Annotated in this window: 37 protein-coding genes and 1 tRNA gene; 18 read left to right on the top strand and 20 right to left on the bottom strand. The window is 35.9% G+C overall.

Going from position 1 to position 57,671, the window contains the following annotated elements:
• Positions 1–1,090: 1,090 nt before the first annotated feature.
• From F6K18_RS08125 to F6K18_RS08115, 3 genes are all read left to right on the top strand, one after another.
• Entirely contained in the window at positions 1,091–1,216 is a 126-nt protein-coding gene (locus F6K18_RS08125) for a hypothetical protein (protein ID WP_287519999.1), read from the top strand.
• Positions 1,217–1,716: 500 nt separating this feature from the next.
• A complete protein-coding gene (locus tag F6K18_RS08120) occupies positions 1,717–3,180 on the top strand; it encodes a tetratricopeptide repeat protein (RefSeq protein WP_287519998.1) in 1,464 nt (487 codons plus the stop codon).
• A gap of 306 nt (positions 3,181–3,486) precedes the next feature.
• Complete coding sequence (locus F6K18_RS08115; protein WP_287519997.1) at positions 3,487–5,943, top strand: CHAT domain-containing protein; 2,457 nt, start codon at positions 3,487–3,489, stop codon at positions 5,941–5,943.
• A gap of 721 nt (positions 5,944–6,664) precedes the next feature.
• On the opposite strand, the gene F6K18_RS08110 is transcribed toward F6K18_RS08115, so the two are convergent.
• Positions 6,665–7,333 carry a glutathione S-transferase gene (locus F6K18_RS08110; RefSeq protein WP_287519996.1) on the bottom strand — a complete coding sequence of 223 codons (669 nt, stop codon included), beginning with the start codon at positions 7,331–7,333 and terminating at the stop codon, positions 6,665–6,667.
• 541 nt (positions 7,334–7,874) lie between these two features.
• Between F6K18_RS08110 and F6K18_RS08105 the strand changes: the two genes are divergently transcribed.
• The gene (locus F6K18_RS08105) at positions 7,875–8,039 is read left to right on the top strand and encodes a hypothetical protein (RefSeq protein WP_287519995.1); all 165 of its coding nucleotides are present in this window, start codon (positions 7,875–7,877) and stop codon (positions 8,037–8,039) included.
• Between the two features lie 396 nt (positions 8,040–8,435).
• Positions 8,436–13,121, top strand: a complete 4,686-nt coding sequence (locus tag F6K18_RS08100) for a S8 family serine peptidase (RefSeq protein WP_287519994.1) — start codon at positions 8,436–8,438, stop codon at positions 13,119–13,121.
• A gap of 277 nt (positions 13,122–13,398) precedes the next feature.
• Here F6K18_RS08100 and F6K18_RS08095 read toward each other — a convergent pair whose 3' ends face one another.
• On the bottom strand, positions 13,399–14,319 hold the full coding sequence (locus tag F6K18_RS08095; protein ID WP_287519993.1) for a Uma2 family endonuclease: 921 nt from the start codon (positions 14,317–14,319) through the stop codon (positions 13,399–13,401).
• A gap of 329 nt (positions 14,320–14,648) precedes the next feature.
• Here F6K18_RS08095 and purN point away from each other — a divergent pair, with 329 nt between their 5' ends.
• On the top strand, positions 14,649–15,299 hold the full coding sequence (gene purN / locus F6K18_RS08090) for a phosphoribosylglycinamide formyltransferase (protein WP_124145059.1): 651 nt from the start codon (positions 14,649–14,651) through the stop codon (positions 15,297–15,299).
• Positions 15,300–15,578: 279 nt separating this feature from the next.
• Here purN and galT read toward each other — a convergent pair whose 3' ends face one another.
• The 3 genes from galT to F6K18_RS08075 form a co-directional block, all read right to left on the bottom strand.
• Positions 15,579–16,592, bottom strand: coding sequence for a galactose-1-phosphate uridylyltransferase (gene galT / locus F6K18_RS08085; RefSeq protein WP_353735028.1), 1,014 nt, complete (start codon positions 16,590–16,592; stop codon positions 15,579–15,581).
• A 276-nt stretch (positions 16,593–16,868) separates the two neighbouring features.
• On the bottom strand, positions 16,869–17,849 hold the full coding sequence (locus tag F6K18_RS08080; RefSeq protein WP_124145061.1) for a pentapeptide repeat-containing protein: 981 nt from the start codon (positions 17,847–17,849) through the stop codon (positions 16,869–16,871).
• Positions 17,850–18,562: 713 nt separating this feature from the next.
• Entirely contained in the window at positions 18,563–21,334 is a 2,772-nt protein-coding gene (locus F6K18_RS08075) for an AAA-like domain-containing protein (protein ID WP_287519991.1), read from the bottom strand.
• Positions 21,335–21,795: 461 nt separating this feature from the next.
• Between F6K18_RS08075 and F6K18_RS08070 the strand changes: the two genes are divergently transcribed.
• Entirely contained in the window at positions 21,796–22,152 is a 357-nt protein-coding gene (locus F6K18_RS08070) for a hypothetical protein (protein WP_287519990.1), read from the top strand.
• Between the two features lie 354 nt (positions 22,153–22,506).
• Positions 22,507–23,562, top strand: coding sequence for an LD-carboxypeptidase (locus F6K18_RS08065; RefSeq protein ID WP_287519989.1), 1,056 nt, complete (start codon positions 22,507–22,509; stop codon positions 23,560–23,562).
• A gap of 65 nt (positions 23,563–23,627) precedes the next feature.
• Here the strand turns inward: F6K18_RS08065 and F6K18_RS08060 are convergent, their stop codons facing one another.
• Positions 23,628–24,572, bottom strand: a complete 945-nt coding sequence (locus F6K18_RS08060; RefSeq protein ID WP_287519987.1) for an NAD-dependent epimerase/dehydratase family protein — start codon at positions 24,570–24,572, stop codon at positions 23,628–23,630.
• A 542-nt stretch (positions 24,573–25,114) separates the two neighbouring features.
• On the opposite strand from F6K18_RS08060, the gene F6K18_RS08055 reads away from it, so the two are divergent.
• The 4 genes from F6K18_RS08055 to F6K18_RS08040 all read left to right on the top strand — a co-directional run bounded on the left by F6K18_RS08055 (position 25,115) and on the right by F6K18_RS08040 (position 32,441).
• Positions 25,115–28,546: a response regulator gene (locus F6K18_RS08055; RefSeq protein ID WP_287519985.1), complete on the top strand. Its 3,432-nt coding sequence runs from the start codon at positions 25,115–25,117 to the stop codon at positions 28,544–28,546.
• A gap of 68 nt (positions 28,547–28,614) precedes the next feature.
• Complete coding sequence (locus F6K18_RS08050; RefSeq protein WP_287519983.1) at positions 28,615–30,654, top strand: sensor histidine kinase; 2,040 nt, start codon at positions 28,615–28,617, stop codon at positions 30,652–30,654.
• Positions 30,655–31,608: 954 nt separating this feature from the next.
• Positions 31,609–31,800: a hypothetical protein gene (locus tag F6K18_RS08045; protein WP_287519982.1), complete on the top strand. Its 192-nt coding sequence runs from the start codon at positions 31,609–31,611 to the stop codon at positions 31,798–31,800.
• 170 nt (positions 31,801–31,970) lie between these two features.
• Positions 31,971–32,441, top strand: a complete 471-nt coding sequence (locus F6K18_RS08040) for a phosphate-starvation-inducible PsiE family protein (protein ID WP_287519981.1) — start codon at positions 31,971–31,973, stop codon at positions 32,439–32,441.
• A 379-nt stretch (positions 32,442–32,820) separates the two neighbouring features.
• Here F6K18_RS08040 and F6K18_RS08035 read toward each other — a convergent pair whose 3' ends face one another.
• The 7 genes from F6K18_RS08035 to F6K18_RS08005 form a co-directional block, all read right to left on the bottom strand.
• Positions 32,821–33,507 (bottom strand): hypothetical protein, encoded by a 687-nt coding sequence (locus tag F6K18_RS08035; protein WP_287519979.1) that lies wholly within the window; start codon positions 33,505–33,507, stop codon positions 32,821–32,823.
• Positions 33,508–34,105: 598 nt separating this feature from the next.
• Positions 34,106–34,178 (bottom strand) — tRNA-Glu (locus F6K18_RS08030).
• A gap of 99 nt (positions 34,179–34,277) precedes the next feature.
• The gene (locus F6K18_RS08025; RefSeq protein WP_287519978.1) at positions 34,278–35,723 is read right to left on the bottom strand and encodes an S-layer homology domain-containing protein; all 1,446 of its coding nucleotides are present in this window, start codon (positions 35,721–35,723) and stop codon (positions 34,278–34,280) included.
• A gap of 69 nt (positions 35,724–35,792) precedes the next feature.
• Positions 35,793–36,662, bottom strand: a complete 870-nt coding sequence (locus F6K18_RS08020; RefSeq protein ID WP_287519977.1) for a DUF4231 domain-containing protein — start codon at positions 36,660–36,662, stop codon at positions 35,793–35,795.
• A 491-nt stretch (positions 36,663–37,153) separates the two neighbouring features.
• On the bottom strand, positions 37,154–37,951 hold the full coding sequence (locus F6K18_RS08015; RefSeq protein WP_287519976.1) for a pantothenate kinase: 798 nt from the start codon (positions 37,949–37,951) through the stop codon (positions 37,154–37,156).
• 345 nt (positions 37,952–38,296) lie between these two features.
• Entirely contained in the window at positions 38,297–39,232 is a 936-nt protein-coding gene (locus F6K18_RS08010) for a hypothetical protein (protein WP_287519975.1), read from the bottom strand.
• 177 nt (positions 39,233–39,409) lie between these two features.
• Positions 39,410–40,912 carry a bifunctional orotidine-5'-phosphate decarboxylase/orotate phosphoribosyltransferase gene (locus F6K18_RS08005; RefSeq protein WP_287519974.1) on the bottom strand — a complete coding sequence of 501 codons (1,503 nt, stop codon included), beginning with the start codon at positions 40,910–40,912 and terminating at the stop codon, positions 39,410–39,412.
• Between the two features lie 85 nt (positions 40,913–40,997).
• Between F6K18_RS08005 and F6K18_RS08000 the strand changes: the two genes are divergently transcribed.
• Together F6K18_RS08000 and F6K18_RS07995 are read left to right on the top strand one after the other, a co-directional pair.
• The gene (locus F6K18_RS08000) at positions 40,998–41,954 is read left to right on the top strand and encodes a sulfotransferase (protein WP_287519972.1); all 957 of its coding nucleotides are present in this window, start codon (positions 40,998–41,000) and stop codon (positions 41,952–41,954) included.
• 125 nt (positions 41,955–42,079) lie between these two features.
• Positions 42,080–42,997: a sulfotransferase gene (locus tag F6K18_RS07995; RefSeq protein ID WP_287519971.1), complete on the top strand. Its 918-nt coding sequence runs from the start codon at positions 42,080–42,082 to the stop codon at positions 42,995–42,997.
• 358 nt (positions 42,998–43,355) lie between these two features.
• Here the strand turns inward: F6K18_RS07995 and F6K18_RS07990 are convergent, their stop codons facing one another.
• The 4 genes from F6K18_RS07990 to F6K18_RS36480 all read right to left on the bottom strand — a co-directional run bounded on the left by F6K18_RS07990 (position 43,356) and on the right by F6K18_RS36480 (position 47,259).
• Positions 43,356–44,852: a sulfotransferase gene (locus F6K18_RS07990; protein ID WP_287519970.1), complete on the bottom strand. Its 1,497-nt coding sequence runs from the start codon at positions 44,850–44,852 to the stop codon at positions 43,356–43,358.
• A complete protein-coding gene (locus F6K18_RS07985; protein ID WP_192901177.1) occupies positions 44,849–45,025 on the bottom strand; it encodes a hypothetical protein in 177 nt (58 codons plus the stop codon). The genes F6K18_RS07990 and F6K18_RS07985 overlap by 4 nt, the downstream gene beginning before the upstream one ends.
• 139 nt (positions 45,026–45,164) lie before the next feature.
• Positions 45,165–46,535, bottom strand: a complete 1,371-nt coding sequence (locus tag F6K18_RS07980; RefSeq protein ID WP_124146558.1) for an arylsulfotransferase family protein — start codon at positions 46,533–46,535, stop codon at positions 45,165–45,167.
• Between the two features lie 289 nt (positions 46,536–46,824).
• The gene (locus F6K18_RS36480; RefSeq protein ID WP_353735035.1) at positions 46,825–47,259 is read right to left on the bottom strand and encodes a capsular polysaccharide synthesis protein; all 435 of its coding nucleotides are present in this window, start codon (positions 47,257–47,259) and stop codon (positions 46,825–46,827) included.
• Positions 47,260–47,777: 518 nt separating this feature from the next.
• On the opposite strand from F6K18_RS36480, the gene F6K18_RS07975 reads away from it, so the two are divergent.
• Positions 47,778–47,912, top strand: a complete 135-nt coding sequence (locus F6K18_RS07975) for a hypothetical protein (protein WP_287519968.1) — start codon at positions 47,778–47,780, stop codon at positions 47,910–47,912.
• Between the two features lie 267 nt (positions 47,913–48,179).
• On the opposite strand, the gene F6K18_RS07970 is transcribed toward F6K18_RS07975, so the two are convergent.
• A complete protein-coding gene (locus F6K18_RS07970; RefSeq protein WP_287519966.1) occupies positions 48,180–50,129 on the bottom strand; it encodes a CRTAC1 family protein in 1,950 nt (649 codons plus the stop codon).
• Positions 50,130–50,709: 580 nt separating this feature from the next.
• Here F6K18_RS07970 and miaB point away from each other — a divergent pair.
• From miaB to F6K18_RS07955, 3 genes are all read left to right on the top strand, one after another.
• Positions 50,710–52,065: a tRNA (N6-isopentenyl adenosine(37)-C2)-methylthiotransferase MiaB gene (gene miaB / locus F6K18_RS07965; protein ID WP_287519965.1), complete on the top strand. Its 1,356-nt coding sequence runs from the start codon at positions 50,710–50,712 to the stop codon at positions 52,063–52,065.
• A 1,300-nt stretch (positions 52,066–53,365) separates the two neighbouring features.
• A complete protein-coding gene (locus F6K18_RS07960) occupies positions 53,366–53,488 on the top strand; it encodes a hypothetical protein (RefSeq protein ID WP_275670435.1) in 123 nt (40 codons plus the stop codon).
• A gap of 252 nt (positions 53,489–53,740) precedes the next feature.
• Positions 53,741–54,481, top strand: coding sequence for a dienelactone hydrolase family protein (locus tag F6K18_RS07955; RefSeq protein ID WP_287519964.1), 741 nt, complete (start codon positions 53,741–53,743; stop codon positions 54,479–54,481).
• A 1,024-nt stretch (positions 54,482–55,505) separates the two neighbouring features.
• Here the strand turns inward: F6K18_RS07955 and msrA are convergent.
• The gene (gene msrA, locus F6K18_RS07950) at positions 55,506–56,039 is read right to left on the bottom strand and encodes a peptide-methionine (S)-S-oxide reductase MsrA (protein WP_287519963.1); all 534 of its coding nucleotides are present in this window, start codon (positions 56,037–56,039) and stop codon (positions 55,506–55,508) included.
• A 211-nt stretch (positions 56,040–56,250) separates the two neighbouring features.
• A partial coding sequence (locus tag F6K18_RS07945; protein ID WP_287519962.1) for a tail fiber protein occupies positions 56,251–57,671 on the bottom strand: 1,421 nt, incomplete at its 5' end.

Below are 57,671 nucleotides of genomic sequence, written 5' to 3'. Positions count from 1 at the left end.
TCTGGTAGCTCGTCGGGCTCAAGTTATAAGGTAAGACAAACAAAACAAGCACAGATAGACGCCGCTAGTCACTAAGCTTGAAGTTATACCTTGTAAGGGGCGGCATACGAAGAAATTTGTATGTGATTACTTGTCAAATTCGGGGAAACCGTTAGCGGGGTAATCCCGAGCCAAGCTCCAAGTAAAAGGAGAAGGTGTAGAGACTGGTTGGCAAGTACCCTAGCAGTTCTAGTTTGATAGAAGCTGAGGGTAAAGGGACAGTCCAGACCACAAACTAATTCTCAGAGTTGAGAATTAAGGCAGTGAAAGCTGTGGTGGTAAGCATAACCCGAAGGTCGGTGGTTCAAATCCGCCTCCCGCCATAAAAATAAATAATCTAAAAGAAAGTCTGGTAAATCTTAAAATTTATCAGGCTTTTTTGATTTTCGGTCTCAATACTTTTCCTCAGGAGTCAGGAGTTAGGAGTTAGGAAGGAAGAGGAGGAAAAGGAGAATGCGCTCTTATCCGGACATGATATGAAAGGCGAAAAGCAACATACTACTAAAGAAGTGAAGTTAGGTTTATGAGGAACAGGAACATACCATAGCGTTGCATATTTGTGCATTGGAAGGGGTGTGGGGAGTGTGGAGGAAATTACATATTTGCCCATTGGAATTATAGTAGCTCGTCTAGACTAAAGTTATGGGTAAAAACTCAACCCTCGCCTTACCAAGGGGGAGAATAACTCATAAGGGTAGGTTGTTTAACCCACATTTTCAAGCAAGACTTGCTAATAGTTTGAGAAAAAGAGGAACTAAAAGATGGGTTACCTTTTCTGCAAAGATTTATCCCCTAGTTCAGCAATGCCCCTACTATACAGCAGTTTTCATTTCGGTAGAACACAGTAGGGACGTTAAATAGCACTCAGCACTCAGCACTCAGCACTCAGCATTAGGACTTTTTTTATCTTGAGGAGGGGGTGAGCAACTCTTCCTAAACTAGGAGGCGCTTGGGGTTGCCAGGGTATAAACCCAAGGTCAAAAAGCCAAAAGCTGTTTGCGGAGCATTCCGGTACGGAAAATGCTGAAGCGCTGATAGCTAGTTAACGTAGTTGTGCGTAGCTAATGGCCAGAAAGCTAACCTAGAAGCTCTCCGCTTTATATGTTGCGGAGCAAAACGCCCCCTACAGGTTTTTGGTTATGACGATGTGGTTCATCAATCAACAAAAGCGGTGTAATACCAAATTGATAAATTTTTGCTACAAATAGCTAGGATATTTCTTAGGAGTCAACCCACCCCCGCTCCTCCCAGGAGGGGACCCAGTTGTGTAACTATGTCGGACCGAGTCACACGGGAATGGCTTCAATACCATTTTTGAGTTAGGAAATTCTCTTTTTGTCTTGGTGCGCTACCAGGTGCGACTGGCATCGTCGCGGGGTCGCACCGCTCTCTTGGTCGATTGGATATGGCGAGGTTCCCTCGCCATCCCACCCTACGGGAAGCTCCGAAGATCGACCGCTTTGTTAAAGGGACATCTCCTTTAAAGTCTTTTAATCACGCTTATTATTTGAACACATTCTTTTTTCAAAATGGTATAAGTATAGCAATTTCCAAAAAGCGTGAGGTACAAAATTTTAGGTTTTAGGCAAAAGGGAAGAAAGATAAAAGTTTACCTCACTAAACCTAGCACCTACTCAAAAAGTTCAACATAGCAAAATTTTATGAATTTGGTAGAAAATGATAAATTGGAAATATTTTAGATTAATTATCGGTACTGTATTTTTCTTGATTTTGCCTCCATCTCTAGTAACAGAGAAAATAGAGAAAGTACAGATATATTCAAAAGCAGTTGCAGAAGAGACTAAAAAATATAGCGATCGCCTTACCCAAGAAAACCTACAAACTCAAGCACAGGAACTTGATAGGAAAGCTAAACAAAAACTTGAAAATGGGGAATTAAAAACGGCCTTAGAAACTTTGCAGCAACTCCTAGATATTCATACTCAACAGGGCGTTCGCGATAGCGGAACGGAGTTCTATCCCCTTAATATCAGCAGCACCCTCTACAGTATGGCCAGCATCGATCGACAACTGCAGCAGTATCAGAAAGCTTTAGAGAATTATCAGCAAGCTTTGGAAATTCGTCAACAGTTAGGCGATACAGAGCAAATTGCTGCCATCCTACATAATATTGGTACAGTTTATTCTCACCTAAGTCAATATCCCCAAGCATTAGCATCATTCAATAAAGCACTGAAAATGCGTAGGCAACTGCGCGATACTACTGCTATTAGTCGCACTTTAAATAAAATAGGTGTTATCTACGATCGCCAAGGTAAATATCCAAAAGCTATAGAGTTTTATGAAGAAGCTTTAGAAATGGCTAAAAAGGAAAAGGATAATGTCAATCTTACTGCAATTTTAAGTAATCTTGGCTTAGTTAATTCAAGGTTAGGTCGCTATAAACAAGCTATAGATTTTTATCAAAAAGTCATACAGAATAATCCTCCAAACAAAGCCAAGTTTTTAACATATATTGGAGCAATTTATCGCCACTTAGAAGAGTTTTCTAAGGCTTTAAAGTTTTATCAACAAGCTTTAGAAGTTTATGAAGAAAATCAAGACCGTTTGAATATAGCAATAACTATAGATAATATAGGTGTAATTTATCGAGAACAGGAAAAATATTCCCAAGCATTAGAATCCCATCAACAAGCATTAGTTATTTGGGAAGAGTTAGGCGATCGAGAAGGTAAATCTGCCTCTGTTCATAATATTGGTATAGTGTATCGAGAGTCCGGTCAGTATTCTGAATCTCTAGAATTTTTGACTCATACTTTAATTCTCGATCGACAACTTGAAAACCAAAATAGAGAAAGAATTACCCTTGCTGATATAGGAAAATTATTAGCAAAAAATGATCGACCAGAATTGGCAGTAATATTTTATAAACAATCAGTTAATATTACAGAAAAAATCCGCAAAGATTTACAGGTTTTACCAGTAGAGGAACAAAGGGATTATTTAGACGGTACTGTTACTGAAATATATCGGGATTTAGCTAATTTATTGCTTGAGCAAAAACGAGCCATAGAATCACATCAAATTCTTGATTTATTGAAAGTACAAGAAGTATTTGAGTATATGGGAGGTATCAAAGCTGATGATAAAATTATAGGCAATAGTTTTGAAGATATATAGCAATCAGGAATCAGTTGTGAGAATTGAGGTGTTCCTTAAAAGTATAGAATATGGCAATTATTATATTCATATAATACGTTTTTTCTTCTTCTTTGTTCCCTGTTACCTGTGCCCTAAAAGCTTCCAATATCTCACAACTCAAATCATATTGCTATAGTTAAGAAAGAATTGGTTAGGACTTATGCGGATGATAAATCTTAGACTAGGAAATGTTTTTCTAACTGCTCCCTGTTCCCTGCTATAGTTGAATGCTGAATGCTTACCTTATAGTTATACATAATACACATAAAAAATATAGTTGAAAAAATGATAAATTGGAAATATTTCAGATTAATTATATCTACTGCATGTTTATTAATTATTATTCCATCTATACCAGTCGATAAAAATTTTAATCTAAATTCAAAAGCACAAGCACAAGTTAAGACAAATTCTGTTAGTCCTATTTTACAGAACAATCAAAAAATTGAAATACAGCAACAAGAAAAGCAAGTTCAATCAGAATTTTACAACGATCAACTTGATGAAAATTTGGAACAATTACAAGAAAAATTAGAAAAATTAACTCCAGAAGACGATCGCTTTGAGATTATTCATACTTTGAAGAAAATTGCTATTGCTTATGATGCTCAAGGTAAGTATTTCAAAGCCTTAGAATATTATCAAAAAGCTTTAAAAAATGCTAAAAAAAATCAGGATAGTGAAAATATTATTGCTATTTTAAATAAGATTGGTGTGGTGTATTCCCAGTTAGGTTTGTATGAGCAAGCTATCGATTATTATAAACAAGTTTTAAAGAAAAATCCTCCAGAAAAAAACAATATATTCAGTAATATTGGATCAATTTATCGCCACTTAAAAAAATATTCTCAAGCCTTAGAATACCTTCGACAAGCTTTAAAAAATTATCAAGAAAATCAAGACAATCTTGGTACAGCTCAAACCCTTAATCATATAGGTGTAATTTATCGAGAGCAAGAGAAATACTCTCAAGCATTAGAGAATCATAAACAAGCATTAGCTATTCAAGAAGAAGAAGGCGATCAAGAAGGTAAAGCAGTTACTTTTCATAATATTGGTAAAGTTTATCAAGATCTAAATAAGTATTCGGAATCCCTAAAATTTTTAAATCATAGTTTAATTATAGATAGACAACTTGATAACAAAGGAAAAGAAGGAATTCATCTTGCTAATCTAGGTAAATTATTAGAAACAAAAAATCAGACTGAATTAGCAATAATTTTCTATAAACAATCAGTTAATATTACAGAAAGTATCAGGAAAAATTTAAAAGTTTTACCAGCAGAAGAGCAAGAGGCTGATGTAGAAAGTGTTGCTGAAACATATCGTACTTTAGCTGAATTATTACTACAAAAAAAACGCGCACTCGAAGCACATCAAATTATAGACTTACTCAAAGTCCAAGAAATATTTGAGCAGATGGGAAGTTTACAGATTGACAACCATAAATATAGTGAATTGCCATTCCTAGAATCAGAAGAACTCTTTTGGAAAAAATATAGTCAGCTCATAGAAGCAGCAAGTGATACGAAAAACCAAAATCAACTAGAGGAAAAATTACTAGAAATTATTGAATTTTTTGATAGTGAAGAAGTGAAATCTATTGTATCAGAATTAAAAGAAAATGCTGAAAATCAAAAACTAAGTTCAGATATAGTATTTTCTTTACAACTTGAACTAAAAAAACATCAAAAGAAAAATACAGTAGTATTATATCCATTAGTTTTAGAAGACCGACTAGAATTAATATTAGTAAGTTCAAATTATCCCCCGGTGCATCGTACTGTGTCGGTAAAACGAGAAGAATTTAATCAAGCTATCTTTGAATTAAGAGTAAGATTAATCAATAGAAATAATTCTCAATCATTACCTAACGAAAATAATAATCAATCTGAAAAAAGAATTATGCTGGCAGGATTTAAACTCTACAATTGGTTAATTAAACCTCTAGAAAAAGAACTAAGACTTGGTAAAATTAAAACTATTATTTATGCACCAGATGGGCAACTACGTTATATTCCTTTAGCAGCTTTATATGATGGTAGAAAATGGCTAGCAGAAAGGTTTGAAATTAATAATATTACTGCTGCAAGTTTAATGGATTTAGAGCCTAGGGAAAATTTTCAACCAGTCATTTTGGCAGGTGCTTTAACTGAAGGTAGTTATCAATTTCAGGTAGGTAGACGAAGATTTGAATTTGAAGGATTACCTTTTGCGGGAGTAGAAGTAGAGAATATAGAGCAGATATTTCCTGAAACTAATAAATTATTAGGAAATGAATTTACTAAAGAAGCTATGGAATTAAATATGGATAGCCATAATATTGTACATTTTGCCACTCATTCTGCCTTTGTCAATGGTCATCCAGAAGAATCTTTTATCTTATTTGGAGATGGCGATCGCGCTACATTAGGAGATGTGAAATATTGGAATTTAAAGGATGTAGAATTAGTGGTATTGAGTGCTTGTCAAACTGCTCTGGGAAAAGATATAGGAAATGGTCAAGAAATACTCGGTTTTGGTTATCGAGTGCAAGAAGCTGGTGCAGCAGCAACATTAGCAACTTTATGGTTAGTTGATGACCAAGCTACTCATGAATTTATGAATTATTTTTATGTAGCTTTGAATAAAGGAGTAAGTAAGGTAGAATCGCTAAGAGAAGCACAAGTTAATATGATTAATAGTGAGTATAATCATCCTTATTATTGGGCACCATTTATTTTAATTGGTAATGGTTTTTGAGAGGGAAGAAGTAAGAATTCAGGGATCAGCTTTATTACCTTTTGTAGACAATTTAAGCTTGCTGTTCTTATGCTTCAATATGGGTTTTTATATTTACAGGATAGTAAGCATTCAGCCGTCAGCTATCAGCCATCAGCTATTGCTTTTCGTTTACGATAAAAGCTTTATTAATTGTCTTACTACAAAAAGTTAGCTCCCTTGTCCTTAAAGTCTATATTAATTTAAACACTGTCCTTAAGAAGAGAATATTGTTGCTGTTAACGCAGTTCCTCCGCAGTAGGCTAGCTGACAGCTAATAGCTGAATGCTTACACAGGATGTATTTAAGAGTCCATCAATTGATAATGAATAATGAATAATTGATAATTAGGGCTTGCTGAAAAAGTCTTATGGTGATGATAGGCAACAGGGAACAGCTCATCTGGCAACAGTTTAGACTATCTGCTACGGCCAAATTTTTGGCATTTTCAGGTAAAAATATTAGCTTTTTGAGACTAATTGAGCCAAAAACTATGTACTTTTTCAATACCTAAAAAGGCTAAAACCTTTATCTGGTAATTATTTTATCTTTAATCAGCAAGCCCTAATTACCTCTGGTTAAAACCGAGAGGATTGAATATAAGGAAAAATGCTAAAAGCTTTATCTGTCAATGATTTTAGATTTAATCAGCAAGCCCTAATTATTCATTATTAATTATTCATTATTCATTGTTGTTTCTGCTTCAACGCCAGTCAGGAGGATAGAGACTATCAACATTAGGCATTTCATCAATCTTTTGTAGCAAATCTCCTAATTTTGGATATTTTTTCTCTATAGGTAAGATGTCTATGTTTAATTTACTTACATCTTCCTGAGCTGCTAATTTTTCGACAAATTTAAAAATAGGATAAATGGCAATATCCGCAGCAGATAATCGATCGCCTGCTAACCAATTTTTATCTGCTAAAACCTCGTCATTGAGTATAGTAAATTCTGCTTTTAATTTCTGGAAATTTTCAACAACTTCCTTCTCTTTTTCTGCTAAACCTCCGAAGAAAATTGGAGGGATAAGCTGAAGTAAAGAAGGCGCAATTACATTTTCAACTTCACATACCTGTTGCCAAATTATTGCTTTCTCTTGGCTAGTATTGCCAAAAAGTTGCCACTCAGGATAGAGAGAATCTAAATACACTAAAATTGCTATAGATTCACGCACAAATAATTCCCCATGTTTTAGTAATGGCACTTTACCACGAGGATTTAAAGCTAGATAATCGGGTTGTTTATGTTCTCCTGTTGATGGGTCTAAATAATGAGAGACATAATCAACATTATGAATTACTAAGGCCAGGTGTACTCGCCAAGCAAAAAGACTACCTTGAAAGCAAAAAAGTTCTATTGTTGGATTCATTTTCTTGAATACTATTCCTCATTTTAACGAAGTCAGAAGTTGTTTTTGTAACTGAGATTTGAGCAAGTCTCCAAAAACATTTTGCCAATCAAGGCGGGGTTTTTAGACCCAGTTATTTTGATAAAGAATAAATTATGGCAAAAATTCAGCCTAGTATAACCAAATTAACTCGAACATATCCTTTAATTGAGATAATGTCAAGAGCCAGTATTTATAAATTAGCGATATTCAGCAGAAAAGAGGGAGTAGGTAGTAGGCAGTAGGGGAAATAATTGATAATTTCTGTGTGAATGATGACGAGCGCGTTCAAGGAAAAGCTAAAAGTAATATCATGTCCGGTTGAACAGTTATAAATAACGACGGAGGAGTCAGAACTCAGGAGTCAGGAGGAAAAACGAATTTTGTACCTTACCAGTATAGGAATTGCTATATCAAATTAAACTTTAACCCAAATCTTTTCCTACGATTTAAGTATTTAATACCAAATTCACGCAAAGGTAGTTACATCTTAGTTTGTGATTTATTCCTACAATAAAAAAATATGGCGTTGCTGAATAGCGTGTATGATATTAACCTTAATTACTTAGGAGTCAGGAGTCAGTCCTCAGGAGTCAGGAGGGAAGAAAGAAGAAGAAAGAGGAATAGAAGGAGAGGCGTTGCATATTTGTGGGATGAATTGTATGCTTGGACAAAAAAGAAGTATTAAGGATGAAATTTACCTGTTTAAAAAATATTCATCCCTTGATTCAGCAACGCCAAAAATATAAATCCCATAAATTCTAACAATTCAACCTTTTTTCCTCTTTAATATTTCTGTTTTTCTTTCCCTCCATACCTATTCCCTATTCCCTGTTCCCTGTGCCGTGACTGTAGCAATATTTTATGAAATTGGTATAAGGAGTTAGAGCAAAACTACAAACAAATATTTTATTATAATTAATTGAATAACCACAATCAAAAATACAGTCAACTATCTAGATTGAAAATTTTTTACACTATACCAATAAACAACACTTAACCTAAACATAAACAAAACTTAAATTAGAACCTATAAAATCCCATTACGGTTATGACTATAATTAATTTCAAGGGTTTCTAGTTTATGCCAAATCCAATCCGCTTTGCCACCTTCAACGCATCTCTAAACCGCAACGAAGAAGGTCAATTAATCACAGACCTTTCTACAGAACAAAACGAACAAGGAAAGACAGTAGCAGAAATTATTCAAAGAGTCAATCCTGATGTTTTATTAGTTAATGAATTTGATTTTGACTCAGATGGAACTGCTGCCCAATTATTCCGAGATAACTATTTAGAAGTAAGTCAAAATGGAGTAAATCCTGTAGAATATCCTTTCGTATATTTTGCTCCTTCTAATACAGGTATTTCTTCTGGTTTTGACCTAGATAATAATGAGGAAATAGTCACAACACCGGGTGAATCTGGTTATGGGAATGATGCTTTTGGTTTTGGCAATTTTCCCGGTCAATTCGGAATGGTTTTATATTCAAAATATCCCATTATTGAAGAGGAAGTCAGAACTTTTCAAAACTTTCTTTGGAAAGATATGCCAGGTGCATTATTACCAGATAATCTTGATACACCGGAACCTCATGATTGGTATTCGGAGGAAGAATTAGAGGTATTCCGTCTTTCTTCTAAAAGTCATTGGGATGTGCCAATAAATGTGAATGGAGAAATAGTCCATGTTTTAGTTAGTCATCCTACTCCGCCAGTTTTTGATGGGGAGGAAGATAGAAATGGTAGAAGAAATCACGATGAAATTCGGTTTTGGGGAGATTATATTACTCCTGGAGAAGGAGATTATATTTATGATGATGCAGGAAATTTTGGTGGTTTAAACCCTGGTAATTCTTTAGGGCAAAAGTCCACTAATACTCCCATATCCGAGAAAGTATCGGAGGATGTGATAGGAGGCTTGGACAATGATAAATCCCAAGAACTTCTTGTTTCATTTAATAGTGCTGAAATAGATGCACTCGTAGAATCTCTAGTACAACAGGGGGAATTTGAGGCAGGTAGCGATGTATATCTGGAATACAAAGCCGAATTGCTGACAGAATTAAAAACAGAGGCACTCTCTGGTTTACCAGCAGGGTTTGAAATCATCGATGATTATTCACACCTACCAATTTCTTTCATTAGATTTGATTCAGAAGTACCTTTGGAGGAACTGTTAGAAAATTCTGATGTTTTACAAGCATCGGTTCCCCAAATATTTCAACCGTTGCTAGAAGAAAGTCTACCTTTAATCAATCAACCGCAAGCAGTAGAAAGCGGATTTACTGGGGAAGGTACAGCTGTTGCTGTTTTGGATTCAGGGGCAATAACAAATGCTCCAGGATTGGAGGGACGAGTAGTATTTGCCCAGGACTTTGGCCCTGATGATGGTGTTGAAGATGATGAGGAACTACATGGAACTAACGTTAGTGCTATTGTTGCCGGAGTTGCACCAGGTGCTGATATTTTGGCATTGGATGTTTTTAGAAATAAAGATACTTTTGAAGAGAGTGATGTTTTTGCGGCAATTGATTGGGTAATTGAGAACAAAGATGAGTACAATATTAAGGCCATGAACCTGAGTCTTGGTTTAGATGACACCAAGGTACCACAAGAAATTCCTGCGAATGATGATGATCCTTGGGTTCAAGCACTTACTAGTGCAAGAACGGCAGGAATTCTTCCTATTTTTGCTTCTGGGAATGACTACTTTACAGATGGACTCGGATTCCCAGCAGGTATTGAAAGTGGAGTATCTGTTGGTGCAGTGTATGACTTCACAGGTCGGGATGAAATTGAGGATGCAGATGCTGTAATAGATCGAGTACCAGATTTTTCCAACAGTGCCCCATTTCTAGACATATTAGCACCAGGAGCAGATATCACTGCAGGAGGTATAACACAAGGAGGCACTTCTCAGGCAGCACCTCATGTTGCAGGTGCTGTTGCTGTCTTGAGTCAAGCCTTCCCCAATGACACTCCTGACCAAATTCTGCAACGGTTACTCGATAGTGGCACACCAATTACAGACCAAAGGAATGGAGTTATCACACCCAGACTTGACCTAGCTGCAGCATTAGCTCTGGAATACCCTCAAGTCGAAAATGATAATTTCTCAAATAGCACATCTATTTCCGGTACATCAATCACTGTCAATGGTACAAACACAGGTGCTACTGGTGAGCCTGGAGAACCAATAACCATTGATGATCCAGGAGAGAAAAATTCTGTATGGTGGAGTTGGACTGCTCCTACTTCTGGGCAAGTAATTGTAGATACTTTCGGCAGTGACTTTGATACTATATTAGCTGCATATACAGGTGATTCTGTCTCCAACTTGACTGAAATTGCGAGCAACGACGACAGCACATCAGACTTCCCTCTCAGTGAAATTGTCTTTGATGCTGTAGAAGGAACAACATATCATTTTGCAGTAGATGGATTTAATGATGCCACAGGTGAAATTGTTTTCAACCTTTCACAAGAAGTAACAGATGTAGAAAACGATAACTTTTCCAACAGTCTTCCATTAACAGGTTCTGCTGCTAACGTTGAAGCCTCCAACTTTGGAGCAACCAGCGAGGATGGAGAACCTCTTCATGCCGGAAATAACCTTGATGGGAATCAAGGCAGTTCCGTTTGGTGGAATTGGACAGCACCCACATCTGGCCCATTTACGATAGGAACTAATGGTAGTGATTTCGATACTGTATTGGCAATTTATACAGGTGATTCTGTCTCAGACCTAACTGAAGTTGCCAGTGACGATGATGGTGGTGACGAATTACAAAGTCTGGTAACTTTTGTAGCTGTTGAGGGCACAAACTATAAAATTGCCGTAGATGGATATTTGGGCGAACAGGGCAATATTGTTTTAGATTTAGTCCAGCAAACTACATCGATACCAAACGATAATTTTGCTGACAGTGCTACTCTCACTGGTACTTCTGATAGCGTAACTACCAGTAACGTCAATGCTTCCAAAGAAGCAGATGAACCTTTCCATGTAGGAAACAATGGTGGCAGTTCCATCTGGTGGAATTGGACAGCACCCAGTTCGGGATTAGTGGATATCAATACCTTTGGTAGCAATTTCGATACACTCTTAGCAGCTTACACGGGTTCATCCCTCCTGGAGTTAACCGAAGTGGCAAGCAATGATGATACTGGATCTGGAACACAAAGCCAAGTCCTGTTTGAAGTAGAAGCTGGAACTAACTATAAAATAGCAGTGGATGGGTTCGATGGAGAAGCAGGAGATGTTGAGTTAGCTTTGTCATTACAGAGGGATCTTCTTGCCAACGATAACTTTGCTAACAGGATTTCTTTAAATGACACTGATATTTTTACAGGCAGGAATGAGGGTGCAACTAGCGAACCAGGAGAACCAGATCATGCAAGAAATGATGGTGGTGCATCTCTGTGGTGGACTTATACTGCCCCCGAATCTGGTACTGTAACCATTAACACTTATGGTAGTGACTTTGACACCATACTAGCAGCTTATACTGGTTCAACCCTCTCTGAGTTAACTGAAGTAGCGAGCAATGATGATAGTAATGATGGTGAAGGTTTTAGTATCCAAAGTGAGATTATCTTTGATGTAGTTGCAGGGGAAACTTATAACATAGCAGTAGATGGGTTTAATGGTGCAGTTGGTAATATTAACCTAGAAGTCTTTTTCTCCACCATTAGGAATGATATCGACCTATCTAGTCAACTTCTGGAAATAACTTCACCAGAAGTTCGCCCTGGTCAGTTTATTGATGTTGATGTTTCTATAGACAACATTGGTAGCGACAATGCTACTGGGTTTACTGTTGACTTTTTCTTATCCGACGCTAATTTTGACCCAGATGATGCTGTAGATTTATTGCTACAGTTTTACACTGCAGGTATTGACCTACCCGAAAACTTACTGCAGCTTGATTTTTTTTCGATAGAAGATTTGCCTGGTAACAGTAGTACCGATCGCCTTACCAAAAGTATCTTGCTGCCTACTTTAGAAGAGTTTAATTGGAATGAGGACACAGATTATCAGATTGGCATGACGGTTAATCTCTTCGATGGTATCAATGAAACTGACCAGTCAAATAATACTATCGTTACAACTATAGAAGAAGTTACTTTTTCTGCTAACCAAGGCAACTTGACTGAAGATACTTCCCAAACAGAACCGTTCGATGAAGGCACTGGTAACGATACTATTGTTGGATTTGCTGGCAATGATACCCTAGCAGGTAGTGGTGGCGATGACTCAATTATTGGCCGTCGTGGTAATGACTCCCTCTATGGTCAGGATGGCGATGATGTTTTAGAAGGTCGTCTTGGTTTTGACCATCTCTTTGGTGGGGATGGCAACGACGAGATGAATGGTGGTCAAGGACGCGATCGTCTCAATGGTGGAAGTGGAAACGACACTCTATCTGGTGGTGCTAGTATTGACCGTTTTATCTTTGCCACAAATCAGGAATTTGATGCTGATGATATTGGTGTGGATGAAATTACTGATTTTGTTGTTGGTCAAGATAAAATTCTTTTGGATCGAACTACATTTACTGCCATTAACAGTATCACAACAGAATTTACCACTGTCACCAGTAATAATGCTGCTGCAACTTCTGAATCTGTTATTGTTTACAACACAAGTAATGGTGGGTTATTCTACAATACTAATGGTAGTGCTGGTGGTTTTGGTGATGGCGCTCAGTTTGCAACTTTGAGTAATGGAGCATTGCTTGAAGTTGATGACTTTGTTATTAGATAGTAACTCCTAGCATCTTTTTACAGCGGTTTTCATTTGTAGGGGCGAATCGCGATTAGCCCCTACAAGGTTTTTCTTGTGAATATAATGAGAAAAGCACTGTAATTCACTGTTTGGTCTAAGAGGATATCTGAAAAGTTTTTTGATACTGAATTTTGCCCCCCTAGCCCCCCAACTTTGGGGGGAACAAGAGTCAATTTGCTTGCTCTAGTCCCCCAATTTTGGGGGATTTAGGGGGCTTGGATGTAGCATATTGGACTTCTCAGACAACCTCTAAGACTTATAACTCATTGTATAATTTTCGTAATTCATCTACTGAAGAAATCAGAGGAATTTGAGAAACAATTCTCTCTAACAATTTCACATCATTAATTTCTGAAATCTCCGATAACATCCCTACCAATTCATCACCAAACTTGAGTTTTAATCCCATTTCAATTGCCAATAATAACGCCTGTTTAATTTCAGCATCTTTTTGAGATATTTCAGCATCCTTTTGAGATATTTCAGCATCCTTTTGAGATATTTCAACATCCTTTTGAGATATCTCAGCATCCTTTTGAGATATTTCAGCATTTTTTTCTGCTGCTATTTCATCTCCTGTTTGAATTACATTTCCATCGACATTGCGCCAACGCAACCAAGTACCATTCAGATTTTCAAAAGTACCACTCCACAAAGTTAATCCCAGATTCACATCAGGAAACCAAGCATCATTTTTAGGGATGTAAGAATTAAATTGAAGTTGAAATACTTGCAGTACAGTTTCACTTAGTTTTTGCAATGGGTCGTAGACAACATAATAAGGAATTCTTAACTTGGCATAGTCTGTTAATTTACTTCCTAATTCATTGCCGGGAGTGAGAGAAACAATTTCAATTACTACATCTGGTGGTTTGCCAAATTCCCAGAATAAATAAGAGCGAACATTACGTTCCCACCATTCTTTTTCACCAACAATATTTAAACTTAAAAACACATCAGGTACAATTCCTGAGTCTCGGACATGAGAAAATAAACCCACATTCGCAGCAACGATAAAAGGAACATCTATTGGTATTTCTGCACCGCTATAAAATACTGTTGTGAGTAGACGTTGTTGTTTTTCATTAATAAAACTATCCAAGGGAGCGTCATCCACCAGAATCATATTACTGGTGTCTGGATATTCATGGGGCAGAAGTGTCAATTTTTCTGACATAATTACCTCCAGATTGATTTGGGAGTTATTTGATATATTGTATAGCAATTCTCAAGAAGCGTGAGGTACAAAATTCGTTGGTTTTAGGGAACAGGGAACAGGGAACAGGGAACAGGGAACAGGGAATAGAAGACAAATAAAGATAGGTGTCTCACCAATTTGAGAAACTCTATATCGCAGGTGTAATAATATTCTTCCTTTTTGTAAGTTGCAAGCTAAATTTGTTAACTTTGTTAGAGAACGAAAGCTTTCTTACTTCTTACTTCTTCCCTCTTCCTTCTTCCTTCTGCTATATAATCTAAACAATTCCCACTATTTAACTTAAAAAAATGACAACAGAATCTCAACAACTCAATTCTAATTCTTTTCTAATTTCTCCAGCTATCCCTGAGAATTTTTCGGCAAAAGTTTCTCCTTTAAAATTAGGAATTCTTGCCTCTGGGAATGGTAGTAATTTTGAGGCTATTATGGAGGCAATAAATAATCAAAAATTAAATGCTCAAGTTCAGGTAATGATTTATAATAATCCTGGAGCAAAGGTTAAAACAAGAGCAGAAAAATGGGGCGTGCCGACAATATTATTAAATCATCGAGAATGCAAAAATAGAGAAAAATTTGATAGCCAAATTGTCAAAACTCTACAAGAATATGATGTAGAGTGGGTAATTATGGCGGGTTGGATGCGAATTGTTACTAAAGTTTTAATAGATGCTTTTCCTAATCAAGTTATCAATATTCATCCCAGTTTATTACCTAGTTTTCGAGGTATTAAAGCCATCGAACAAGCATTAGAAGCTGGAGTAAAAATAACTGGTTGTACGGTACATTTAGTGGATGTAGAAGTAGATAATGGTCCAATTTTAATGCAGGCAGCTGTACCAATTTTGCCTGACGATACACCAGAAACTTTGCACGAAAGAGTTCAAATACAAGAACATCAAATTATTGTGGGAGCTATTGCTCTTGCTGCATCAACTTAGAAGGCAGGAGGCAGGAGGCAGAGGGCAGAAGGCAGAAGGCAGAGAGAGGGCAGGAGGCAGAGGGCAGAAGGCAGAAGGCAGAGAGAGGGCAGGAGGCAGGAGGGAAATAAAGGTTCAAAAGGAAAGCAGAATAATGTTTTCCTTAGCGAAAAATTGTGGTTTAAAGCCTCCTCTTTTAAGGGGATAAAAAGAAAAATTTTCCTTTGAGTCAATCCTCTTCTTTTAAAGGAGAGGTAATTGTTAATTATTAATTATTAATTATTAATTGTTGAATATTCCTTATTCCCTGCTTAAAAATTCTGCATCTAGTTCTGGAAGGGAGGGATTAATTCTAATACCAGAAGCAATTTCAAAACCTGCCGGTGTGGTAAGTCGAGGTTCAATTAAACAATACCAATGAACTTGGGGTTCTTCTGCTTTATAACGAGCAGCAGTGTTAATTACATAATTATAATCTGGGTCGTTTAATTTTTCTGATAATTTGGTGAGAATATTTTTGAGAATTAATGCAAAATCTGATTTTTCTTGGTCTGAAATACTACCAAAATCACCTTGATGTTCTTTTGGCATGATCCAGATTTCAAAAGGTGCTTTAGCAGCAAAGGGAATAAAAGCTAAAAAGGATGAATTTTCCTCAATTACTCGCGTTTTATTTTGTTTTTCAAATTCTAATATTTCACAGTATAAACAGCGCCCAAATTCATCATAATATCTTTGAGCTTCTTCTTCTTGCCAGCGTCGATGTTGGGGAACAATGCTAGTAGCAATAATTTGAGAATGGGGATGACGTAAAGAAGCACCTGCTTTTTTACCATGATTTCTAAATATAATTACCATCATACTTTCATCTATTTCCATAAGTTCGATGTAACGTTGATGGTAAGTATCAATTATAGTCTCTACTTCTTGGATAGACATTGTGGGAATATCTTTGCTATGGTCGGCATTTTCAATAATTACTTCATGTCTACCATAACCAGGCATTGTCAGATAAATTCCTTCTAATTTTCGATTGGTATTTTCTTCAGGGGTTAAAGCTGGAAATTTATTAGGAATAACCCGTACTTGCCAGTTAGTATTTTCTGGGTTTTGTTTCTCTAACAAAATACCTCCTAGACGCTCTTCATTACCAGTACAAAAAGGGCAGTTCGGAGAGTGACTTTCTACTTGTTCTTGTACTATATTTTCTTGTTGAAAATCCTGGGGACGTTGGCCTCGGTTTGGCGCATAAATGACCCATTCTCTTGTGGTTTTGTTGAGCCGAATATGACTTTTGTTCATATTATTTAGCAATCTTATTTGACTTATGAGATATTATAGATTTTAGGGAACAGGGAACAGGGAACAGGGAACAGGGAATTATAAGATATTATAGATTTTAGGGAACAGGGAACAGGGAACAGGGAACAGGGAATAACGAATACCAAAGCAATAAAATTATCACAAATGATTTAGGACTGCTATTTTTATAGACGGAGTGGTCGGTCGTTGACTATTCATAAGCAATTTTCCCTTCTTCCTCCCCCCTTTCAAAGGCAGGCAAGGGGGGATGCCTTCTGCCTTCTGCCTTCATTTTTCTGGTAAATTTAACTGAGAGTAAAATTCTCTAGAATATTTAGCTTGTTGCCAGTTATTAGCAGATTTAATCTGTAATGGATTCAACCCTTTTACTTTTTGTAGATTGGTATCTTGTAGATTAGCATCGTGAAAGTTTGCTCCTTGTAAATTTGCTTCTTGTAAGTTTGCTCCTTTCAAATTTGCACTTTGAAAGTTAGCATTTTTCAGATAACAACCTTGCAGATTTGCTCCTTTTAAATTTGCTTCTTGTAAGTCAACACCTTGAAGATTTCCTAGTATATAAGCTCCCTCCAAATTCGCTTTTTGTAAATTTGCTTCTAAGAGATTAACTCCCTCCATATCGGCATTTTTTAGATTTGCTGAACTAAAATTTGCTTTTTGAAGTTGAGTTAAAAGAAAGAAAGTATCTTGAAGATTTGCTCCCCAGAGAAAAGCTCCTTGTAATTGAGTTAATTCAAATTTACCTCCTCGAAGGTTGGCTTCTAAAAGTTTTGCTCCTTGAAGATTTGCTTCTTTAAAATCTACATCTACTAAATTAACTTGGTCTAAATTGGTTTTAGGTAAAGATAAACCTTTTAAACAAACACCTCCTTTTACAAGTTCTTCTAGCGCTTTGATTCTAGCATAGCTAATTTGTAATCCTTGGGCAGAGTCAATTACCTGCCAAGCTTGATAATGGGATTTCTTTTTTCCCCACCTAATGTAAATAACTAATGCTGTGACAATGCTAATATTTTCAATAGTTCCTAGAATTTGCGAGTCTTCAAGGGATTCTAGAAAAACTTTACCCCACTGTGTTTTTTGTTCTATGGTGTTTTCAATATAAATAATTCCTAAAATTAAGAAAATAACAGTGAGTAAAATAGTAGCAATTTCTAATAAACTATAGATAAATCTCAGCGTACTTCTGAGTAATCTTGCGAATTTCCGCTGATTGCTTAGTGAGGATAAATATTTTTTGATCGAAAGCATATTTGCAGGACTATAACTAGGGTTTTATTAGGATCAAATAAATACATTTGAGGCACTTATAATCATGGTATTTTCGTTATATAAACAATAATATCTTATTCAGACAGTACATTGTCAAGAGCTGAGTTGAAGAAGGAAGAAGCCAGAAGGAAGAAGTAGATTGGGACTCAAACTCCAACCAATTGTAGACGGTGTATTAAACCCATAAAGAAAAAGATAATGATTTATCAAAATTGTCTTATACCAATTGGATTGAGAAAATTTACAAAAAAGTAGGTATGGGGAATAGGTGAGAGAGAAAAAAGGTCTGAAAAAAATGGAATAAAAAAGATTTAATTTTGACAATTGCTGCCTGGTTTAATTTAGTAAATATAGCAGTCGAAGGAAAGGGCGCAGGTATATCAAAAGCTTAAAACTCAGACAACGCAAGATTGTTCCTTCTCTCCTAGATAACTAATCGCCTAGATAACTAAACCCTTCTTTTTTCTGCTATACATTATTTATAGACTAACTACAGGATAAAATGGTGAAAATCTAGTATTTTTCAACAAATTCATAGATGTAATATCATGTCGGGTTGAATACTTATAAATAAATTAGTAGGGAGTAGGGAGTAGGGAGAAAAAAGAGATTTGCTCTGCAAGTGAAAGGATAGTTTTTTTCATAACTAATTATCAGGACATGATATAAATTTGGGATTTTATAGTTTGGCTTCATAGTCGATAGCTAAAATATTTCCGATACAATTCACATAGAGGCATGACTAAATTACCTTGAAATTTTACTAATCCCATACTGCGTAATTTGAATCCTTCTTTTGTGCCTATAGGTATAGGGTAATCTATCGTAATAATTTGTTTAATTACTGTTAATAATTCTGGATTTTCTTCAAGATTATTTAAGTGGCGACGTAGGTGGTCACAATAGGGGCTTTCTTCTGTCGGAGCGACCTGTAATAGCTTTTCTAAAGTCATTCTTCCCCGGGCAATTTGATAGAGAGCTTGACGTACTAAATAAGGATGTCCTCCTACCATTGCCATTAATTCTTTTATCTGTTCTGGAGACCATTCTAGATGATGTAATTTGACTAAATTTTCTACTTCTTCCCAGTTGAGTTCTCGTAACTCTATGGGCAAACCTACATTAAAAGGTGACTGATTAATATTTAGAGGAATATATACTTCTTTTGAATGTACAATTACTAACCTTAGTTTTTGCCAAACTGCTTCATTTTTACCACGTTCATGCCAGGTCCTGAGCAAAGCAAAAAAGGAGGTAGCAATTTCTGGATGTTGAAAAACTTGGTCTACTTCATCTAACCCTAAAACTAAAGGAGTAGAAATTTCTGACAGTAGATATCTTTGAAAATAATTTGTACATTTATTTTTACTTCCTAATACTCCTTGCCAATATTCAGATAATTTTTCTTCTAGATTCAGTTCATTAGTAATACTGGCACAAAACCACTTTAAAAATAAATCAAGATTAGTCAAAAATTCTTCATCTGCTGACTGAAAATTTAAAAAAGCTTTGCAATATCCTTGCTGTTCAGCATAATTCAAAATTCTACTCATTAAAGAAGTTTTTCCCATCTGTCGAGGTGCTTTAACTCGAATCAATGCTCCCGGATTCATAATAGTTTCATAACACTCTGACTCTATGGGCGATCGCTCTATATAAAAGAGAGAATTAAGTGCTACTTGACCAGAAGGAGTATCCAATAATAACTCCTTTTCCTTCGTCTTTTTTTGTTGTTCAGAAGTCAAGTGATTAGATTTTTCCTTCTTCCTTCTTCCTTCTTCCTCCTTCCTTCTTCCTTCTTCCTTCTTCCTTCTTCCTTCTTCCTTCTTCCTTCTTCCTTCTTCCTCCTTCCTTATTCCTTTTTCAACTTGTGAATTACCTGGTAGTGTCACATCAAAATTAATAGGTCGCGAGATAATCGCTGTTTTTGCTTTTTCTTGCTGAATCCTTAATTCAGTTAATTCTAATCTAACTTTCTGGAGAGACTTATCTAAATCTTCTAGAGTTAATTTATCCCCTGGTAGTTGTTGATTAATTATCTCTAAAAAATCGCATTCAAAAATTTCTTTTACTATTTGATTATCGCGCATTTCTTGCATGAAATTAACAGCTACTAAGTTTAATAAACCTCCCACATCTCTTTGCAGCTTTTCTAAGTATCCATCTGGTTCATCTCCCTGGAGTAAAACCAGAATAAAACTTTGGCATAAATTCTTAATTTCATCTACAGGAGGCAAAGGAATTAATAAACAACTAATATCTTCAGGAAAACTTGTCACATATTCTGTTTGATTGATTGTTTTTAACTCACTTCTCAAATTAGATATTTTACGATTCACCCAACCCAAATTTTCTCGTTTTTGCTCAGAATGAAATGGTGAATATTGAAGTATTGTCGGAAAAGAACCTCCAATCTGATTTCTATATTCAATAGCAATTTTTTCTTGTGCCTTTAATAGCGACATACTAACAGTTTTGTAAAGTTCACAATTCACAGAAGTGCTATTTTGCTGAAGGCGGTCTACAAAAAAATCTAGACAACTTTGAAAAATACTAAAATCGCAATTTTTATGCTGACAAATCAAACCAATAGTTATCTTTAATAAAATCCAATTTAATATTCCAGAAATCGGTTCAATATTACCCTGTAATGCTCGTAAAGCTACAGCAGCATCCGAGTAACGCTGTTTCCAATTAACCCTAACCATTTTTGTTAGAAAATTAGCTAACTTTTCACTGATATTAGGAACTAATTTTTGCAAGTCTATCTCACCTAGTTCATCTTGGATAAAATTCCTGGGTGTAACTCCTGTCAAAGCTTGAATTGCAGTAATACCAACAGCATAAATATCACTAGCAAATTGTGGTCTTCCTTGTGCTTGTTCCACAGGCATATAACCAGGAGTACCTACTGCAATTGTACTACTAGATTTTCCCTGAGAATTAACTACAATATTACTTACTTCTTTAACTGCACCAAAGTCAATTAACATTAATTTTTGGTCGCGGTATCGCCGCATAATATTCCCTGGTTTAATATCTCGATGAATTACCTCATCTTGATGTACAAAAGCTAAAACTTCTAAAATTTCTGACAAAAAATTTAGCACTTTAGCCTCATTCCAAGGCTGACTCATTTCTGTGCTTAAATCATGACCTATTATCAGTTCTTGAACTAGATAAAATTCTTGATTATCCTCAAAATAAGCATACAAAGTAGGAATTTTATCGTATCTACTCAGTCGGTTGAGAATTTGACCTTCTTGCTCGAATAATCTTTGGACTTGTTGATGCTTAATTGTCGGTTTTAGCCGTTTAACAACACGCTGAGGTTTGGGATTTGCTGGTATATCTATATCTTCAGCAATATAAGTTTCTCCAAACCCACCCCCACAACCTAATTGTTCTACAATTTTGTAATGTTGCCTGAGAGTTTGACCAATTAAAGAATTATTTTTAGACATTTTTAGTTCACAATATTGAAGGAAATTACTTCATCATTTACTATCTTATCATTAGCTCAAAGAGAGAAAAAATATTCTGTAATATCATTTTTAAATTTAATGCTATTCATCAATTTAGAGACTGTTTGTTAAAGGAATATTAAATCCAGACGTAGTGCAGCGACACAGCTAAAAATGTAGGCCTTTATAGAACGAAGTGTTAGTGTAGTTCATCCGCAGGATAAACTCAACAAAGCTTTATAACTTTACTTTTGAAAAATGGCATTAGTTATAATATAGCAGTTCCCAAGAAACGTGAGGTACAATTAAGTACGGGATCGCTAATCATAAAATCAACCCCATTACTGATGAAAGCTTATTCTATCAACTGCGTACAAAATCAGTATAAAATCTTATGATTGTCCGGATGTTTATATACTAAATCTAAATCTATTTCATGATTACCAATATTTTCAGATAAAATGGATCAAAAAGAAAACGAGTTACCAATAATTAAGCCAACAATTAAGGTGAGAAAGGAATTTCAAGAAAAACAAAAGAATTTGATCAGTAAAAACGCTATATCATCAATATTTTTCCAGAAAAATAATCAAAAAGAAAATGATTTACCAACAATTAAGGTAAAAAAAGAAGCTCAAAAAAAACGGATGAATATGAAGAATTTTCTGGAAATTATCGGTAAAATTGCTATATTTGTGGTGATTTTACCAATTTTATTGCCTATATATGTATTCTACACTATATTAATTGTATTCTTTTTAATTCCATTTTTTATTTTTTATAGTATAATGCTGATGAAATCATATCATAAAAAATAGCGTCTTTGAAAAAAGAATCTTACGAATAATAAGGGCAATTAAAATACTAGGACTTACAAATGAACGCTATTGGTAGGGTATGCTAGCGGTAGCTTAACTGAGCAACACCCTACATCTATTGTCAGTGCCTAAGTCCTGATACTTTAAAAACTCTGTTCTGTAAGGATTGTAGCTATTGGCAGCCAAAAAGTATGGGAATTATTGCTCTGCCTAGGTTGGAACGATTTTTTCCCTCTATTTAGCGACAACTCTAATAAATAGCATTTGAAGGTTTGATTAAGACATTTTCAAATTCTCATACCTTTGTCAAACTATGAATTTTCCTTTTTACTATAAAATATCATCAAGAAAATTATGTTTTTTATTCCTGCTGCAATATTTATGAACGATCGCCGTTACTTTTTAAAATTTCTAGGTCTAGGTTTATTGACAACTCAACTCGCTGCGATCAATAAGCGATCGCTCCGGGTTGCCTCACCAATATCCCCCCAACCTATCCTCAAACCACCCCGCCTTCAAATTGGCGACACTGTAGCAGTAGTTAGTCCTGCCACCATGATTGATAAACATCAACTCAAATACGTCAATTTGGTTTTAGGGCAACAAAAATTAAAAGTAAAAGTTGCCACCCACGTTCTGGATAGATATGGATATTTAGCAGGTAAAGATATAGACCGCGCTGCGGACATTAATGCTATGTTTGCGGATGATGAGGTAAAAGCATTGGTAACAACCACAGGTGGTTGGGGTAGTAGTCGCATCTTGCCATTATTAGACTATAACTTAATTCGGAAAAATCCTAAAATTATCATTGGTTACAGTGATATTACTGCTCTGTTATTGGCGATATATGCTCGCAGTGGTCTGGTGACATTTCACGGTCCCTTTGGTACATCTCCCTGGAATAAATTTTCTGTTGGTTATCTCAAAGGTATCCTGTTTGAAGGAAAGGCAATGACTTTGCAACCTCCTACGAATATTGTGGAAACTATTACAGGTGGAAAAGCACGGGGGCAACTGGTGGGGGGGAACTTGTCTGTGTTAACAGCGATGGTGGGGTCTAATTTTTTGCCAGACTGGCGAGGGAAAATTTTGTTTGTGGAGGAGATAAGAGAGGATGTTTATCGGGTAGACCGGATGTTGACTCATTTAAGTTTAGCTGGCATTTTGCAGCAGTTGGAGGGTTTTGTATTTGCGCAATGTACTAGATGTCTGGATGAGGAAGATGATTTTCCCACGTTAACTTTATGGCAGGTTTTGTTAGATCATATTCGACCTTTGGAAATTCCTGCTTGGTATGGCACAATGATCGGTCATATTCGGGATAAATTTACAGTTCCATTAGGAGTAGAGGTGGAGATAGATAGCGATCGAGGTACGATTCAGATGTTGGAAACTGCTGTGGTTTAGGGAATGGAGAATCTCCCTACTCCCCACTCCGTACAGACGTTGCATGCAACGTCCCTACCTACTCCCTACTTCCCATCTTTTGCTTTTAAAATTTCATCATCAACTGAAAAATCTATCTCAGTTTTGTCACGACCGGAGGCAAGAAAATCATTTTCAAATGAATCTTTCAAACCAGAAACTAGGTCATATTTTGGCTGCCAATTTAGTTGGGTCATCGCTTTATTTATACTGGCAAAGAAATGTTGACTTCGTAATGGAAAGGCTTTCTTTTTCCCAAAGTCAAATTGCTTCGGATCGTAATGTACTAACTTAATAGAATCAGGAGATTTTCCAGCAGCTTCAGCACAAGCGCGAGCTAAACCATCAAAAGTGACATAACGCTCTCCAGAAACATTATAAATTTGCCTAATTGCTTGATTATTTCCTAATACATTTGCCATTGCCATTGCCAAATCTTTGACATGACCTAATTGAGTAATGTGGAGTCCATTTCCCGGAATAGGAATCGGGCGATCGCGTACAATTCTGTCAAAAAACCATGCTTCTAGATCGTTATAGTTTTGTGGTCCATAAATATAAGTAGGACGAATTGAAGTCCAGGGTAAACCTTGATTTGTTAATTCTGTTTCTGTTTCATATTTTCCTAAATGACGGCTTTTTGGGTCTATAGCATCTCCCTCAATATGAGGCATTTGGTCAGACTTTAAATAAACCCCCGCAGAACTCATATAAATGAAATGTTGTACCTGGTCTTTGAAGATTTCAGCTAAAGGTTTTGTATCAGTTAATTTTCGTCCGTTATTGTCAAAAATAGCATCAAATTTTTCTGACGCTAATTTTTCTTTGAGTTGAGTAGCATCCGTGCGATCGCCATGAATTTCTTTAACTTCTGGAACTGGACTTGTTTTATTACCACGGTTAAATAGCACCACTTCATGTCCTTGTTCAACTAGAATTTTAGTTAAATAGACTCCAATAAATCGAGTCCCACCCATAATCAGTATTCGCATTTTTCCTCTTTTTTACCAACAACTAATAATTTCATCATACCCATTTACCAAGCCAAAAGTCAAAAATTAAATTCCATGATTAGTTTTAGGGGCATAAACAACCTTGATATTTAATTTTTTAACTTGATTAAATCTCTCAACACTGTACTTACTTGCTGGAAGCCAATCATACTTAAATTCAAGATAAATATTAAACTTTAAGGAATAGGGAAGATGGAAAATGGAAGAAGCTATAACTAGAGTTATAAATTCATATTTATCTTTTTCTTTATGGGTTTAATACCCCACCGTCACTTGCGGTGTCTACAATTGGTTGGGCATAGTCAACGACCTGCCACTTCCTGTCTACAAACCCACCCCATCCACTTTTTTATTCTTGCTTCTTGCTTGTTGCTTCTTCCTTCTTCAAAATGATTAAAGGCAATTCAATTAAATCATCCATAAATGTATCAAATTAATTTAAAATTTGCTATGGTAAGTATAGTATTTTAATTTTTTTTCGACAATTTAAAAATCATAGTAATACCATAATTAATTTACTTATGCCTACTCAATATTTAGATAGTTCAAATAAGAATAAATATCGAAAAGCTTCTCTACGTAAAGTTTTTGTATTACCTATTGTGCTGCAAATTATGTTTGCTGTAGGTTTAACCGGATGGCTCTCGTTACGCAATGGACAAAAGGCGGTCAATAATGTTGCTAGTCAGTTACTCAATGGAGTGACAACCCGTGTTGATGAACATTTAGAAAGCTATCTAAAAATTCCTCCTTTAATTAATCAAGTTAATAGAGATGCTATTCGTCTCAATAATTTAGATGTAGAAAAACTCTGGGATTGGCAACAATATTTATTTAAACAAATGCAACTATTTCCAAATATTAGTAGTATTAGTTTTGGCTCTACCGAAGGAGAAGTAGTATGGTTAATTAGATTAGAGGATCAAAGTTTACAATTAGGAATTAGCGATTATTTAACAGCAGGAAATCTAGAACAATATACTCTCGATCGACAGGGAAATATTATCCAACCACGAATTGAAAGTTTTCCATACGATCCGAGGAATATACCTTGGTATCAAGCTGTTATCGAAGCGGGAAATCCTACCTGGACTAAAATTTATCCTTGGATAGATGGAGATAATTTTGGTATTTCTAATGGATTACCTTTTTATGATGAAAAAGGTATTCGTAAAGGTGTACTTAGTGTAGATTTAACTCTTGATAAAATCAGTCAATTTTTAACTAAGCTAAAGATAGGTAAATCCGGAAAAGTATTTATTGTCGAACGTTCTGGATTAATAGTGGCTACATCCATTTCAGAAGAGCTATTTATGACTCCAGGTAATGAACAAAATTTACAACGACTGCCAGCTTTAGAAAGCAATGTACCTGTAATTCAAGCTTCAGCTCAATACTTACAGAAAACCTTCTTTGGCCTGACTAAAATTAATCAAAGTCAACAGCTAAGTTTTAAGTTTAATAATCAACGTCACTTCCTAGAAATCAAACCTGTAAAATATGGTTTAGGTATTGACTGGATTATTGTAGTAGTAGTTCCAGAAGCAGATTTTATGGAAGAAATTAATATTCAAAGACGCAATACAATTTTATTATGGTTAGCAGCTTTAGGATTAGCAATACTTGGTGGAATTTTAACTTCTAGATGGGTGATTCAACCAATTATCAGCTTAAATAAAGCAGCTAGGGATTTTACTCAAGGAAATTGGCAACAAAAAGTAGATATTAAACACTCTGATGAACTAGGAGAATTAGCCCATTCATTTAATACAATGGCTGTACAATTACAAGAATCATTTACTACTCTACAAGCGAAAAATTATGACTTACAAAGATTAGATAAACTTAAAGATGAATTTTTAGCAAATACTTCTCACGAACTTCGTACTCCTCTGAATGGAATGATTGGAATTGCTGAATCAATGTTAGATGGAGCAACAGGAGAATTATCGGAAATACAGCAAAAAAATTTATTAATGATTGCTCAAGGTGGTCATCGACTTACAGATTTAGTCAATGATATTCTTGATTTTGCTAAACTGAAACATCAAAATCTGGAGTTGCAGTTAAAACCTGTAGGAATCAGAGAAATAACAGAAGTAGTTGTTACTCTTTGTCAATCTTTAATAGGTACTAAAAATTTAGAATTAGTTAATTCTATTCCTGTTGATTTACCTCCAGTTTATGCTGATGAAAATCGCCTGCATCAAATTTTATATAATCTGATTGGTAATGGGATTAAATTTACAGATACTGGGAAAGTAGAGATATCGGTAGAGATTATTAATCAACAAGAAAATTCCCAGTTCAATAGTCAGCATCCAATTCTCAAAAACCAACAATTAGCAATTACTATTTCTGATACTGGTATTGGTATTGCAGAAGATAAACTATACAGAATATTTGAATCATTTGAACAAGATGATGGTTCCACAGCTCGTCAATATGGAGGTACTGGTTTAGGTTTAGCAGTTACTAAAAAACTGGTGGAATTGCACGGAGGAAAAATTTGGGTGAAATCTCAAATTGAAATAGGTTCTCAATTTACTTTTACTCTGCCAATATCTACAGAAATTGCTATTAGTAACAATTCCAATATATCAAGATTTACAGATGCTAATAATATAGCTATAACTGAAGAAAAAGAAGAAGAGATTGTTATTCAAGAAGAGTCAAAAGATGATGCAATCAAACCACTAGAAACCGTCCAAAGATTTCAAATTATGATTGTCGATGATGAACCAGTAAACTTACAGGTACTCGTCAATATTTTATCCCTCCAAAATTATGCCATAGTTCAAGCAATGAATGGTATAGAAGCTTTGAAAATAATTGAACAAGGTTGTCAGCCAGATCTAATTTTATTAGATGTAATGATGCCAAAAATGACTGGCTATGAAGTTACACAAAAATTGCGACAAAATTTCTTACCTAGTGAGTTACCAATTCTGATGTTGACTGCTAAAAATCAAGTTTACGATTTAGTAGAAGGATTGAATGTAGGTGCTAATGATTATCTGACTAAACCTATTTCTAAAAATGAACTAATTGCCAGACTTAAAACTCATTTGAGACTATCTCAAATCAACAGTTCTTATAGTCGTTTTGTGCCTGAAGAGTTTATGAAATTCCTCAAAAAAGACTCTATAATTGATGTAGAATTAGGCAATCATGTAAGTAAAGAAATGGCAGTAATGTTTTCTGATATTCGCTCTTTTACCGCTCTTTCAGAAACAATGACACCCCAAGAAAACTTTAACTTTGTTAATTCATATTTAGGGCGTGTCAGTCCAAAAGTTAGAGATAATTATGGATTTATAGTCAAATATTTAGGAGATGGAATGATGGCTGTATTTCCTAATGGAGCAGATGATGCTGTCAAGGCAGGTATTGCCAAAATAAAAGAAGTTGTAGAATACAATATTATTAGGAAAAATCAGAGTTATAAACCTATTTCAATTGGCATCGGCATTCACTTTGGACAAATGATGGTAGGTATGGTGGGAGAACAAGCAAGAATCCAAGGTGATGCTTTTTCAGATAATGTAAACTTAGCTGCTCGTTTAGAAGGATTAACAAAATTTTATGGCGTTTCTATCATTATTAGTGAAGCAGTATTTAATAATTTAGTAGATGCAAATCAATATCAAATTAGATTTTTAGATCGAGTCCAGGTGAAAGGGCGGAATCATCCCATTAAAATTTATGAAGTTATGGATGGAGAAACCGAATCTTTGCTAAACTTAAAAAGACAGGTTAAGTCAAATTTTGCTCAAGGAGTTTTACATTATCAACAACAAGAATTTACCATGGCAAAGAAATATTTCCAGAAAGTATTAACAGTAAATCCAAATGATCAAGTCACAGAAATTTATTTACAACGAGTGAATAATTTTTTATCAGAGGGCACACCTACGAACTGGCAAGGAATTACAATCTGGAATCAAAAATAATCAAAAACTTGAGCAAATTGTATCTGTATAATTGAAATGTAAGTAGGAAAAAATTAGCGATCGCTACCATGCCAAAGTTACCATTAAACCCTCTGTTTTACCAATCCCCACCAAAACTCCCCCTACGAGTCGTAGTCATTGTCCCATTTGTGCTGCAAATTATAGCAACAGTAGGATTAGTGGGATATCTTTCATTTACCAATGGTAAGCGCGCTATCAACGACCTAGCTAATCAGTTACAAAACGAAATTACAGCTCGTATTCAGCAGAAACTGAATATTTTTTTAGAGACTCCCCATTTGGTTAATCAACTAAATGTAAATGCTATTCGTCTTAATCAACTTAATATTCAAGAAATTAATGATGTGGAGCGTCATTTATGGCAACAAATTCAGTCTTTTGATTCCATTGGTGTCATTGGTATTACATCTACATCAGGAACAATGATCGCAGTAAGTCGCCAAGATAATAATAGATTTAATATCATCATTACAGACGAATCGACAGAAGGAGAACTTCAGGAATATGCTACCAACGCTCAAGGGGTGCGGACTAATCTCACAAAAGTAGTTCCGGAGTACGACCCCCATATACGACCATGGTATCAAGATGGTATCGCTACAGGTAAAGCAGATTGGGGTGAGATATTTAGATCGCTCATTGATCAAAGAGTAGAAATTATGGCGACTCAACCAGTAATTGATAATGATGATAATGCGATCGCCTTAGTCACTGCTACTCTCACCTTCTCTGAACTGCATGACTTTCTCAAACGGTTGAAGATTAGTAAATCTGGGGAAGCTTTCATTTTAAATCGTTATGGACAATTAATCGCTAGTTCCGCCACTTCTGAACCTTTTATTCAAGACAATGGGGATTTAAAATTAATAGATGCTTCCAACAGTAACGATCTTTTAGTTAATTCTGCAAGTAAACACCTGAAAGACAGGTTTGAGGATCTCAATCAAATCCAAAGCAATTTATTACTTAACTTTGATATTGATGGTCAACAACAATTTTTACAAGTCGTACCTTTTAGCGATAAATATGGTTTAGATTGGTTAATTTTGGTAGTAATTCCTGAAGCAGATTTTACAGAACGTATTCATACCAATACCCGAATTACTATTGCTCTATGTTTAATTGCATTAATCATCGCAATTATTTTTGGTTTATTCAGTTGTGAATTGATTATTAAACCAGTAAAAAATTTAAAGCAAGCAGCAACTTCTATATCTATTGGAAAATGGGAACAAAGAGTAAAAGAAGTCCCCATTGAAGAACTAGCAATATTAGCTCAAGGATTTAATCAAATGACGGAACAGTTAAAAAAATCATTTGTTGAATTAGAGAACAAAAATACAGCTTTACAAGAGGCAGACCAGTTCAAGGATGAATTTATGAAAAATATTTCCCATGAACTGAGGACTCCACTTAATAGTATTATTTGTTCTATAAAATTAATCGTTGATGGCTTTTGTGATAGCCAAGAAGAAGAAACTGAATTATTACATCAAGCTGATAAATCTGCTATTCATTTACTGAATTTAATTAATGAACTTTTAGATTTGGTGCAAATTAAGGAAGGCAAACTTCCGGTCAATAAAAATTTAGTAAATTTGTATGATTGTTTAAATGAAATAATTGATTCTCAGCAATCTATAATTCAACAAAAAAATCTGCAACTCTATAAATCTAATATCTCTAAATCCATATTTGTAGAAGCTGACCCCAAAAAGCTAAAGCAAGTATTCTTAAATATTCTTGATAATGCAATTAAATTTACTGAAACTGGTAGTATTACTATTGATGTTCAGATTAAACCAAGTATTAATACTTATGATATAGATCAAGTACCCATTGTAGTAGTAACTATTAAAGATACAGGAATTGGGGTAGAACCAAGCGAACAGTATAAACTATTTCAATCTTTTGCAATGGTAGATGGTTCGACTACTCGTGCATATAGTGGTTGTGGTTTGGGATTATCAATTTCTCGTAGTTTGATGGAATTGATGGGAGGTAATATTACTCTAGAAAGTGCTGGAAAAAATCAAGGTACTGCAGTTTTTATCTCTTTACCCATTACTCTCAAAACTACGGAATAGGGGATAGCGAAAGTGGCGATATAGCACTACGCGCAAGTTAGAAGTCAAAAGTCAGTAGGGGCGTTAACGATAGTTATGCGCAAGCTTTAGGCCGTTCGCCTGTACAAAAGTAATCTCGGACTAAGTTTTAGGGTTTAGTAGTGTCCTAACCTAAATCCGTAGTGCTATAGTAGCTCAATTTTTCTAGGAGAGGAAGATATGGTTTTTTGGCGTTGCATAAATGCGCTTGGGATTTTAATAGTTTTGTAGAATGGGCATCTTGCCTGTTCCTGATATTTTCCCGTTCCTGATATTTTCACTCCTTGGCAGGATACCCACCCCACTTATATTCATACCGCCCCTCAGCAATGCCGATTTTTTTATAGCAGAAGAAAGAAGGAATAATCTGGCATTGTCTGAGTTTTAAGCTTTTGATCTGTCCGTACCCTTTCCTTCGACTGCTATGTATAGCAATCAGAAATCATATCAAATCCGGTTAAACAGTTATAGATTAGTTAAGTAATATCATGTCCGTTGGTATCGTTTGTGTAAAAGTTAGCGTGGATATCTACAGGAAATTTAAGTTTTTTTCTTGCTCAATTGCCTTCCTGCTTGTTGCCTGTTGCCTTCCTGCTTGTTGCCTGTTGCCTGTTGCCTACCTTTGCTATACAATACCGATGCTACCGGACATGATATAAGGAGGAGTCAGGAGTCAGAAAGACCGAGTCAGGAGGAGAGAGAATCACAAAGATGAGCGTAGTTATGACGGTTGAAGAATTTTTTTATGTCCAATTAAACGGATTTGATATCAGATGTGAAAATTTTATTGCTTCTGTGTTTCCCATTCCCTGTTCCCTGTTCCCTGTTCCCTAAAAATCTACAATATCTCACAACTCAAATAAGATTGCTATAACTAATTACCAACTTGATATAATCTTATTCTAATTAGGCAAAACTAAAATCTAGAGTTAAAATATGCCATCCAATTCCGATCGTTTACCAGAACAAGATTCAGGAGTACCTAATACCTCCGAATTATCTCCTTTAATCAAAAAATTATCAATCGCTACTTTGGTGGGAATAATAGCTTTTGTTGGAGTAAGTTCTTTGATTATTGCTGCTAGTCAAAACAATGTTAATGGCATTGAAACAACAGAAGGAAAATAGACTGTTGCACGCTCAAAAAGTTAAAAACAAAAAAAACATTCTCTCAGTTTCCGAATCCGAACTCAAGTCCCTAATACCAATTAGATTAAAGAATGTTGCAAAACTGTAATTACCAGGCATAGGTAATAGAGAGTAGAATATTGATTCAAATAGTATAACTAAATATAAAAATGAAGAATTTCCTTAAAACTCTCAAGAATATTTTTCTTCCTGAAAAAGATGATATTTTTCTAGGATTAGTTGAAAGTATAGAGGTCATAGTATCTAAAATTCTATCTTTAGCATTGATAGCTGTAATTATTTTTGCTGTCTTTGACGTAATAGTTTTTATCTCTCAACAACTTTTTTTTACATCTTATCCTTTGTTTAAAGATACATTATTTGAAATATTTGGACTATTTTTAAATATTTTAATTGCCCTAGAAATTTTAGAAAATGTTACAGCTTATCTCCGCAAGCACGTCTTTCAAGTAGAGTTAGTAATTGCTACTTCTTTAATTGCTGTAGCTAGGAAAATTATTATCTTTGATATTGATAAAAAAACAGGAGAAGATTTAATCGGATTAGGATTTGCTATTATTGCTCTATCCATTAGTTTCTGGATTATTCGATCGCAAAAAAATAGACCATCTAATCATTAATATTATCGTCGCTACCCTGCCCTGGCGTTTTTAATTTTAGGTATTAGGAAGTAGATTTTTCCATAGCACTATTGTGGAACAACTCTTGTTGAAAACCCTACACCTCATCTGCGGTGAAGACAAGTTTATTGAGGTATCATATTACAGCAATTTCCAACTTAATGAGGCACAAAACCTATTCTGGACAGCAGGGAAGAGGAAAGAGTAAAGAGAGATTAATGTTTAACTGGAATGATATAATTTCCTTTACTACCAGCATCGTTAGTAGGGGGAAACGGTCGGAAAACCATTCTTTAATACTTAATAATGCCGATGATACCGGATTTTATATCAACTCCAATTTAAGATTGAACTTACAACCTACAACCTACAAACTTCTTCAATTATCTTGGTGCTTAAACATAGAAGTAGCGCCGAATGCCGCGAAAGCTAATAAACCTAATATTGAAGTAGGTTCGGGAACAGGAGTTAACATTATATTATCAAAATTTACATCACCAGAACTAGCAATATAAATTTGAGTAATATTTTCAAAACCATCTATTGATAGAGTTTCAAAAGGCAAGGATATATCGTTACCAATGGAATATTCTGTAAATTGACCGGCAACTTGCATTGTTGGGTCAAATGTTGTGGAAATTAAGATTTTAGTATCATCTGTTGTATAACCAGTAATTGCATTTTCATTCTTCCGCAATTGATAATCTAAACTTTTTAAAGAGAAGATACCACCATTTTTTAAAGTGATAAATGAACCTAAAAGTCCGAATTCATTAGTAAAATGTTGAGCTTCATAACTCTGGCGAGCATGAAAATGTGAAGTATCACTAAAATAAGCTGATGGACTGCCTATTTCCTGTGCTGAAAATGCTGCTACATTAAATCCATTTTCCATGAAACATTTACCCGCACTCAATGGAGAAGTACAAGTGTTGGGATTGGAATTATCATATATTTCAGAATCATAAGTAATTGTTGCTGCGTTAGCTTGCTCATTACCAACAAATAGTATAGCTAAAGTCGCACAACAACCAATTCCTATAGCTTTCAATTTTTTGAACATCATATTATTAATGCCTAAATTTCAGTAAATTAACGAGGAGATAATAGCACTACATTTTAGACATTACAACTACTTTTATATAATATTTATCTATGACAAAATGTCATATTTTTTTTAGTTAATTGAAGATTATAACTTCACTTCTTAGGAGCCATGTAAAAATAAGTTGTACAAATTTTATCTGGGATAAATTGTGAAATACAGCTTCCATCAAAAAAACTGTAATGGTTATTTTTACACGAGTCCTTACTGTTTAATAACTGATTATTTGAATTATAAAAGTGAGAAAATTTTCTATTTAAGGCCAAAAATATAGATTAAGATGTAACTACCTTTTTTGAATTTGGTATAAGGGGATAAAGAAGAAAATTATACATCTTCTTGCCTCCCTATTGCAGGAGGTACTGATAGCTTCTGATAGAAAACGCTAACTGATATAGCAATCGAAGGAAAGGTTAGGATATATCAAAAGTTTAAAACTCAGGGAACGCCAGATTTCTTCTTCTTCCTTCTTCGCCTGATATTGACCTTGACTATGACTATTTTCCCCAAAAAAACAAAAAATAACAGAATTAATATTTCTGCTATCCTTAATTTATTATACCCCCAAGGGAATTCGAATCCCTGTCGCCTCCGTGAAAGGGAGGTGTCCTAGGCCTCTAGACGATGGGGGCTTGTTTGTTTCTTTTCACTCTTACTAACTTAGCGAATTCCTAAATAAATGTCAAGGGGTACGAAAAAAAAAATTTCGCTCAACCCTTTGGCCATCTTGACTACTGAAGATTGTGGCTTTGTGGTAAAGCCATCTGAGCCGATATCCCTTCTTTTGCATCTCCAAAATACCATAAAACAGCAGCAGCTTCAGCCCTACTCACTGTTTTATCTGGCCTAAATAATTTCGTATAACCAAAAACCCGCCTAATATTAGAAAAATCATTCTGAGCATCTGCCAATACAGCTCTCAAAGCAGCAGGGTCAATCCTAGAAGCATCTTGAAAATCCCAAGCTTCTTTAACTTTTTCTATTGTTGCCTCTGGCAATGCCTTGCGAAAATCTAGAGGTACTTTCCAAAGAATCAAATCCTCACGGGTTAAAAAATCATTTGGACGAAATTTAACGACATTAATATCTCCAGACAAAGGACTAGCAATTAAACCAGCTTCTGCCAAACCTTGAATTACCGCAAAGTCTGGGTCAGTTTTCGGGACATCTTCAAAAATTGGTGTTTCATTGAGCAGTGCTAATCGGATTTGTTTAGCAGAATTATTAGTAAAAATCTTATTATTAGTATTTACCAACCACCGAACATATTCCCGCCTAGTGACAATATTCTGAGGATCGACTAAAAGAGTAGTAGTATCTGGATTATCTTGATTTTGGGGTTGTGGCTGCTGAAATACTCCCAGTTTGGACAAATCTGCGACATATTGACGTAATCCTGAAGGCACATCTCTGAGAGCTTTTTTTAAGACAGGGGACTCTGTAGAAGTGGGGAGCGGCACTGGAGGGATGCTATTGGGAGGAAATGTTGTAGGAGTCGGTAACGCGGCTACTCCAGGAGAGGGCAAAGGTGTCGGTAATGATGCAGTTGGAGATGGCTCAGGAATAGGTAATGCTTGGGGTGATGCTGTGAAATTGGGAGATGGCTGAGTTTCTAGCTGGATAGTTGATGGAGAAACTGGGACGGGTGGAGGCGAGGGTATATTGGCAGTTTCTTCATTCTTGGATTGATAGTCTATCTTATATTCTGTTGCTATTCCTGGAGTTTGGCTTGGTTTGAGGGATACCTCTACCTGCAAATCATTTTTTTCTGCCACCAGAGATCCACTACCCTCTTCGGTAGGTTCGCTAATAATTTCCCAATTCTTGTCTCGAAATTCTTTTTGATAGAAATTTTGGACTACATTAGTAGGGTCTGAACTACTCCAAACTGTTTTTTGCTCTTGTTCGGATTTTTCAATTAATTCGGAGTTAGGATATGGAGAGATTTCTGAGGGAAAATCAGCCGGAATTTGTGTTGGTTGTTCGGGTTGTTGATTGTTTTGAGTGGGGGTTTGAATTAATTGGCTAAAAGGAGGGTTATTTTTCAACTGGGGGTCTGCTGCAAAAACTTTTTCTAGCTCTTTACTTGAGGGATTATTTGCACAAGCACTGACTGACATTAATAAACAAATAGTTAAACTGGTAAATATAGAAGGTCTATTTAATAACATATTCATTAATATAAATTTAGTTGCTATTTTTCAGGGAGGTTTTTTTTCCTCCCTTGATTCTCAAAACTATATTTTTTAGGTATTCTTTAACAAGGATTTTGGCTGTTCAGCAGATAAGTTGTTTTTTTCTTCCTTTTTATCTTCTTGTTGTGGTGATTCCTGTCCTTCTACTTGTTTGAGATGAATAATATTTACCTTGGTAATAAAATTAGCTATAGAATTTCTTGCTTTTTTGCCACGTTCAGTTGTATCTTCTACATCATAAATTCTATAAGATACATTTGCCCCTAAGATAAATTTCTCCTGTTCTGCTTCTAGAAGTTCCACAACTCGATTAGCAGAAATCCAATTTTCTTGGAAAGGAAATGAAGTTACAACACTAGCAACTATAGAAGCGATCGCTGGACAAATTACAGGCAACCATTTTAACCAAGCCTGACCAGTTTCTAATTTATCAACAAGGACTAAAATGGGGGTAACTCCCGAAAAAACTATTGTGCCTAACTGCAAAATATAGTAGATATTTCTAGCTTTTTGCCTGGTCTTTTTGTAATCGTCTATTAACTCTTGAGTATAACGTAAGGCTTTTTCTACTTCTTGAGTTATCTGAATATTTTCTGGAGAATTTTCTAGTTGTAAAACATTACCGTATAAGGTTGCTTTTTTTAGTAAATCAGAATCCTTGATTGTTTTAGTGTAGTTGATTTGTAATTGCCGATTTAGGAGATACAAAAAAATAAACAGAGCAATAGAAACTACTAAAACTATCGACAATTTAGTCTGATCTGAAAATAAATAAAGACCAATTCCTGAGCCAATAATAGTGGCAAAAGATAGATATTCAAATATTCTCAAAAATGATAATATACGTGGGCTGGATGGTGGAGATTTATAATTATCAGCCTTGATGTTTAACTGAGAATCAAGGGTTTCCGAACTTGTCATATTCTGTTTATTCCTTTGATTTGTGATTTGATAAGTGGACTAAAATATTCTCTTGCTAATGAGAAAGTAAGGACAGAATTACCTTAATCTATTATTAATATATTATTTTACCAAGCAAATTACTTATATTTATTTGGCGTTGGTGAATCAACATAAGAATTAAAATATTTGGACTAACCATAATCAACATAAGAATTATTAATACCCCTTTCATTACTTGTTCCCGAACAACATACTGAACGAACTAATCTGTACTGTACGGACGTTGTATATCACGTCCCTACCTATTCTTACAGCCACGAAAATCATAGCTAAATTCACCAACACCTTATTTTTATATTTTAAATTAGTATATTTGATGCTAAATTTTGGCGTTGCATAGTGACGAATAATGTTAGATTTTTGATGAACAGGATGTTGGATTAATCAATTGCTAGAATGATTAATATTAGGTTTTTTTTAGTCAAAATCTAAACTAAATTTTGGCAATATCATTTCATAATGTGCAAACCCCAAATTTTTGCTATACCCCAAAAAATTACTTCCGGTGCATCAATGATAGTTGCACCTAACTCAGGAAAAAGTTTTGTGAAATGAGTTAATAATAAGATGCGATCGCCTCCTGTCAGCACTATTTGTCCTTCAGGAAATTCTTCTCGCCAAGCAACAATATAATTTTGCATACCTGCCAATACTGTATATATTACCCCGCTTTGAATGGCTGTTGCTGTTTCTTTTGCCCACCGTGGAGGTAACTCTACTGGTATATCGACCAAAGGTAACATAGCTGTTCCTGCTATCAAAGATGATAATTGCAACCTTAACCCTGGTAAAATAGACCCCCCCACTATTTTTTTTTGGACATCAGCACCAGTAAAAGTAATTGCAGTACCAGCATCTATGACTAGCACAGGCCAACCAAACTTTGTGCCTGCACCCAAAACTGCTAAAGCTCTATCTATTCCCAAGGTAGGATAAAGTCCTTGTAGTGGGAGTTTTTCTAAGGTAATCATATCAGACCAAGGATAAGTTTCCCAAAGTACTGTTTGTTGAGGAACTACTGATGCTATTAATAAAGGCATCTGATGATTTAACTTTATATTCTGAGTTTCTAATGTATTTTTTAGTAGTTTTCTGACTACTATTTCCACATTAATATTTTCCTCAATTTCCCATTTGTGAATCCGGTCTATATCCCAGGTTTTCTGAAGTATTGCACCCACAAAATACCCCCAGTGTAACCGGGTATTTCCAATCATTAAACCGAGCCATTCTTGATTTTCAGACATATATAGTAATTTCATTTGAGTTGCGTAAAAAACATGGTTGCTTTTAGGCAACAGGCAACAGGCAACAGGCAACAGGCAAGAAGGTTTGCCGAACTTTTTACTGTTAGTAAATAACTAGCTCTTGTTTGACATCTCATTTGAAAACGTTATATAAATCTGTTCAAAAATTAATAATTAATAATTACCTCTCCTTTAAAATAAGAGAATTGACTCAAAGGAAAAATTTTCTTTATTATCCCCTTAAAAGGGGAGACTTTAAACCACAATTTTTCGGTAAAAAGTCCACTTTTAATCATAAATTAAAAGCCTCCATCTCCGTGTCTCCGTGTCTCCGCGTCCCCGTGTCTATCGAGCAGGAAGTCCTACGTCTAAACCAGAAGTATATATAGCAACTGCTTGGTCTTGCATATTAAAGACTACTTTGATGCCTGTATCATCAGGATTTTTCCATTCATAAGCACCCTTAATTTGATTTTCTGCTTGTGACTCATCTGATGTAACTTCTTGTTCTCTACCAAGAGTATTATTAACTTGCATTTCCCTTGCTTCTCTAGATTGTACAAAAGCTTCTGAGTCAAATTCAGGGTCTATTTCTCCCTCAGCCCCAAGAATATTTCTTATTTCTCGGTATGTCATTCCTAACTGTAATTTTTCATATTTTTGTCGCGTAATTGAATAAACTGGTTTGGGTTGATTCCAGAAAGGATTACCAAAATTATAAGTATTCATATTTTTAGTCCGAATAGTAACCACTTTCTGATTAGAATCAAAAATTATACTCATGCTTGTACCATCAGGATTCACCCAATTATATGTAACAGTATTAGCATTAGTTAAAGGATTATCTCTTGTTGGTTGTTTTATTCCTTCACTACCAATAATTTCTCTCACTTCATCATAAGTCATCCCCACTTTAATATTTTCAAAATCTGTACTGGTAACTACAGGAGGTTTTCTATTAACTCCGAAGTTAGTCGCGTTCAAATTTTGAGCAGATAATTTAATTAGTTTATTCTCTGAATTAAATATGGCAACTATACCTGTATTATCATTATTTAACCAGCGATACGCTACGCCAAATTCTTCAATTGTCGGACTATTATATTCTGTATAAACCTTACCTTCTCTTCCCAATATTTGCTTAACTTCTTGATAGGTCATACCAATTTTTAAATTGTTATAATCAGTTCTGGTAATTCGATTAGCTAGAGCAGGTTGAAATTGTATATTAAAAATAGAGAGAAAACCACTAAAAAATGTCGCCAAGAAAAACTTTTTCATCGTAATTGTCTTAAATTTTGCTATATTTTAATGTAAGTATTGAGCGGTCAACTATCAGCTATCAGCTATAAGTTATTAATATCATGTCCGGATAATCAATGAGAAAAAAAAACTTTCTTCCTTCTATCCTTTTCTTCCCTTCTGCCCTCTGCCTTCTGCCTTCTGCCTTCCTTCATTTTAATGATGATTTTTCAGGATATAAAATTGCTCAGAATTAATCTTACTAGACTCATATAAAGTTTGAGCAATTTCTGTCAAAGTCAATACTGAATAACTCCTATATCCATTTTCTTGTAACTTATCTTTTACTCCCCGTTCATGGTCAATAAAAACAACAATATCTTCTACTTGCAATCCCACTGATTTAAGTTTATCTACTCCCTTCATGACACTATTACCGCTAATCATAATATCATCCACAACAACAATTTTTTCCCCTGGTTGAAAATGTCCCTCAATTAATCGACCAGTGCCATAAGCTTTCACCTCTTTGCGAGGAAATATCATCGGACGTTCTAGACGTAAAGCTAAACCTGTAGCAGTGGGCAATGAACCATAAGGAATACCTGCAATTCTATCAAATTCTAATTCTTTGAGAATCTCTGCATAAGCAGTAACTATTTTATGGAATATTTGAGGAATAGAAATGATTTTTCGTAAGTCTATATAATAAGGAAAAGTCACCCCCGATGCTTGTACATGGTCGCCAAAAATAATACATCCAATATCGTAAAGTTGTAAGATTAAATCCCGGTGTGGTTCATGCTTTAAAAAACAAACATCTGGCAACCACAATTCACAGGTCGGACTACCTTCAACCACCTGTAGACGTTGTTCATTAATCTTATCTCTTAAGGATTCAATTTCTTGATTAGGATTTGCTGTACCAAATAATTTTGGTGGGATTGGTAATAATAATCCTTCACCATTAATATTCAAACCAGCAGCTAAAAGTTGAGTTAAGTCTTCTTGATTATCAATATCATTTTCTTCTGCTATATCTCCCTGAATTAGTATTAGTCTTTCTGGAGCAGCTTGCCTAATTTTTGCTAGCATATCTGGCATTATTCCTACCTCCAAACCTAGCTGTTCAATAGTTGCCCAACTTTGAACTTCTTCTACTAATTTCAAATAAAGAGGTTGTTCTTGATTAGGATATTCTTGTAATACTGCTGCTGAAGGATTTGCAGTGGCACAAAGTAGAAAAACCGCTTTACCTGGATACAGTAAAAAAGGTGCAACTAAGTCAAGACCTGTGTAGGGTGAAATTGTACAAGCATCTACTTGCCAATCTGCAAATATAGTCTGAGCAAATACCGTGCTTGTGTTTAAGTCGCCGTGTTTAGCATCTAAGATAATTGGAATTTCTAGAGGAATAGTTTTTAAGGTTTGCTGAAGTAGTTCTAAACCTGGTATACCAAAAGATTGATAATAGCCTAGAGAAAGTTTATAAGCACATACATATTTTTCAGTTTCAGTTATTAAAAAATGGAGCCACTCCCACCAATCTTGAATTAATTCTTGATTGTCTTTCTCTGGAGGGTTGGTAAATAAAGATTTTTTAGGAATATTTTGATGAGCAGCTTCTTCGGGTAAACTTTCTGGATCGGGGTCTAATTCCAGATAAAGTAAACTTTGATTGCGTTCTATACTGGTTAGTAGTTTATCAAAAAAGTTCATAATAGTTTCTCCTTATGCTAAACTTATGATTACATAGCATTTTTGAGATGTAATTCCTACTTTCTAGAAAGAGAACTAGGTAACTATGGCGTACCGTAAATTATTTATAGTCGGTTGTCCCCGTTCTGGTACAACTTGGTTGACGAGAATGATTGGTAATCACTCTGATGTTCTAGCAGTTCCAAATGAAAGTCATGCCTATTCTATAACTTACAACAATTTTACCTATTTAAAAAATCAGGAGTTGAAAAAAAGATTTAGATCGGCAAAGTGGATCTGGAAATCTTATGGTTTGAAACCTTTGTTGTTCGGTATTGAATCAGAAGATTTATGGCAAGGAATTTTAAAGCAATATAAGATTTTTCAAAAGAGCAAAGAGAAACTTGGGCTTCATAATTTAGTAAGTTATACAGAGCTAGAAGAATTAATAGCAAGAGCTAGTTCTGGTTCAGAAGATGACTTAACAAAACTCAGAAATTTAAACCAATTAATATTCGATCGCTTTTTTGAAAAAAATGGAGGAACTGAAAAGCAAATTTTCCTAGAAAAAACACCACAACACCTACGCTATCTTGATGTAATTTTACGCCAGTTTCCAGAAGCGAAGGGTATAGAAATTATTCGAGATGGGCGAGATGTTTCTGTTTCTTATCAGGCAAGAGCAAAAACTCAACGTTGGGCGAAACAAAGTACAAGAAGTGTGGCTAAAATATGGAAAAAAGCTATTGAGACAGGAGAAAGAGTGAAAGCAGATTCAGAAATAGGCGATCGCATATACTCAGTTCGTTATGAAAATCTCCACACTCATCCCCAGGAAGAACTAAGCAAAATCTTTGATTTTATTGGTTTAGACTACAATCAAACATTAATTGATAGTATTATTGATGCAACAGATATTAGTAAAGTAAAAAACAAAGGAGAAGGTAAACATATTCGCAAGGGTTCTATTGGAGAATGGCAGACTCGACTTTCAGCAGAAGACGTTGCCCTGTGGGAAGAATTTGCAGGAGATACTCTCGCTGGTTTGGGGTATAAAACTTAGGCTAAACTTAATGATTAAATAGTATTATTTAAAAGGGTGTTTGTAGCTCGAGCAGAGTAATTATAGACATTAAGACCAATTAAAAGGTTTAATAATCAAGAGTTCAATTGTGTAGGTTAAGTTTAATGACACTTCCCAACTTTATCCTTCTAGGTGCTGCAAAATCAGGGACTAGCTCTCTATGGAATTATCTGAAGCAGCATCCCCAGGTGTTTATGTCCAATCCTAAAGAACCTAATTTTTTTGTGTTTGAAGGAGCAAAATTACCTCCCTATTCAGGGCCAGAATCTCCTGAAGTTTTGCTGAAACGTTTGTACCAAAATACAATTACAGATTGGGAAAGCTATCAAACTCTATTTGATCAAGTTTCTAATGAGATGGCGATCGGAGAAGCATCTGTACGCTATCTCTATTTTCCTAAAGCACCAGAAAATATCAAAAAGTATATTCCTGATGTTAAAATGATAGTTATGTTGCGTCATCCTGTAGATCGTCTTTATTCACATTATGTGATGAATATTCGACATTTATTGGAACCTTTATCTTTAGAAGAAGCTCTTGAACGAGAAGCAGAAAGAATAAGTAATAACTGGGGTTGGGATTGGCACTATACCAAAGTAGGAATGTATTCGCAACAGATTAAACGATACTTAAATTATTTTGAACCCGAGCAACTCAAAATTCTTTTTTATGATGATTTTCGCCAAAACCCCCTAGAAGTTATCAAAGAAGTCTATCAATATCTAGGGGTAGATGATTCTTTTGTCCCTAATATTGAACGGCAAAAGAATCAAGGATATTTGCCAAAAAATAAGTTAATTCATCAATTTTTATCTACATCTAATCCACTGAAGTCTTTTTTAAAGAAAGTATTACCTAACTCTGTGTATCAGAAACTGATTAAAACTTTGAAGAAATGGAATAGTGGGGCAATTCCATCTTTACCTCTTACCTTAAGAAAGTCTCTCAATGAGGTTTTTCGAGAAGATATTACTGAACTTCAAGAAATAGTCAACAGAGAGCTATTCTGGTTAGACACATAATCTAATAGCTGATTTGTAAACAGTATATCAAGAAAGTGTGGAAATGGTAAAATGATCGTTACCCCTAAATAATTTCAATTATCATGGAATTTTATCTGTGTAGCTATCACAGAGCTTCTTAAGCATGGGAAAACCAGTAAAGGCACTCAAGATTCTACTGTCACAAATTCATAGCCTAATTCAGCAACCTCCTAATTATTTACAGCACATTCCAGGTTTATGAGGTACAGTGGCACTAGCTTTTTAAATAGTTTTTGAAGTATGGAATTAAGTTTTCATTCTTGTTGAGCAAATCTACTAGAATCGCTGTACCACACTTACATGGAATAGGGTGTATATCAAGTCTAGATATCAAGTTCTAGTTCAGAGATTTCTCTTTCAACTGTTCGTAAATAAGATTTACTTCTTCTAAGAGCGAACTAGATACCATACTGGTATCAATATCCTTGGGTCGTGGATGGTGTATACTAGTTGCTGATGCCATTAATGTTTCTGGATGAGAACTATCTACGACCTCCGCTAATATCCTCAACCCATGTTCAGGATTTTCACAGAAAGCATCGTAGTTAAGAAAATTCAGAAAATTACTTCTCTGTGCTAAAAGATGTCTGTAACTAGCAACCCAATACTCTAACCAAAAAGCAAGAGAATCAGCCTCTTTCGACTCCCTTTTGTCAAACCAACTATCGAAGTCAACAGGACAGAGATTTTTTCCAAAATCATAGTGACCAATTGCTCGCATATAGTCTGAGGCAAAGCTATCTTCTTGATGAATACGAAGAAAGTTACGATGCTGCTTTAATAACGAGGCAGTATGATTGAATGGATCTCTGAAAGGAATTATCATAATTGAATCAGGAAATAGTTGATTCAGCAGCTTTGTTCGGGCAATATTGAGGTTATTTTTTGAAACATAACGCACCCCCTCTGCATCTACTTGCTTGCGCAGCATGATAATCTTACGCATATGACTGCGGAAAAAATCCTCAAATTCTCGATCTGTTTCATTCTCCCAAGGAATAATACGATCTTTGTGATAATGTCGCTTCCAGAATGTTTTCCATACTACTTCTTCTAATGCTTCTGGACTATCTGGGGTGACTTGCATCCCATCACCATGTGCCCTTTCTTGGGACTCAATATTCTTCTGAAAAGATTTTGAGAAACGATCCCATAGGCAAGGAATTAATACAAATGGCATATCCCGATAACAATGAGTCGCAAACTCTGGCGTACTATCAAAACATTCAAGCAATAAAGTTGTTCCTGCTCGCGGAAGTGCAGTGATAAAAACTGGTCGCTCAATGCGACAAGAGGATAGTTCTTTGGCAAACATGGAATCTTCCATATCTGCCAATGCTATCTGAGCAGTAGAAGTATTAAATGCCAGATAGTACAATGCTCGATCAAGTCCAGAAAAATTACTAGCTTGAACCTGACTTGATGCTTCACCATTAGATTGTTGCCAAGTTTTTTGGGTCTGAGAAGGTTTAACAAACAACACTACTACAGCTAGGATAGTGCTGAGAATCAAAAAGACTGGCGAAAGAAGGGTTTTAAATACAGCATCTAGAGATAGCCAACCCAACTTTTCAGCTAACCATAGTAGTCCAAGAGGTAGGATAACAGATACTATTCCACCAAAAGCAAGAATAAAAAATAATCCAAACAAATCTTTAGCATTTTTTTGTAGTAAGGATTCTTTTTCCTCTTCACTGAGCTGAGAAGAACGAATTATATCCAAAGAACGACCCCCCATGGCAGTTGTCTTTTTACTCTTTTCAACTAGCTGGAAACTTTGGACTAATATGAGGAAACCAACAACAAATAAAGTAGCACCTATCCAGTGGCTCATTGTGCCTCCTCTTTTTGACGATCATTTTCTTCTTCTTTAGATTGCTTACGTTTCCGTAGAAGTCGCTTAATGGGATACCACAAAAAGCCAAACAAAGCTGCAATAATACCTGCAACAAGGGCAAAAAAAGCACCAATGGCGGCGAGACCAGCTCCTGGTCCCACATAGGCCATGGCAGGGTGGGAGATCGTGAGAACAAGAAATAGGGAGGCCAGAAATAACTCTACAAATGTCAATACCTGTTTCATTTTTTTTATATCCAAATTGAGTTCGGGTTTCTACTTGTTAAAAACTACTTGAAATGATTTTAGCTTATTTGTCCTTGCGAAAAATTTGTTCATATTTGAGGGGCAGGCGCTGCACTTCCGAAACTATTCCTACCATTCCTTCATTAACATAGTTATAATATTGCCAGACAATTTCTCCTTCACGGTTGACCTCAAATGCTCTACCATTTACACAGTCTGTAATCAGAACATTCCCGTTGGGTAGCCACTGGTTTTTGCCACAGACTTCTGTAAAAAAAGGCGTATCTTTAGTACCTTCAAAAAAGACCTCCACTTCATTTTCTGGAGCTGATATAAGCAAGATACGACTTTGAGGATTTGCTGATTTTGGCGCACTGTTATTGTTATCAAAGACTGAAAAAGTGTTACCATCAATAAAATCAGGATCGTGTTGTCTGACAAACAAACCTGTGCTAACAAACTTAATCTTTTCAGTTTCTTTATTGAAAACAAAGACCGTATTTATATTTCTTGGAGAGACCATAATATCCCCACGCTTAAAGAAACCTTCCTCAAGATCGGACGGAAATGGCTTGACATCATTGGCATGGAGTACATCAGCATCACCTCCTACTATTGTTTCCCAGTTCTTGAGGGTTCCTAGGTTAAGCAGTCCTAAATAACCGTTTTGGCGCAGGATTTCTGGAATTGACCACTCATTTAAGATTTTACCATCTGGGGATACTTCTATAATTGTATATTCCCAAATAGGAGGTTTACGATTCGGAAAACGAGAAATCGCTTCAACGTCATCTTTTTCATGAAACTTTTGCCCTGAAACCCAAAGATTTCCGTCATCATGTAAGTGAACGGAGTGATGAGTTGAGTAAGGTAGCGACCATACTACATCTCCATTTACATCTAAACGAACTAGACCAAGTTCGGAAAAGTTGAACACAATGTCTCCATTTTCCATCATGACTATTCCATGAATTGTCGTGCCTGGTCTGGATTTAGGAATCTTTCGTTCGGGAAGGTATTCAAGATTAGGCAGGATTCTTTTCCAGTCAGCATCCCATTCATGGAGTATATTGCCATCCATGTCAAGGATCTGTATTAATAGTTTGGTGTTTTTGTCTGAAAAACCGGTGAGTAAATTTAAACCTGGGTAAGCCTTGTTGGTATTAAGAATTGCTTGTGGGTATGGACTATCCAAACGCTTTAAATACCAAGGTAGCTCAATTTTGGTATCTTCACGAAATTGTTTGAGACCTTTTTCCGCAACAGAAGTTACTTTATTAATGACTTTATAGGGGAAAACCCTATATTTACCAACAGCTACTCCATAGGCAAACACAAGAAAGATCAGGGAAATACAGAACATAATTAGTCCAAATCTGTCTTGCTCTTGAGAGTCTTGTTCTTTTTCTCTAAGTTGAAGGTTATTTTTCATCATTTTTTTATATAGTTCCAAAAGTTCTCGATCTGAATTTATTAAATTAGCAAATATGAAGTGAAAAATAAAATAGGGATAAACTTTAAAATTTTTCCTGACAATCCATGAAGACCAAAATCTAGTTGTTTTATATTTCCTATTAAAAAATAACTGCAAAAACTTAAGTCTTTTTTTCGCTATTAGACTTGTCGCTTTATAATTTTAAAAAATCCCAAAAGCCTTGTTATGTAAGGATTGTAGCTATGAGATATCAAAAATACTTAGAATTATTGCTCTGTCTAGGTTAGAGTTATTTTTTCTCTTTATTTAGCGACAACTCTATTGTTGTACCACTATGGTAAAACTCATGATCACGATAAAAAGAAGTTAACTTTTGATTAATTTTTACAATGATAGGATTAGACTTTTCTACAGCGAAAAACCAATTAAAAATCCATCCGTATCCTCTTATTTTGTAAATAAAGGCAAAAAAGCCAGCTTGAGTATAGTCTCCTAACCATTTGTCTAGCGGGACTCGGCAGAGGCTAGTTGCGTCAGCCCAAACCCCTCCATATTTTGAGAGTAATTCAAGTCTGACTAGGTCAGATTGTTTAGTTTTAGGGAATTGGCATAATTTTTCTTCCGGTACAGAAAAAGTGATATAGTCTTTTAAATTGTTTTCCTCTAGAAAAATAACCTCCCACTCAGGGTTATACTGTTTCCAAGATTCATAACACTTTCTAATGGGACTTACACAAAATAGTAGCGGAAAATAGGCTCAAATATGGACAGGTAGAGGTTTTTACGTCAAAAAGGTATAAATTCTTTATTACCAAGGGTTTTAGCCATTTTTAGGGCATTGACGTAATTCCCTTGTTTAGGCTGACTTTCAAGCCGTTTTTCTGCCAGAAAATGCCTAAGTACCACTAACAAGCAATGGTGCTTGTGAAAACCCCTGATACCATAAAAACCAGATTTTTTTCGGTATAGTCCTTCTTTCTCTCCAATCAGGCTAGTTTGTGCAAATAATCACCATCACTTGCAAATAAAATTACTTGATTTTCAGTAAGTTCAATACTTGTGCTTGACTAGACTATAAAAACATTCTTATCTCAATTTTATAAATAAAATAGTAAAATAGCAAGGGTTTATTCATAACTTCACTGAATCTTTAAAAAACACGCATAAATCCTGCTCAACTTTACATAATTTTCATAAAAAATCTCTTTAATACCATAAATATTTCCTCAAGGTCAACTATTTATGTGTAACTTTACTGAATCTTTAATTTATCAGGAGTTATATCAAATCCGGTTAAACAGTTATAGATTGCTTAAGTCTTTAGGAATCAGGAGTCAGGAGTCAGGAGCCAGGAGGAGAAAGAATCACAAAGATTAAGTAATTATGACGATTGGAGATTTTTTTTATGTCCAATCAAACGGATTTGATATTACGCATTTTTCTGATCGAAACACTATATATAACGTAGTGTTATAATTATAATCTACTATATCTAGTATATTTGCGTAATTCCTGTTTGATAATTACATAGGCATTTTGTTAATCTAAGTACAGGACAAAAATTGAAGAGCGTGGCCAAAATCAGAATAAAAGCTACTGAACCAGTCATTGAGTCTTCTTGAGATTCTCTTGATAAATCAGCTCTTAAGCTTTCTCAATAACTAACAATTGATCTGGGTTAGGATTTTGAATTTCCTGATTTTGACCATCAGGCCAAATAACTTGAATCGAATCAATTTTATCTTGTTTTCCTAAACCAAAGTAAAGACGATAATGACCTTGCGATCGCCACGATCCTTCTGACTGTCCAACTTCTTGAAATTGTGTTCCATTTGCTGTAATCACTTTAACTTTAGCACCGATAGCAACTGAATTTCCTGGTGCGCCCTTTAATTCTATTTCTAACCAATGGTTATCATTTCCTGGATTACGATACAGCAAAACCCTAGACTTACTATATTTAGCTAATTCCGTAATATCCTTGTCTTTTCTTTGTCGCTTTTCCCAATCAGGCATTTTTGTTGATTTACCCATTAATAAATCGCGATCACCGTCATTGTCTACATCAAACCAAGTACAGTAAGCATATCCCCCAAATGTTTTTGGTGAACTAACCTCTAGTAAGTTGATTTTTTTAAATCTGCGATCTGGTTGTTGGCGGTAAATTCCGTAGCGTAAGGTATGTAAGTCTATCAACCCATCATTATCATAATCAACCCAGTTAGCTGCAAATGCTTTCTTTGGTAGTCCAACTGATTCTGGATCTGTAGCTTGATATTTACCATCCACATTGGTAAATAATATACTTTCTCTTCTGGAAGCTGAGAATAGGTCTAAATCTCCATCTCCATCATAATCAGCGATCGCCAATTGATTTACTAAACCCTTCTGTTCCCCTAAATTTTCTGCAACAAAATTTCCTGATTCATTTCTGTAGAGCCAAAAAGTTGTTTCATCAGCCCAAAATAAATCCATATCCAGATCGTTATCTATATCTAACCAAGTAAACCAACCCATATCTTTGAACCCTAAATTTTTTTCATCAGCAACATTAATAAAACGACCTTCAGGGGTTTGGCGATAGAGTTGATTAGGATATCTAGAATTAGGTGGCAACTTCCGTCCACACATAGTATAAAGGTCTAAAAGATTATCGCGGTCAAAATCAACCCAAGCCACTTGTCGTGCAGCACATCCCGCTTTGGCTAAACCTACTTTCTCTCCAATATCTTCAAAACCAGAACTTTGTTGCAACATTAATTCATCTTTAGCATTAGGAGATAGTTCCGACATTTTGCCTTGCATTCCTCCTCGAACAATAGCTATATCAATATTTCCATCATTGTTATAATCATTCCAAGCCATACCATGTCGATCCATGTGAGGTAAAGCATTAATAGGTGGTAGAGCAAAATCAATAGAAGTAGCAGGTTGAAAACGAGAACCCAGGTAAATATTTTTGATATCTGCTCTGGGATTTAACCTAAATAGGGGTGGAAAAAAAGGATAAAATGCTGGAAACTTGATAGATAATCTGCCATTTCCTTTAACATTAAATCTTACTACCTGAACCTTATCAATTCCTGCTGATAGAGCATTTGTTTTTCTAATGTTTGTTGATATTTGGTCTGATTCGGTAGAGGTTGCTAAGAGAGGGACAATTACCAAACCTTCTAAATTCTCTGGATTAGTCAGACCTTGGGCAGCTATTATTAATTCATAATTATGCCAATAAATATACAATCCTGGTTCTGTCTTATTTGCCAAAGGATCAGGAACTGGTGTGTCTGTAGCTTCATAGTTTTGGGGCAAACCTAACTCCGAAAGCCCATCTTTGAAATCTTCTCCTTGTTGATTAATTAAGAATATTTGAGGACCATTGTGATTCGTAGAAAATATATCTAAAAAGGTATCTTGATTAAAATCAGCTACACCTAAATCAAATAGTGAGTAAGCGGGACTGATTTCTTCCTGTATGAAACCAGAATTAGCATTTAATGGATATTTATCTTTATCCTGTGGCCTCAATAAAACCACCAATAAGGAAATCAATATAATTCCCACAAATATGAAAATATTACGTTTCATGTTCATAACTTTCAATTAGTCTTGTTCAAGATATATACTTTATTAATAGAAAAAATGGTAAAACCAGCCATTAAAATCAAAATTTATCCCTTTTAATACATTAGTTTATTGCCCCCAATAACTGACTGAATTTTTACATACTCAATTTATTGAGATTTTGTTTCGGCTAAATGTCTTCAAGGCAACTAATTGAGATTTTTATTATTGGCTAGTGTATGTTGAATATATCTTCTGTGTTCATAAATATTTTCACCATTTAGACCTAAATTATAAACTGGCGATCGAGATTATAGGGATAGATACTTGGAGTTTAAGAGCTGATTTTTCTAATACTTAATGCCAAGAATTGACGAATAAAAATTTATCCAGGGGGGATAATTATCTTGAGAGATATCTCCTAGGAGACTTTTGACGATTTGAGAAAAGTTTGATATCTTTAAATATGTAATATTTTAATTGTTTTAACGGTTTCTAGTTTATCATATTTGTTTGGATATTTTTTTCTAGATTTTTCCTAAAATTCAATCTGACAATTCTCATATATTATCCATACTATACTATTCTAATTTAATAACCTTAATTTACCATGACTAAAACACCCCGTCGCTATCATATTACCACTTTCGGCTGTCAAATGAACAAAGCCGACTCCGAACGCATGGCAGGTATCCTAGATAATATGGGCCTCATCTCGTCAGAAGACCCCAACGATGCCAACATCATTCTATACAATACCTGCACCATTCGTGACAATGCCGAACATAAAGTCTACTCTTATCTAGGTAGACAAGCAAAACGCAAACACAAACAACCAGACCTGACTCTCATTGTTGCTGGATGTGTTGCTCAACAAGAAGGGGAAGCACTCCTGCGACGAGTACCCGAACTAGACTTAGTTATGGGACCTCAACACGCTAACCGCTTGCAAGACTTATTGGAACAAGTATTCAATGGCAACCAAGTAGTTGCTACTGAACCTATTCACATTGTGGAAGATATCACTAAACCCAGACGGGATAGCAAAGTCACTGCTTGGGTAAATATAATTTATGGTTGCAACGAACACTGTACCTATTGTGTTGTTCCCAGTGTACGGGGTGCAGAGCAGTCTCGCTATCCTGAAGCTATTCGGGCTGAAATGGAAGAGTTAGGGCGACAAGGTTATCCAGAAATAACATTGTTAGGGCAAAATATTGATGCTTATGGACGCGACTTACCGGGAGTGACAGCAGAAGGACGCAATAAACACACATTCACAGATTTACTTTACTATGTGCATGATGTACCAGGTGTTGAACGTATTCGCTTTGCCACAAGTCACCCCCGCTATTTCACAGAACGTTTAATTAGAGCGTGTGCTGAATTGCCCAAGGTTTGCGAACATTTTCATATTCCCTTTCAGTCAGGAGATAATGAATTATTGAAGGCGATGGCAAGAGGTTACACCCATGAGAAATATCGCCGGATTATTGATAAAATTCGCGAACTGATGCCAGATGCTTCTATTAGTGCTGACGCAATAGTAGGTTTTCCTGGAGAAACGGAAGCACAGTTTGAGAATACGCTAAAGTTGGTTGAGGATATTGGGTTCGATCTGTTGAATACTGCTGCTTATTCTCCTAGACCAGGTACTCCAGCAGCTTTGTGGGGAAATCAAGTGAGTGAAGAAGTGAAAGCGGATAGACTACAACGGTTGAATCATTTGGTGGGTGTGAAAGCTGCAGAGCGATCGCTTCGTTATATGGGTCGTACTGAAGAAATTTTGGTTGAAGATACTAACCAAAAAAATGCGGCTCAAGTTATGGGTCGTACCCGTGGCAACCGTCTGACATTTTTTGAGGGGGATATTAATCAGTTGAAGGGTAAGTTAGTACAGGTGAAAATTACTGAAGTACGTCCTTTTAGTTTGACAGGAGAAGTCAAGCAGTTAGTGATGGTTTAACAGTTGTCAGGATGGGTTTAGTGAATAGGTAAACAGTTACAGCATATTTCGGACAAATGATGTACAAGTTTTAATAGTAAAACTCTTGTGGTGCAGGCATCTTGCCCGCTAAATATGTACCCGCTAAATATGTACCTCACAAAATCGGGAACTGCTGTATCATATCAAATCCGGTTGAATACTTATAGATGACTGTTGTGAGGAGTCAGGAGTCAGGAGGACCGATTCAGGAGGGAAGAAAGGAGGAAAAGAGGAAATAAAGGAGAATAGTATTGATAATTTCAGTATTTACTTGGTACTGTCGGTACTCTCAGTCCTTAAATTTTATTTATAACTGACCCGTCCGAACATGGTATCAGTTATTATAATGAGATATCCCAAAGGAAAGAAGACCGGAGTCTACAGACCTGCCATCAAGGCAAACTACGCGCTTTCCCACCAGAAGTGTCGGGGTCTGAAACGAAACTGTTAAAAATATTAACTGATGACTGATAAGTTGCACCCAGATAACTTGCTAAATTTTTAGAGACAGAAATATTCTATTTAATTCAGTAATTTACCCTTTGATTAAGAGTAATATTTAACTAAATAATGAAATTTTATGAACTACAAACAATGCCATAATAACTCAGAGGTAATTGTGAAAATATCTCTTCTTTGATCAAGGAATTGGTAAATTTACTGTCCTCTGTAAGTTACTTGTTCTTTCCTAACAACCATTCCGTTTATAGCCATACTAAAATGACTATTGTCTATCATAAAAGTTTTACTTCCATCAATAGCTAAATATCCTTGTTCAGCAGTAACAGGTAATTCTAAAAGTTTATTAGGATTTGATTTAGCACCAGCTACTAAAGTTAATTGACCATTACCACTACGACAAATATTAGCAAAATAATTTTTAGATTCAAAGTATTTTACTTCAGACCAATTTTCTCCTTTTTTTTGGCAAATACGCCACTCTTCACGGGATGCTTGAGCAAGTAATATAGATTTGTTGTCAATTTTTTCTGGGTTAGAAGCTAAAACTTTAGATGAAGAAGTTAATAAAGCAAATGTACCAAGTGTAAATAGTCCTAATTGAAAAAATTTTGATTGATTTTAAGTAAATTCACGGCAAGTTCCTTGAAATATAAATTAGTATTGAAAATTTATAGCTTCATCACAATGAATTATTACTTTCATTGCTGTTTAACTTTATTAACACTATTGTTAACTAAAAATCAGCAAAAATCAACCTAGAAAATACTGAATTTTTCCGAACAATTGTTTGAGAAGAAATTATCGCAAAAGTAGCTCCTTGAAGAAGGAGACAGGAGACAGGAGACAGGAAACAGGAGGAAAATTACATGGGGATTCGCTCCCCCAAGTAATTTTGAACACCCCCGTTGACGGTGGGGTATTAAACCCACAAAGAAAATGATAAAATCACTTATATTTTAATGTTTAAGGAATATAAGCCTTCAAAGTATAGATGTTACAGCAGATCCCAAGTATATGAAGTACAAATATTAATGATAAAACTTTTGTAGTGCGGACATCTTGCCCGCCACAGCTATACCTCACTGAGATGAAATCCGTTGTATCAAGTCAGTATCCCCTATAAATTACGTAATTTTGCTAAAGTTAAGCTGTATTGTAGAAAAATTCCTCAAGACAATAATGGAGATCAAAGGTGCAAATTACTAAACGTAACATCGAGTTAAAAGTTGATGATAGTTTAATGCGTGTATATGTAGCAACTCCTAAACCGGAAGGAGTTTATCCAGGTATTGTATTCTACAGTGATATTTATCAATTGGGAAGTCCGATAATTCGTCTAGCTAATTATTTAGCTGGTTATGGTTATGTAGTAGCTGCCCCAGAAATTTTTCATCGTACTGAACCAGTGGGTTTCGTCATTGAGCCAGATGACCTGGGGCGAATGCGGGGTAATGACAATGCACGTCGAACTAAAATAGCTGAATATGATGCGGATACCAGAGCTGCGATCGAATTTCTTAAAGCAGAAAGTTCAGTTGCTGAGGATAAAATAGGTGCTATGGGTTTTTGTATTGGTGGGCATTTAGCATTTCGGGCGGCTTTTGAGAAAGAGATGAAAGCCACAGTTTGTTGTTACCCGACTGGTGTTCCCAGTGGCAAATTAGGTAAGGGAGTTGCTGATACAATTAAACGAGTGAATGAAATTCAAGGTGAGATGCTTATAGTATTCGGTACTCAAGACCGTCATACACCAGAAGGCGATCGCCAAACCGTAGCTCAAGCTTTGGAACAAGCGAGTATAGCTCATCAAATTTTCTTATATGAAGCGGAACATACTTTTATGCGTGATGACGGTTATCGTTATGACTCCGCTGCAACTACTTCAGCTTGGTCTCAAATAATACCTTTCTTTAATCGTGTGTTTGACTATTAGACATCTCCACCAAATGAGGGAGTAGGCAGTAGGCAGTAGGCATTAGGGGTAAAGAATTGATAATTTCTTTGGGATATAGATATTGATTTTTTATTATTAGAGATGTCTATCTAAAATGGAGCTTTGAGGACTCCCGGTATAATCTTCGATTTACCGGGAGATGAATCGCGACCAAAATAAAAACAGATACTGACCTTGATTTGCAAGAGTCTAACTTAACACCACTCTCAGATAGAATTATGTTATAATTGCGAGATCAACCTATGTGGCAGTTGCAAAAGTAATTTCTCATCGAGGTGTGACTGCGGTCGGCCAGATCGTGGTTCAACAAATTGACTGTGTAGGCGTACTGTCGGGGACTGGCAATAGTCTAGATAAGTGCCACTCAAGCAGTAACCCTAAATCGTGAGGTTTGGGAATCTCCCGTTAATCTATTTGATTTAACGGGAGAGGATGTCAATAATAGAAAGAAAACATTATTTTAGTTAATTAATCATAATTGGCGTTGCTCAATCAAGCTATAAAACCTAAATTTGGCAAATTCTAAAATCTTTTTCAGTTAATAGTAAAGAAAAATCATAGCCACCCATCAGCAACGCCCATAATTCAGTATAGCTTGGGTAGAACACAGTGAAAATAAAGTTCACTTCTGCTCTATAAAACTGACACAAAGCGTCACATAACATGACAAATTGATGTTTACTTCCTGCTTCTTGTGAGGCCGTCGGCGGTTACTCATCCACAGGCATTAACGGTCAAGCCAACCGCATCTGTACAGTCTATACCTACATTTAAGTCTTTGTCAATCAACATCAGAAAAAATCCTCAAACCCTAACTGCGCCGTTCCTAGCAGGGAGCGGGATTTCTTCTGAGGTCTATGTCTATATAGATAGACTGCCAGAAATGTTTAAGTCGCGATTAGTGCAGAAGATACAAAGCGTCACCATCGTTACTACTTGCCTGTGAGAACTAGCGTATTATATCGCGCTCCGTATCGCAAATTGTTAACTAAGTCGAAACTCTTTATGCAGATACCTTATCTGGAAAATATTTCTTGAGTTTTTGCAACTTTGGAGGAATGGAAAATACACAATAAGGTTGATTAGGATTCTTGTTAAAATAGTTTTGATGGTATTCCTCAGCTCTATAATATTCCTTCAAATCAACCACTTCAGTAACGATCGGACTATTAAACGTGCCATTATTATCCAAAGTCGAAATAACTTCTTGAGCAATATCTTTTTGTTCTTGGGAGTGACACATAATAATTGAACGATACTGAGTACCAACATCATTCCCCTGTCTGTTAAGTGTTGTGGGGTCGTGAGTCACAAAAAATATTTCTAATATTTCACGCAGTGATATTTTCTCAGAGTCAAAAGTGACTTTTACTACCTCAGCATGGCCTGTTTTTCCAGAACATATAGATCTATAGTCAGGATTCTTAGTATTTCCTCCAGCATAACCAGATTCTGCTTCTTTAACCCCTGCTACAGAAAGAAAGACAGATTCTACACACCAGAAACATCCGCCACCCAATACAATTGTATCCAACATTAATTTTTGCCTCCAAATTTTGGCTCTAATTTCCATTAAGTATTCATTGTAAACTGATTAGGGAATAGTAATTTTGAGTTCAAATCAGTTAATTCAGATTTTAATTTTTTACTCAAAAAAAACCTTGCAGGTTTCTAATACCTACAAGGTTTTTTTTTTATTTGTTTATGAGAATTGACCGATAAAATTCAACTGTCAAGTCTCAAGAAAATCAATTTCCAACTTGAACGAATAGGGATCGTTCTTGTCTTTCTTCCTCTCCATCAAAAGCCATTAGCTCTCCTGCTCCTGCTCCTGCTTGTTCTTGTAGAGCTTGATTTGCTCCTAGTGCTTGTGCTTGCAATTGTTGGAGCAATAGTACATTGTTATCCGTAATATTTTCGAGGTCTACAGAACCTCCAGTATTAGTTAAAACATCTCCTCCAAAAACTGTGTTAGCAGGGACTATGTTGCCATCAGGAAAACCAACTAACAGTACAGGATTATCTTGTGCAGGAACAGTAGCTACATTTGTAGGTCTGCCAACTGGACTAACACCTATGAGGTTAGGTAAAGCAAAGTTGCTTACTCCGTCACCACCATATAAAGTTCCTAATACTCGGAATAGAGATTCGTTTCCAGCGATCGGTAATAACTGACCCTCAAGAGATAAGAATCCTGGAGGAGCTGCAGTACCAGCAAACAAAACTACTTCTCCAGGGAAGAATCCTGGAGGAGCATCTTCTGTTGCAATTATATAAGCCAGTGGTGGACCTACTAGAGCGGATAGACCAGGAGCACCAGCAGGACCTACAGGACCTACAGGACCTACAGGACCTACGGGACCTACGGGACCAGGAGCACCAGCGGGACCTACAGCACCAGCAGGACCTACAGCACCAGGGGGACCAGCAGGACCTACAGGACCAGGAACACCAGCAGGACCTACAGGACCTATGGGACCAGAAACACCAGCAGGACCAGGAGCACCATCTGCTCCAGCAGGACCTACAGGACCTACGGGACCTACGGGACCTACGGGACCAGGAACACCAGCAGGACCTACAGGACCTATGGGACCAGGAACACCAGCAGGACCAGGAGCACCATCTGCTCCAGCAGGACCTACAGGACCTACAGGACCAGCAGGACCAGGAACACCAGCAGGACCTACAGGACCTACGGGACCAGCAGGACCAGGAACACCAGCAGGACCAGGAGCACCATCTGCTCCAGCAGGACCTACAGGACCTACAGGACCAGCAGGACCAGGAACACCAGCAGGACCAGGAGCACCATCTGCTCCAGCAGGACCTACAGGACCTACAGGACCTACAGGACCAGCAGGACCAGGAACACCAGCAGGACCAGGAGCACCATCTGCTCCAGCAGGACCTACAGGACCTACAGGACCAGCAGGACCAGGAACACCAGCAGGACCTACAGGACCTACGGGACCTACGGGACCTACGGGACCAGGAACACCAGCAGGACCAGGAGCACCATCTGCTCCAGCAGGACCTACAGGACCTACAGGACCAGCAGGACCAGGAACACCAGCAGGACCTACAGGACCTACGGGACCTACGGGACCAGGAACACCAGCAGGACCAGGAGCACCATCTGCTCCAGCAGGACCTACAGGACCTACAG

Origin of the sequence: Okeania sp. SIO2C2 (assembly GCF_010692625.1) — a bacterium.
GTDB classification, from domain to species: Bacteria; Cyanobacteriota; Cyanobacteriia; order Cyanobacteriales; family Microcoleaceae; genus Okeania; species Okeania hirsuta.
The sequence above is the reverse complement of the archived record's forward strand: the minus strand, read 5'-3'. Positions and strand labels throughout refer to the sequence as shown.

Bases quoted from the DNA above. Each gene is read 5' to 3' on its own strand.
- F6K18_RS08115 (WP_287519997.1), top strand. From the start codon at position 3,487: ATGATAAATTGGAAATATTTCAGATTAATTATATCTACTGCATGTTTA.
- F6K18_RS08065 (WP_287519989.1), top strand. From the start codon at position 22,507: ATGTTTTTTATTCCTGCTGCAATATTTATGAACGATCGCCGTTACTTT.
- F6K18_RS07995 (WP_287519971.1), top strand. From the start codon at position 42,080: ATGACACTTCCCAACTTTATCCTTCTAGGTGCTGCAAAATCAGGGACT.
- F6K18_RS08020 (WP_287519977.1), bottom strand. From the start codon at position 36,662: ATGACAAGTTCGGAAACCCTTGATTCTCAGTTAAACATCAAGGCTGAT.
- F6K18_RS08050 (WP_287519983.1), top strand. From the start codon at position 28,615: ATGCCAAAGTTACCATTAAACCCTCTGTTTTACCAATCCCCACCAAAA.
- F6K18_RS08095 (WP_287519993.1), bottom strand. From the start codon at position 14,319: ATGTCAGAAAAATTGACACTTCTGCCCCATGAATATCCAGACACCAGT.
- F6K18_RS08110 (WP_287519996.1), bottom strand. From the start codon at position 7,333: ATGAATCCAACAATAGAACTTTTTTGCTTTCAAGGTAGTCTTTTTGCT.
- F6K18_RS08040 (WP_287519981.1), top strand. From the start codon at position 31,971: ATGAAGAATTTCCTTAAAACTCTCAAGAATATTTTTCTTCCTGAAAAA.
- F6K18_RS08010 (WP_287519975.1), bottom strand. From the start codon at position 39,232: ATGAAAAAGTTTTTCTTGGCGACATTTTTTAGTGGTTTTCTCTCTATT.
- F6K18_RS07970 (WP_287519966.1), bottom strand. From the start codon at position 50,129: ATGAACATGAAACGTAATATTTTCATATTTGTGGGAATTATATTGATT.
- F6K18_RS08120 (WP_287519998.1), top strand. From the start codon at position 1,717: ATGATAAATTGGAAATATTTTAGATTAATTATCGGTACTGTATTTTTC.
- purN (WP_124145059.1), top strand. From the start codon at position 14,649: ATGACAACAGAATCTCAACAACTCAATTCTAATTCTTTTCTAATTTCT.
- F6K18_RS08100 (WP_287519994.1), top strand. From the start codon at position 8,436: ATGCCAAATCCAATCCGCTTTGCCACCTTCAACGCATCTCTAAACCGC.
- F6K18_RS07975 (WP_287519968.1), top strand. From the start codon at position 47,778: ATGTGTAACTTTACTGAATCTTTAATTTATCAGGAGTTATATCAAATC.
- F6K18_RS07985 (WP_192901177.1), bottom strand. From the start codon at position 45,025: ATGGCCTATGTGGGACCAGGAGCTGGTCTCGCCGCCATTGGTGCTTTT.
- F6K18_RS08025 (WP_287519978.1), bottom strand. From the start codon at position 35,723: ATGAATATGTTATTAAATAGACCTTCTATATTTACCAGTTTAACTATT.
- F6K18_RS08000 (WP_287519972.1), top strand. From the start codon at position 40,998: ATGGCGTACCGTAAATTATTTATAGTCGGTTGTCCCCGTTCTGGTACA.
- F6K18_RS08045 (WP_287519982.1), top strand. From the start codon at position 31,609: ATGCCATCCAATTCCGATCGTTTACCAGAACAAGATTCAGGAGTACCT.
- F6K18_RS08075 (WP_287519991.1), bottom strand. From the start codon at position 21,334: ATGTCTAAAAATAATTCTTTAATTGGTCAAACTCTCAGGCAACATTAC.
- F6K18_RS08105 (WP_287519995.1), top strand. From the start codon at position 7,875: ATGGCGTTGCTGAATAGCGTGTATGATATTAACCTTAATTACTTAGGA.
- msrA (WP_287519963.1), bottom strand. From the start codon at position 56,039: ATGTTGGATACAATTGTATTGGGTGGCGGATGTTTCTGGTGTGTAGAA.
- F6K18_RS08055 (WP_287519985.1), top strand. From the start codon at position 25,115: ATGCCTACTCAATATTTAGATAGTTCAAATAAGAATAAATATCGAAAA.
- F6K18_RS08070 (WP_287519990.1), top strand. From the start codon at position 21,796: ATGGATCAAAAAGAAAACGAGTTACCAATAATTAAGCCAACAATTAAG.
- F6K18_RS07980 (WP_124146558.1), bottom strand. From the start codon at position 46,535: ATGATGAAAAATAACCTTCAACTTAGAGAAAAAGAACAAGACTCTCAA.
- F6K18_RS08080 (WP_124145061.1), bottom strand. From the start codon at position 17,849: ATGCTTTCGATCAAAAAATATTTATCCTCACTAAGCAATCAGCGGAAA.
- F6K18_RS08060 (WP_287519987.1), bottom strand. From the start codon at position 24,572: ATGCGAATACTGATTATGGGTGGGACTCGATTTATTGGAGTCTATTTA.
- F6K18_RS08005 (WP_287519974.1), bottom strand. From the start codon at position 40,912: ATGAACTTTTTTGATAAACTACTAACCAGTATAGAACGCAATCAAAGT.
- miaB (WP_287519965.1), top strand. From the start codon at position 50,710: ATGACTAAAACACCCCGTCGCTATCATATTACCACTTTCGGCTGTCAA.
- F6K18_RS08035 (WP_287519979.1), bottom strand. From the start codon at position 33,507: ATGATGTTCAAAAAATTGAAAGCTATAGGAATTGGTTGTTGTGCGACT.
- F6K18_RS07990 (WP_287519970.1), bottom strand. From the start codon at position 44,852: ATGAGCCACTGGATAGGTGCTACTTTATTTGTTGTTGGTTTCCTCATA.
- F6K18_RS08015 (WP_287519976.1), bottom strand. From the start codon at position 37,951: ATGTCTGAAAATCAAGAATGGCTCGGTTTAATGATTGGAAATACCCGG.